A 56018-nucleotide genomic window follows, 5' to 3' on the forward strand; every position below is an offset into this window, starting at 1 on the left:
AACGCGTACTGGTTGGTCTTGCGGCCGTCGAGCACCGCGCCGGGCGCGCCGAGGTAGTGGTCCCCCTCCTTGGGGAGCACCTGGGCGTACCGGTCCGGTTCGAGCCGGTGCCGGCCCGGCCGCAGCCAGAACGTGGTGCCCGGGGGGCTGTTGCGGGTCTTCGCCGCCAGATCACCGACGACCGCGGGGTCGACCGTCACCGCGCCCGCGGGCGCGGTCGCCGGGCCGGCCGGGGGCGCGGCGCACACCCGGGCCACGGGCCGGGCGGCGGACGTGGCGGACCGGCCCGTCGGCTCCGGCGCCGGTCCGCCCGGCTTGCTCACACAGCCCGTCACCAGCAGGGCCGCCGCCGACGCCGCCACCCACACCCCGTACCGCCTCGTGGATCCCACGCTGCCCCCTAGCCGTGGAACCTGAGTACGGTGGTGAACCCCCGCGCGCCGTCGGCGGAGCCCGTGCCGACCAGCGTGGTGGCGGGTTCCTTGCGCCCGAAGCCGGGGGAGTACCAGCCCAGCGGGGGATCGCTCTCGCCGCGGTGCGCCCGCCAGGACAGCTCCCCGGGCAGGTCGAGCACGGCCGAGCGGTCCTCGCCGTCCCGGGTCCAGGTGAGCCGGGCCCGGTCGCCCACCAGCTCCGCGGTGATCGCCGGGCCGAGGTGGAAGGCCAGCCGCACGTTCCGGCGGGGGCCGCCGCGCACCTCGTCCACCACCCGCAGTTCGCCGCTCGCGGCGGTCAGCTCCACCCGGCGCCGGTGCGTGGAGGGCCGGTAGCCGTCGTGCTCGGCGCACCACAGGGCCACACCCCCCTCGGAGGTGTCCGCGGCCAGGACGCGGCTGCGGGCGTGCCGGGTCCACAGGAACGGGCCGCCGGAGACGGACTGGTCGCCACCGTCCAGACCCAGGGTGTTGTGGCCGAGGGTCGACCGGAAGTACCGCCGCCACTCGGGCTGCCCGTGGTAGCAGTACGTCCCCGGGTCGGCCAGCACGTCGACGCCGTCGTGCCGGACCTCCACGGACAGCGCGTCCGCGTGGGCGTGGGCGGCGATGGACAGGAAGCCGTGCGGGCCGCCGTCGCAGCGGCACCAGATCTCCCCCGGGCCGCGCAGGATGGTGAGCCCCGCGTCGGCGAAGTGGCCGGGCCTGCTCGCCGGGCGGGACACGGCCGGTGCGCTCGCCACCTTCGCGTACGGCCGGAGAAGCGCGGCCAGCAGCGGGGTGCGCACATCGCCGCCGGTCACCTCCGGCCACCAGGCGAGCCGGCCGAACACGGCGTCCCCGGTGGCGAGGAGCGAGGCCCAGCGGTCGGTGCCCGCGCCGTCCAGGACCAGACCGTGGCCGTCGTCCGCGTCGCCCTGGCGCGGCGGACGCAGCCGGTTGTCCACGACGGCCGCGAGCGCGTCGGTCATCCGCAGCAGCACCACCCGGACCGTCGCGGGGACCGGCACGTTGGCGGCGTCCGCCTCGGCCACCGCGGCCAGGCCGAGCTCCAGCACCAGCCCGTGGTACTCGGTGGCCAGCTCGCGGTTGAGACCGGAGAGGAAGGTGTTGGCGCGCAGCTGCCGCTCCAGGAGCCGCAGCGCGTCGGCCCGCCAGCGCGCCGAGGCGGGGAACCACCCGAACGCGCAGGCCGCCGCGAACTGCCCGGCCGCCTCGGCGATGACGTGGTTGTTCGCCGAGGAGCCCCGGCTGGGGAAGGCGGCCAGCCAGCGCTGGTGGTGCCAGACCTGCTCGCGCGCCACCGGGTTGGACTCGAAGAGCGCGGCCGCGCCCGCCCAGCCGTCGAGCAGTCGCCGCACCCACACCCACGACAGCAGCCGGATGCCCAGCTCGATGCCGCTGGTCCAGTGCACCGAGCGCAGCGGGGGGTTGGCCTCCCACCAGGACCGCAGATGCGCGGCCACGCGCTCGGCGTACCGCTCGTCCCCGGTGATCGCGTAGGCGGCGGCCAGCACCGTCAGGTACTGGTGCCGCGACAGCTCCCAGATCTGCTTGATGTCCCCGACCGCGTCCTCGTCGCGGTACGGCACGTCGAAGGCGTAGCCGGCGGGGGCCCGGCGCCCGGTCCTGGGGTCGTGGGACCAGTCCGGGTCGGTCAGGTCGTCGCGTTCCACCCCGAAGTACGTGACGCGCCCGGCCATCAGGCGGTCCGCCTCGGCGACGAGCCGTCGCGCGGCGTCCGGCGGCACCGCGGCGAGCGCCCCCGCGGGCAGCACCGCGGTGAACCGGGCACCGGACACGTCCGGGCAGGAGGGCGGCGCCGACCGCCACCGCCGTCTGCGGACCGTGTCGCCCACCCGGCCGCCGACCTCACGCGGCCCCATCCGGGACAGCCGCCGCAGATACCAGCCGGCACTCCCCGAGCGCACCGTCATCGCGCCCCCGTCAGGGTCACCGGCGTACCGGCGGCGAGGCCGGACCGTACGGCGAGGGTGGCCGCCGTGGTGGCGGCCAGCGACTCCAGGGACACCGGCATGGGCCCGCCGGTCCGCACCGCCCGCACGAACGCGGCCAGTTGCGCGGACTGGCCCTTGTCCCGTGCCTTCGGCAGCCGCGAACTGACCCACCGCCTGCGGCGGCCGTCGTACACGGAGGCGCGCACGAAGTCGTCGAGCCGCAGCACCTTGCCGTCCGCCACCAGGTCCAGCGTCTCCTTGGGGAAGTCGGGCGCGCCGGAGGTGACGTAGCTGAGGGTGGCGGTGGACCCGTCCGGGTAGCGCAGCACGACCTGGAGGTCCTCGTTGCCGGACGCGGCGACCGCGTACACCGACACCGGGTCGGCCCCCAGCAGCCAGCTCGCCGTGTCGATGAAGTGCCCGCCCTCGCCCGCGAACCGCGAGCCCTCGGCGCCCTGCTGGAGGTACCAACTGCCCTGCTGCAACCGGCCCGCGTTGACCAGGTAGCGCAGGTTCGCGGGCCCGGTGCGGGCGCCGAACCGCTTCCCGGCCTCCTGGAGCAGCGGCGCGAAGCGGCGGTTGAAGCCCACCTGGAGCCGGTCGTTGCCGGACTCCTCCACCGCCGCCAGCACCCCGGCCAGCTCCTCCTCGGTGAGCGCCAGGGGTTTCTCCACGAACACGCTCTTGCCGGCCAGCAGCGCCTTCCGGGTCAGTTCGGCGTGCGAGCTGTGCCGGGTGACGACGAACACCGCGTCGACGGACTTGTCGCCGAGCACGGCGTCCAGATCCGTGGTCGCCGCGGCGAAGCCGAACTTCCGCCGGGCGTTGGCCGCGGAGAGCGCCGTCGTGGTGACCACGGTCGACAACTCGACGCCCTCGCGCCCCGCCAGGTGCGGCAGCAGCATCGACGTGGCGTAGTTGCCCGCGCCGACGAACGCCAGCCGCACCGGCGTCCCCGCGCCCCGGGACGGGGAGGACGACCCGCCGCCGGACCGCTTCACCGCGGGCACGGGCACGGACACCGCCGGGGCCTCCGCCCGCGCCTCCGCCGGCTGCCCGGGGTACCGGAACAGCACCGCCACGGCCTTCAGATCGCCGTCCTTCAGGCGCTGATACGTCTCGACGGCGTCGTCGAAGGCGGCGACGTGCGAGACCAGGGGCTCCACGTCGACGCGGCCACGGGCGGCGAGATCGAGGAAGCACGCCAGGTTGCGGCGCTCGGTCCAGCGCACATACCCGATCGGGTAGTCCCGGCCCTCCAGCTCGTACTCCGGGTCGTAGCGCCCGGGGCCGTAGCTCCGGGAGAACCGGACGTCCAGCTCCTTCTCGTAGTACGCGTTCCACGGCAGGTCCAGACGGCACTTGCCGATGTCGACGACCCGCCCGCGGTCCCGGCAGAGCCGGGCGGCCAGCTCGACGGGCTGGTTGCTGCCCCCGCCCGCCGCCAGGTACACCTGGTCCACGCCGTGCCCGCCGGTGAGTTCGGCGACGGCGCTCTCCACGGCCGCGGACGCGGGATCGCCGCAGGCCGCGGCGCCCAGGCGCTCGGCCAGCTCGCAGCGCGCCGGGTCGGGGTCGGCCCCCACGACACGGACTCCGGAGGCGGTCAGGAGCTGCGCCACCAGCTGCCCGATCAGGCCGAGGCCGATCACCAGCGCCACCTCGCCGAGCTGCGGCTCACCGCGGCGCACGCCCTGCAACGCGATCGACCCGACGGTGCCGAAGGCCGCGTGCCGCGGCGCGAGACCGTCCGGCACCCGCGCGTAGAGGTTCTTCGGCACCCAGTTCAGCTCGGCGTGCAGCGCGTGCTCGTTGCCCGCGCAGGCCACCACGTCACCGACCGCCACGTCGTCGGTCCCGGCTCCGACCTGCTCGACCACCCCGCACAGCGAGTAGCCCAGCGGTGTGTACGAGTCCAGCTTGCCCATCACCTTGCGGTAGGTGGCGGGCACCCCGTTGGTGGCCACGCTCTGCATGACCTTGGCCACCTGGTCCGGCCGGGAGCGGGCCTTGCCCAGCATCGACATACCGGCCTCGGACACCTTCATGAGCTCGGTCCCGGTGGATATCAGCGAGTAGGCGCTGCGGACCAGCACCCCGCCCGGCTTGCACCCCGGCACCGGCACGTCGAGCACCGCCAGCTCGCCGCTCTTGTAGTTCTGCACAACCTGTTTCACCGAAGTCCCCTTGCTTCTACGCCGACAGGCGCGTGTTCTCGCCGGACCCGGAGGTCGCGCCGCGATACCAGTACTCGAGGGTCAGCACATGCCAGAGATGTTTGGAGAAGTCCCGCTGCCCGGAAGCGTCCTCGGCGACCATCCGCGCCAGCGCGTCACGGCGCAGGAACCCGGAGCGGACCAGCTCGCCGTCGTTGACCACCTCGCGCACCAGCGGTGCCAGGTCCCGGCTCATCCAGGCCCGCAGCGGGGCGCTGAACAGGCCCTTGGGCCGGTAGACGATCTCCCGGGGCAGGACCGAGAGGGCGGCCTCCTTCAGGACGGCCTTGCCCTGCCGTCCGGTGATCTTGCGGTCGCCGGGCACCGCGAACGCCGCCCTGACCACCTCCACGTCCACGTACGGCACCCGCACCTCGGTCGACGCGGCCATGCTGGAGCGGTCCGTGTACGCGAGGTTGAGGCCCGGCAGGAACATCCGGGCGTCAGCCAGGCACATGCGGTTGACGAAGTCGTCGAGGTCGTTGTCCTGGTAGACGTCGGCGTGCTCGGTCAGGACGTCGTCGACCGTCCCGGCCAGATCCGGGTCGACCAGGGCGAGCAGCTCCTCCTGGTCGTACATGGTGTAGCTGCGCCGGAACGCGGTCTCCTCCGGCAGCTCCGCGAAGGAGAGGAACCGCTTGGCGAACCGCACCGAGCGGTAGCCCCGGCGGGCCGTGGCGACCGGCAGCCGGTCCACGGCCGCGGACACCCCGCGCCGCAGGGGACGCGGAACGCGCTGGTAGCGCAGCGCGAGCAGATTGGCCAGGTGCTTGCGGTACCCGGCGAACAGCTCGTCCGCGCCCATCCCCGAGAGCATCACCTTCACCCCGGCCTCCCGGGCGGCCGAGCAGATCAGGAAGGTGTTGATCGCGGCGGGGTCGCCGATCGGCTCGTCCAGGTGGTAGGTCATCTCCGGCAGCAGGTCGAGCACGTTCGGCGCGATCTCGATCTCGTGCAGGTCGACCCCGAACCGCCCGGCCACCTGACGGGCGTAGCGCAGGTCGTCCGGCATCGCCTCGAACCTGGCGTCCTCGGCGCGGAACCCGATCGTGTAGGCGGAGATCCCGGGCCGGTGGCGGGCGGCCAGCGCGGTCAGATAGCTGGAGTCGAGCCCGCCGGAGAGGAAGGTCGCCACGGGCACGTCGGAGAGCAGGTGCCGGCGCGTCGACTCCTCGACGACGGCGGCCAGATCGGGCCGCTCACCGGCGCGTGCCCGCTCCCGGCCCTCGGCGGCGACCTCCCTCAGGCTCCAGAACGTTCCCCGGTCCACCCGGCCGTCGGCACGGCACCGCAGCCAGCTCCCCGGCGGCAGTTTCTCCGCCCCGCGCAGCGCGCAGCGCGAGTCGGGCACCCAGTAGTACAGCAGCGAGGCCACCAGCGCCGCGTGGTCCACCTCCAGTGATCCGCCGGTCACCGCGGCGAGCGCCTTGAGTTCGGAGGCGAACACCAGACCCGTACCGCGCCGGAGCAGGAACAGCGGTTTGACGCCGAGCTGGTCGCGGGCGAGCACCAGCTCACCGGTCCGCTCGTCGAAGACCGCGAACGCGAACATGCCGCGCAGCCGGGGCAGGCAGTCCGTGCCCCAGCGCCGCCAGGCCTCCAGCAGGACCTCGGTGTCGGAGGTGCCGCGGAAGCGCACCCCGGCGGCGGCCAGTTGGGTACGGAGTTCGGGCGCGTTGTACAGCTCGCCGTTGTACGTCAGGGCCAGGCCGTCCGAGACCATCGGCTGGGCGCCGGTCCCGGACAGGTCGATGATGGCCAGTCGGCGGTGCCCCAGCTGCACGTCGCCGTCGCCGAGGGGATGGCCGTAGCGGCCCGCCCCGTCCGGGCCGCGGTGGGCGAGGACGTCGGTGAGCCGGTCGGTGACGGCCTTCCCGTCCGGCCACCGGTATGTGCCTGCGATGCCACACATGTCCTACCGCGCCTCCTGGTCGCTGTCCGGGACCCGCGCCGCCCACATCGGCAGCCGCTCCGTCCCCCGCCGGCCCTCCCCCACTGCCTGAACGGCGTGGGAGGTGCCCCCGCCGTTCCGCCGGGCCGGCCGTTCGTTCTGACCGCGCAGCGCGGTGTGCGGCCCGTCCCACAGCGTGCCGTCGGTCCGGTCGCGCGGATCGGGGTCGATCAGCACCACACCGATGACCACGATCCGCTGGTCCGCGAGCTGCCGGGCCACCGTGTGCAGCCACGCGGCGCTGCCGTGCCCGGCCCGTACGACGAGCACGGTCTGCGTGCCGAGGTACTGGAGGTCGGTCCACGCCGTGCCGGGCGCCACCGAGCCGACGCCGAGCCGGTGTCCGTGGTGCGGCACGGCCACGGCGTCCCCGCCGCCGACCACGCTCGGATCGCCCGGCTCCCGGCGGCCGTTGGCCAGCTCCTGGCCCGGCAGGCCGTCGACGACGACCACGGGCTCGTCGGCCGCCAGCGCCCGGGCGACGTCCAGGGCGATCGCGCCCGTGGTGCGCGCACAGCCCAGTTCCAGCAGCGACACCGGTTCCGCGCAGCCGCGCACGGTACGGGCCAGGGTCGCGGCGAGCCGTCGGTGTGCCGCCCGGCGCCTGCCGCGCCGCCACAGCCACGCCGGCCCCCGGGGGGTGCGGTGCAGCTCCGCGACGACCGAGGCTCCCAGGTTCGCCGCGATCTCGCGGCGCAGCACGGGGCGGTCCGCCACCACCGAGCCGACCGCGGCCACCGCGAGCCCGAGGACGAGCCCCAGGACGAGGCCGACCACGCCGTTGGTGACGGCGGCCTTCGGCAGGGAGTGCCGCACCGCGCGCGGCCCGTCCACGATCTGCGTGCCCGCGACGAGCTGGGGTGCGCCGGTGCGCGCCTCGGCGGCCCGCTGGTCGAAGTCGGCGATCCGCGAGTTCAGTTCGGCCCGGCGGGCGTAGAGCGTCTCGATACTGGCCGACGCCTTCGCCCCGCCCGACTGCGCCCGGTCCCCGATCGCCTTGTTGACCTGGGCGAGTTCGTCCCGCATCCGGTCACGCTGGTCGAGGAGCGCCTTGGCCTCGGCCTTCGCCGCCTCCTGCATCCGCCGGACGTGGTCCGCCACGAACGCGTCGGCCAGCGCCCTGGCCCGGGACACCGCCTCCGTGTCGCTGGACGCGGTCACGTCGATCTGCATCAGGTTGTTGGTGAGGCCGGTGCCCCGGTAGTCCCGCATGAAGTCCTCGGGCTTCTCGGGGGACTTGAGCGCCTGGAGAGCCTTGCCGGCGATCCGGGTGGTCCCCAGGAGCGCGACATCGGTACGCATCAGCGTTCCGGTGTCGTTGGGCTGGTCGGCCTGGTGCGTGACCAGTACCTTCGCCACGGCGGCCGGGGGCGGCGGCCTCAGGACGGCCATCATCGCGCCGGCCAGCAGCCCCAGCAGCGCCAGGGACGTCCAGAGGCGGCGGCGTCTGCGGACCGCCGCCACCAGCGACTGGAGGTCGAAGAGCGGGGTGGCGTCCGGCGCCTGCGAAGTCCTGTTCGTCACACCGAACCCCGCTTCGCGTCGTCGCCCACGGGGATCACCGGGGCGGTGGGCCGCGGGGGAGGAGTGGTGGTCCGCGCCGGACGGGCCCGGACCGGGCGGGCGACGACGACGCCGACCACCTCGTGCTCGGCGTCCGCGCACGCCTCGGCGACACCGGCGAGGTCCTCCGCGGTCCAACCGCCCGCGCCGACCACGACCAGGGCGCCGGACTCGGTGCCGCGGTCCGGCACCAATGGCTGGGACACCGAGACGTCCACCACCCGCAGCAGCGGACCGCTCTCGGCCTCGGCGACGAGCTCCCCGGCCGCCAGGCGGGCGGTCTCGTCGCCTTCGGGGACGACGACCAGCAGCCGCCGCGGCGCCGGGAGCCGGTCCCGCAGACGGGCGCACACCCGCCGGTAGCGGGTCCGTCTGCCGGCCTCGTCGTCGGACATCGGCGGATCCGGCATGTCCCACCGGCCGTCGAGGCCGAGGAGCCGGCGGATCCAGGTCCGCGGGGCACGGCGCCGAGTCGGCGGAGCGGCCCGTTCGCGGGGTACGTCGACGGCGCCCAGCAGCGTCGAGCCGAGGGCCGCGGCGATCTCCCCCTCGGTGCGCAGCCGGCGGTTCACCCGGGCGGCGGCGAGATGGCCGACGACCGCGAGCACGAGGAACAGCAGCGCCCCGGCGACGGTGAGCTGGGTCCTCGTCGGCGGTGCCTCGCCGGTGGGGCGGGCCGCCGGGCCCATCACGACCAGTCCGGCCTTGCTGGTCGCCGGGTCGGCCTGGTCCAGCTTCTTCATGGCCTCCTGGAGCGCGGTGCGCAGCTTCTCCAGTTCGGTGCGGACCTGCACGCTCTCCACGGTCTGCCCCGGGTCGGCCGCGTTGGCCAGCTCGCTGATGCGGCGGTTGGTCTTCTCCACCCTCTGCCGCAGCGCCTCGGGCCCCGCCGCCGCGTCGGGGTCGCTGTCGTCGCCCGCGATCCGCGCCGCGAACGCGACGAACTGCTGGGCCAGTTGGTCGGAGAGCCGCTGCGCGCCCTCCGGCGTGTCGGCCGTACCCGAGATCTTGATGATGTTCCCGTCGGTGACCTTGGCGCTCACCCGGTCCCGCAGCCCGGTGCCGCCGCCCCGCCAGCCGAGCGTGGTGGCCGCGCGGTCGACCACCGCCGAACTGGTCGCGATCTCCGCCTGGGTCAGCAGTTCGCGCTCCTCCCACTGCCCGGGCAGCAGCACCGACGCCGACGCCGTGTACCGCGGGGGGAAGAACACCGCGCTGCCGTAGCCGACGAGCGCGCCCACCACCGCGAGGACGGCGAGCAGCTGCCAGCGCCTGCGGAACATCCGCCCGATCGTGACCAGGCGTATCGTGTCATCGCTCAATGGCGCGGCCTCCTCGCCGTTCGTACGGGCCCGTCCGCCGACGCCGGAGTGCGCTGCCCGCAGGCGACGGCGTAGGCGGCGAGCAGCGAGGCCTGCGAGTTCCGCCACGACAGCTCTCCGCCGATCCGCTCCTGGCCGATCCTGCCCATCCGGGCGCGCCGGTCGGGGTCGTCCAGCAGCAGCGCGATGAGCCCGGCGAACGCGGCCTCGTCGTTGGCGGGCGCGTAGAGAGCGGCGTCACCGGCGGAGACCCGCGCCTCCTTCAGGTCGAAGGAGACGATCGGGCGGCCCATCGCCATGTACTCCAGGACCTTGTTCATGGTCGACACGTCGTTGAGCGGGTTGCGCGGGTCGGGGGAGAGGCACACGTCCGCGGTGGACAGGTAGCGCACCAGATCGGCGTCCGGCACCCGCCCGGTGAACTGCACCTGGTCAAAGAGCCCGAGCCGCCGGGACAGCTCCACCATCGCGTCGAAGGCGTCGCCGGACCCGACGAACACCGCGTGCCAGTCGGTCCTTCCGAGCTCGTCGCGCAGCTTCGCCAGGGCCCGCAGGGCGTAGTCGACGCCGTCCTGGGGGCCCATGACCCCGAGGTAGCACAGCAGATGGGGCTTGCCGCGCTTCAGCTCCGGTTCGGGCGGCACCGGTTGGAACCGGTCGGTCTGGGGTGCGCTGCGCACCACGAACACGTCCGCGGGGCGCCGGCCGCCGCGGCGCACCGCGACGTCCCGGTAGCTCTCGTTGGTGGCGAGCACCACGTCGGCGGCCCGGTAGGTCCACCGCTCCAGCGCGCACACCCCCCGGTAGAGCAGGTCCTCGCCGCGGTCGAACCGGGAGAGGTACAGCTCGGGCACCAGGTCGTGCTGGTCGAAGACGAACCGCGCGCCGCGCCGCTTCAGCCACAGCGCGGGCAGGAACAGCAGGTCGGGCGGGTTGCAGGCGTGGACCACGTCGACCGGGCCGACCTTGCGGGCCAGCCGGGCCGTGTGCCACAGCGCGGTCGCGTACTCCCGCAGATAGCCGGCCGGTCCTCCGGTCGCCGCGCGCAGCGGGTAGCGGTGGATCCGCACGCCGTCGATCTCCGCCTCCGCCTCCGTGTCGCGTTTGCTTCCCCGGGGGCAGATGACGTGCACCTCCCACCCCGCGTCGCGCAGGGTCGTGCACTCCTGCCACACCCGCCGGTCGAACGGCACCGACAGGTTCTCCACCAGGATCAGGGCGCGCCGGCCCGGCCGGTCGCCACCGGCCGGGTCGTCGCGCGAGATGTCACCAGGCAAGGCCCACGTACCCCGGTTCGGCCCGGCGCGCCTCGGCGTCGGGGAGGCGGACGAGGTCGACGATCATCGGGCCGTCGCCGTGGGGCAGCGCCGCGAGCACGGCCGGGTCCCTGGTCCCGACCAGGCACACCTCGGCATGGGCGAGCACCTCCTCGACGGAGTCGGCGAGCAGTTGCGCGAGGTGCGGCAGCCGCGTCTCGATGTACTCGCGGTTGGCTCCCATCAGCCGGGAGAGGCTGACGTTGGCGTCATGGATCTTCAGGTCGTACCCCTTGCCGAAGAGCCGCTCCGCCAGCTCGACGAGCGGGCTCTCGCGCAGGTCGTCGGTGCCGGGTTTGAAGGAGAGCCCGAACAGGCCCACCCGGCGTCTGCCGGTGCGCTCGACCAGGTCCACCGCCCGTTGCAGGTGGTCGGAGTTGGAGGGCAGCACATGGGCGAGGATGGGCACCGAGACGTCGGCCCGCCGCGCCGCGTGGACCAGGCTGCGCAGGTCCTTGGGCAGGCAGGAGCCGCCGAAGGCGAAGCCGGGCCGCAGATAGGCGGGACTGATGTTCAGCTTGCGGTCGGCCAGGAACACGTCCATCACCTGGTGCGAGTCCACGCCCAGCGCCTGGCACACCGCGCCCAGCTCGTTGGCGAAACCGATCTTGAGGCCGTGGAAGGCGTTGTCCGCGTACTTGATGGCCTCGGCCGTCGGGATCGGCACCCGGAACACCTCGCCGGGCAGGCCCTCGTAGAGCGCCGCCACGGTGTCGCCGCCGGCCGGGTCGAGCTCGCCGATGACGGTCTTGGGCGGGTCGAAGAAGTCCCGCACGCTGGTGCCCTCGCGCAGGAACTCCGGGTTGACCGCGACCCCGACGTCCACTTCGGCCGTGCCGCCGACGTATTTCTCCAGGATGGGCACGAGCAGGTTCAGACAGGTGCCCGGCAGCATCGTGCTGCGGAAGACGACGGTGTGCCGGCCCCCCTGCTTGACCCCCTCGGCCAGCACGGCGCCGATCTGCTCGGTGACCCGTTCCAAGTAGGTGGTGCACAGGCTGCCGTTGGACTCCGACGGCGTACCCACGCAGACCAGCGACACCTCGCTGCCCATGACCGCCTCGCGGACGTCGGCGGTGGCCCGCAGCGCTCCGCTGCGCACCACCTCGGCGGTGAGTTCACCGATCCGCTCCTCGACCACCGGGGCCCTGCCGTCGTTGACCAGGTCGACCTTCACCTGGTTGACGTCCACCCCGATGACCTCGTGCCCCAGACTGGCCAGGCACGCGGCCGACACACAGCCCACGTAGCCGAGCCCGAAGACGCTGACTCTCATGCCCCGTCCCTCCCCCCACACGGGCCCCTGCGGCCCGCGGTCGGCGCGCCGGCGTGTCGTACTCCGCCGCGCATCAGTAGGCCCCCTGGCCGTAGAGCACCGCACGCAGGGTCTTCCACAAGATCACCGTGTCCAGGGCGAGCGACCAGTCCTCCACGTATCGGAGGTCGAGCCGGACCGCCTCCTCCCACGGCAGGTCACTGCGTCCGCTGATCTGCCAGAGGCCGGTGAGCCCGGGTTTGACCAGCAGCCGCCGCCGGATGTCCGGGCCGTACGCGGCGGACTCCTCCGGCAGCGGAGGCCGCGGGCCGACGAGCGACATGGATCCGGTCAGCACGTTGAAGAGCTGCGGGAGCTCGTCGAGCGAGTACCGGCGCAGCACCGCGCCCACCCGGGTCACCCGGGGGTCGCGGCGGAGCTTGAACAGCAGGCCGGCGCCCTCGTTGCGGTCGGCCAGCGCCGCCCGCGCCCGGTCGGCCCCGGCCACCATGGTGCGGAACTTGAGGATGGTGAACTCGCGGCCGTCCTTGCCGACCCGGCGCTGGCGGTAGAACACCCCGCCGCGGCTGTCCGCGAGCACCAGGACGCCGACGAGCACCATCAGCGGCGCGAACACCAGCAGCAGGAGCGCCGCGCCCAGCCGGTCGACGACTTCCTTGACCGCCCGCCGGCCGCCGGTGAAGGTCGGCATGCTGACCCGCAGCAGCGGTATCCCGAGCACCGCGTCGACGTGCAGCCGCGGTCCGGCCACCTCCATCAGCACGGGGGCCACGACCATCTCGGCGTCGCTGCCCTCCAGGTTCCAGGCGAGGCGCTGCAACCGGTCCGGTGACCAGTGCGGATCCGGGGTGACCGCGACGACGCGGTAGCCGTCGCGGCGCACATGGCCCGCTACGTCCGCCAGTTCGCCGACGACCGGCACTCCGTCCAACTGGCCGCCGTCGGGGCCGAGACCGTCCGTGGTGCACACCGCGTCCACCCGCCAGCCGAGGTGGGGGAACTTGCGGGTCCGGGCGATCAGGTCGCGTACGGTGTCGGGGCTCCCGGCCGCGAGCACCGGTCGCAGACACCGCCCTTCCTTGCGCTGCTTGTGCAACCCCAGGCGCAGCAGATACCGCGCGGTCATGGTGACGACGCCGATCGCGGGGATCGCGACGAAGATCCAGAGCTTGATGTTGCGCGAGGTGAGGGCGATCCCGCCGAGCGACAGGACGACGGCCGCCGTGAACAGCGCGCGCCCGAGCCTGCGGAACTCCTCGGCGCCCTGGCCGAGCACACCCGGAGCCCACGCCCGGCTCACCGCGAGCGCTCCCAGCACCAGCAGTTCGGTGCCGAAGGTGAGGATGCCCCACTTCTCATGCCAGTTGGCCGCGTCCCGGGCCCCGAAGAAGGCGCCGATCGCCGCCACCACGAAGGCGGTGGCGAGGGTGTCGCTGGTGATCACGGTACGGCGGTACCGCTGCTCCCAGTCGGTCGCCGGCCGGCTGACCGCCTCGTCCGCCAGCGGTCTTCGCGCCGGCGGAAACGGTCTGACTAGTCCCCCCTGCCGCACAGGACCCCCCAGGTCAGCAGTGGTTGGACGTGTTCGCCTAACACTGTTCCTCCCCCCGGGAGGCCCCCGCCTCCCGCACTGTGTCTCCCCACGGGAGGCCCACGCCCCCCGCGCATGACATCCCGGCTATTCAGTGCTGGTTGAACGACAAACCCACCCTGCGGCAGCGGACTCGTAGGCCCTGCCGGCTTCTCGACCCTCACCGGAACCCGTCGAAACCCCAGGTGCTCCCCACACCCGGGGCCCCCTCTCGGGGTGCCAGGAATTGATCACCCCCATGTCCGGCACGGGGGCGCGACTGACCGCCGCTGTCCGTTGCGCCGGACCTATTGATCATTATTGGTTGCCTCGTGCCCGAGGGGCTGAAGCACGGACAATCTAGACCATGGGAGCCGGTATGTAGAGGGGATGTGTGTAATTCGTGCTCAACCTTTCCCCGGGCCGGTCGGCCCTTGATCACTTACCGGTGTGCGGGATCGGGTGCCCGGGGCGCACGTGACGACCGGACCGGCCCGCGGAGGCCGGTTCTGCGGTGTTTTCCGGGGGAGTTGGCCCCACCGGGAGACGCGATGCCGGTATATCTCCCGGAGGGAAAAAGGAGATGCGACCGCACAACTGTGGCCTGTTTCCGCTGGGATGACGGAGGAAAACGGAACGCCATCTTGACGGCGGGCCGCGCGTCGGTTACTCCTCACGTGGGGGTGGTGCGACCGGCGATATCCGAAAGGGGAATACCGGTTCGGAAAAGTCACGGCCGCCGCACTCCGGCGCTGGGCACACCTCGAAGCCAGGACCGTGAACGCGGGGGTTTTTCTCGGCGTGCACAGGGGTGCGCCGCTCGGCGCGCGGTTCAGCCGCGAGGCGGGGAGCCGATGATGTGCTCGGCGAGTTCCCGGGACGCGGCGACGGCCTGGCTGCCCGGGCGGGTGGCACCGGCGGCGAGCAGTCCGTCGACGACGAGGAGCAGCTGGTCGGCGGCGAACTCCGGCCGCTCGTGCCCGAGTGCGGCGAACTCGTCGGCGAACAGGCGGTGCACCGTGCGCCGGTAGCCCCGGGTCACCTCGTGCGCGGGGTGCTCCGGGTCGCAGAGCGCGAGGTCGGCGGCGAGGTAGCGGCAGCCGGGGAAACCGGGTTCGGAGGCGGTCCGGCCGAGCCGGTCGACCACCGCGAGGAGCCGGGCGCGCGGGTCCTCGCCCGCCGCGGCCATGGTCGTACGGTAGCGCTCCTCGTCCTCGGCGGTGCTGCGGCGCAGCATCTCGGCGATCAGCCCGTCCTTGCCCCCGAAGTGCTCGTAGAGCGAGCGCCGGGCGACTCCCGCCGCCTTCAGCAGGGCGTCCACGCCGACGCCGACGCCCTGGCTGTACGTCAACTCCTGGGCGGCGAGCAGCAGTCGCTCGCGGGGGCCGGGCTTGGTGGAGGTGGTCATGACGTGATTGTGGCAGCTCTTGACGCAGTAGAACAACCGGTCTATCTATTGACCCGGGACGCGTAGACCGAACGGTCTACTTCTGTCGAGGAGGACCCATGTCCACACGCACCACCGCCGATGTCATCGCTCGCTTCAACCGCGCCTTCACCCACCGCGAGGCCCACCTCCTGGGCGACTTGATCGCCGACGAGTGCGTCATGGAGAGCGTCCAGCCCGCCCCGCGCGGGGAGCGGGTCGTGGGCCGCGAGGCCTGTACGCGGTGGTGGACCGCGCTCGTCGAGGACCGCGGCTCGCGGTTCCGTCCGCGGGAGGTGATCGTGGCGGGCGAGCGCGCCACCATCCTGTGGGACTACCGGTACGGGGACGGCCCCCACGACTGGGTGAGCGGCGTGAACGTCATGCGCGTGGTGGACGGACGCATCGTCGAGGCGCTCGGCTACAGCAAGACCGCGGGCGAGGTGCCGCTGGCCACGGAGCCCGAGGCCGCGTGAACCTGGCGCGGCGAGCGCCCGCGCCTCTGGCCGCCCCCGCGCCCGTACCTCGACGGCGCCTCACGCGTGACGCGCCCGGCTCAGTCGCGGACCGCCGTGGCCGGGGGCCGGACGGCCTCCTCCAGGGTGGGGACCAGGCGCAGCGCGGGCCCCAGGCCCGAGAGCGCCAGGATCCGCAGGGTGAACGGGTGCGCGCACACCACCGTGAGGCTGCCGTGGCGGGCGCGTACGCGTCGGCGGGCCGAGCTGAGCAGCCGTAGGCCGGAGCAGTCGAAGAAGGTGACCGCGCTCAGGTCGATGACGACCTTCGGCTCGTACGGCGCGGTCACGGCCTCCAGGTGCGGGACGACCTCGGCGGCGGTGGCGATGTCGATCTCACCGCAGAGGGCCAGGACGGTATGCCCGTGCATGCGGTAGACGCGTGACGGTGGAGCGAAGTCCGGTAGGACGGCGATCATGTGCTCACCTCGGTGGAGGCGATCCGCCCGCCCGGAGGCCGACGGAGGAGAGGGTACGGGGGAGGAGGTGCGGTGGGGCGGGGTGCGGTGGAGCGGTGGAGACGTCCGGCCGCGCGTGTCGAGAACCGGGGCCTCCGGTGTGTGCATGCCCGGCCCAAGTGGCCATTGAACATTACGCGTTGGCATATGACCGATCTCTTGGCCGGTCCGCAGTTGCCCGTCCGGCCTGTCCGGCCCGGTCCGGGACTCAGGAACGGCCGTCGGCGCGCTCGTCCGGACCGCGCCGCACGCCCAGCAGATCGTCGATGCCCGCCTTGATGCGCTCCGGCGTCACCCCCCGGCCCGCCGTCAGGTGCTCGAAGAGGCTCGGGACGAAGGGGGCGAGCAGCAGATGGGCCAGCATCGCGATGTCCGCCTCGGGCCGCGCCGCGCGCAGGAGCATCGACACATGGGTGTGCAGGGTCGCGTACACCGCGGTGGTGTAGCGCGCGCTCGGCGAGGCGGCCTCCGCCATCTGCATGATCTCGCGCTGCTCCACGATCCGGTCGGCGAGCGCGTGCAGGAAGGCGCGCAGCCGCTCGTCGGGCGGGGCGCCGGGGCCGAGCGGCGGGGGTCCGGAGAGGAAGGCCTGCTGGAAGCGCTGCTCGCTGTCGTCCATGAGGGCGAAGAGGAGCTGGCTGACGTCGCCGAACCGGCGGTAGACCGTACCGACGCCCATACAGGCGGCGTGGGCCACCGCGTTCATGGTGACGGCCCGCGGCCCCTGCTCCGCGACCAGCCGGGCCGCCGCGTCCAGGATCTTCCGCCGGTTGCGGGCGGCGTCCGCGCGCTCCGGCGGGTCCTGGCCCGTGACGGAGAGTTCGATGCGGGTCATGGTCCCGAGGCTACCGGATAACTATCCGCTTCGATCGCAGGAGCGCGGGCGGGGGCCGGGGCCACCCCTTGCAAAGTGGATTCCTATCCGCTTTACTCGTGCCGAGGGGAACCGGATAGCTATCCACTTCTCCGCCACGCTCTGTTTACGATCTCAGCTTGGGAGGGGCCTCGTCATGAGTGCCAAGGTCGCGGTCATCTACTACTCGTCCACCGGGAACGTCCACCAGCTCGCCAAGGCGATCGCCGAGGGGGCGGAGAAGACCGGCGCCGAGGTCCGGCTGCGCAGGGTCCCCGAGCTTGCTCCGGACGCCGCCATCGACTCCAACCCGGCCTGGCGCGCCCACGTCGAGGACACCAAGGACGTCGAGGTCGCCACGCTCGACGACCTGGAGTGGGCGGACGCGTACGCGCTCGGCTCGCCGACCCGCTTCGGCAACATAGCCGCGCAGCTGAAGCAGTTCATCGACACCACGGGCGGCCTGTGGCAGCGGGGCGTCATGGTGGACAAGCCGGCCACCGGCTTCACCAGCGCCATCAACACGCACGGCGGCAACGAGTCGACGACGCTCGCGCTGTACAACACGTTCCACCACTGGGGCTCGATCATCGTCTCGCCCGGCTACACCGACCCGGTCGTGTACGGCGCCGGCGGCAACCCGTACGGCACGGTCCACGCGGGCTCCGGCGCCGTCTCCGAGGGGACGCTGGAGGCGGCTCGCTACCAGGGCGAGCGTCTGGCGAAGATCGCCGCGCGCCTCCAGGCGGGCACGCGCTGACCCCTCGTGCGCACGTCCCGGGGCCCGGCCGCAGCGGCGGCCGGGCCCCGGCGCGTACCCGGCCGCGACCGGGTACGCGTCCGGCGCGAACGGCCTCCGGCAACGGCCGTGCGGCCCGCGGACGTTAGGTACGGCCCCGCAGGGGCACCCGTACCAACCGACCGTACGCGCAGTCGGAGTTCGGAGGTACAGCCATGGGTCTCGGCGGATGCATTCTGCTGATAGGGATCGGAGCGATTCTCACGTTCGCGGTCGACTGGCACGTCCAGGGCATGAACATCCACGTCGCGGGGCTGGTCCTGATGGCCGTCGGCATCATCGGAACGGCCGCGTACGTGAGCATCTTCAAGCGCCGGCGGCTCCAGGCCCCGCCGCCCGCCGCGGCCGTGGTCGAAGAGGACCGCCGCTACTACTGAGCATCCCCGAAGGCGCGGAGGGCGTGGAATGGAAGAACTGTCGAAGAACGTGACGACGGAGTCGACGGGCCTGGTGCAGGCGGCTGTGCTGGCCCTCGACTGCGCCGAGCCGGAAGCCCTGGCCGAGTTCTACGCCCGGCTGCTGGGCGGCGAACCCCCGGCGGAGGAGGAACGCGGCCGGGAGCGCATCGAGATCACCGGCCGCGGCGGTACGAGGATGGCCTTCCGCCGCGACCACGGCGCGGCCCCCAACAGCTGGCCCCGCCCCGACGACTCCCAGCAGGCCCACCTGGAACTCCTGGTGGAGCGGGCGGAGATGGACGCGGTGGAGCGGCAGGTGATCGCGCTCGGCGGGCGCCCGCTGGACACCAAGGACAACGGCGGCCCGTACGACAGGCGCCTCTACTCCGACCCGGCGGGGCACACCTTCTCCCTGCTGAGCCAGTGACGCGGCACCAGGGGACCCCGCCGGGTGAGCGGGCTCCCTGGGCGGCCGCCGCTGCCTGAGCACCCCGCGGGGCTCGCTCACGTCCGTGTCGCGACCCCGCACCCCTTGTCCGACCGCTGCGTCATGGCCGTGCTGCGGTCGTAGGGATCGATCGCGGGGCCGTCGCCCGTCCCGGTGTCGTTCCTCGGGCCGAACGGCGGGTTGAGGTAGCCGTTCTTGGCGCCGCAGCCGCCATTGGTGACGTCGAGGTTGTAGGAGACCAGGGAGAACGTCCCCCGCTCGGTGATCACCTTCGAGGGGTCGTCCCAGTCCATCACCACTTCGCGCCGCACGATCGTACGCTCGACGTCGCGGCTGCCGGCGGCCGCGCTCACGACGGGGTACACGTACGTGACGTCGGAGGTCACCCGCAGCGCGCCGTGGTCCCCCTGCTGGAAGGTGATCCGGCCCCGCGTCTTCACCACGTCCCCGACGAGACGGGTACGCGTCTTGTCGAACCTGCTGAACAGCAGCAACGGGTCATTGGTCTGGCTGGGCTCGCGGAACGCGGTCGACAAGAAGTCCTGGACGTCCCGCTGCCGCGGGTTGATCAGGGCTATCGCCTTGGCGGGGTGGTCGCCCCGCAGCACCGCCGGATCGAGGCTGGAAGCCACGAGGAAGGCCCGCGTCCGGTCCAGCGCCTGCGCCACCTGCTCCGTACTCATCCACCCGGTCGCCCTGGCCGCGGGAACCGAGATCCCCGCCGCGCCGTCGGCCCAGCGGGCGGCGGGCGACCCCCGGAACGGTTCGTCCAACGTGGGCCGATCCGCTGCCCGAGTGGGCGGTGCCTGGGTGGGGCGACTCGTCTCCGCGGCGAGCGGTGTGTCCGCCGGCTCGTCACCGGCGAAAAAGTCCACCACCCGCCCCGGAAACAGCGCCACGCCCAGCAGGGCGAGCGAGGCGAGGAAGCCGACGAAGTACCACCCCTGCCTGCCCCGACGCCGCCGGTCGGGCGCGTAGCCGCGCCACACCTCCTGCGCCGTGGGCTGCTTGGGCAACCGCCGGGCCACCATGCGGGCCCGCGCGGACGGCTCCTTGGGCGCGTCGGACACCCCCTGCGTCAACTCGCGCTGAAACCGCTCCCACTCCTCGTCGGGCACGGCCGAGCCGTCACCCTGATCCCCCACCACACCCACGCGAACATCCCCACATCCACCGCCGCCGGGCCCTCCCCGGCAAACCCGCCCATGATTGCACGGGGAGCCCTGGCGCGGTGCTTCGGTAGGCGCAGGCACAGCGGTACGGCCGGAAAGCGTTCACAGGGCGCCGGCTCGCCGCCTCACTTCCGCCAGAACAGGTGGTGCACCACTCCGCTCGGGCTCGGCACCACTTCGAGGTGGAAGCGGTCCCGCAGCTCGTCCGGGGACTCCCACAGCCGGAGACCCGAACCCATCCGCAGCCGCGGCGACACCGCCACGTGCATCGTGTCCACGAGGTCCGCATCGAGGAACTGCCGGACCGTCGTGACCCCGCCGCCGAGGCGGACGTCCTTCCCCCGCGCGGCCTCCCGCGCCCGCGCGAGCACCGTCGCCGGGTCCCCGTCCACGAAGTGGAAGGTCGTGTCGGACAACGTGAACGACGGCCGTTCGTGGTGCGTCATCACGAACACCGGCGTGTGGAACGGCGGCTCGTCGCCCCACCAGCCGCGCCAGTCCTCGTCCTCCCACGGACCGCGCTGCGGACCGAACTTGTTCCGGCCCATGATCTCCGCACCGATGTTGTGCGCGAAGTCCCGCGTGAAGTAGTCGTCCAGGCCCCGGCTGCCGCCGGGATCGGTACGCCTCGGCCAGCTCGCCGTCGCCCCCGCCCAGGCGAACAGGTCACCCGCGCGGGGCAGGCCGAACGGGTTCTCCAGGCTCTGGTCCCCGGCCGCGCCCGCGCCGATCCCGTCGCTGGAGACGTTGAAGTTCTGGACCCGCAGTAGCTGAACCACGTGATACCTCCTGCTGTTGGCGATACCCATGTGACTGGTCGGCCCCGCCGAACTCATCGGTCCTGGCACGCCGGCGCCCCGACCGAGGCACCGGCCGCCCCGGCGGAGGTACCCGGACCGCCCCAGCCGGGACACCGGCCCCGCCCCAGCCGGCCCTTTCCCGGTCCTGGCGCCCGGCCGCGCCCCCACCCTCTCGGCCCACGCCCGCGCGCGCCCGCCCGCCCGCCACGCTCCAATGGACGCAGGAGCGACCGCGCCCGGGAGGTGGAGCAGTGACCGCGCCCCCCGACGACTGCCTCGCCCGCAACGACTGGATCTGCGGCGACTACCTCTCCTCCCGCCGCTCGATCCTCTGGGACGCCGTCGTCCAGCACCTCCAGCTGACCGCCGTCTCCGTCGCCGTCGGGCTGGCCATCGCCCTCCCGCTGGCCATCGCCGCACGGCGCTGGCGGTGGGCCGCCGGACCCGTACTCGGGCTCACCACCGTCCTCTACACCATCCCCTCCCTCGCGATGTTCTCGCTGCTCCTGCCGGTGTACGGACTCTCCGCCACCCTCGTCGTCGCCGGACTCGTGCTGTACTCGCTGACCCTTCTCGTACGGAACATCCTCGCGGGCCTGCGGGCCGTGCCCGAGGACACCCGGCAGGCCGCGCGCGGGATGGGGTACGGGCCCGTACGCCTGCTCCTCTCCGTGGAGCTGCCGCTCGCGCTGCCCGCCGCGATGGCGGGGCTGCGGATCGCGACCGTCTCCGCCGTCTCCCTGGTCACCGTCGGCGCCATCGTCGGCTACGGCGGGCTCGGCAACCTCATCTACTCCGGGATGAACACCTACTTCAAGGCGCAGGTCCTGACCGCCTCCGTCCTCTGCGTCGTCATCGCCGTCGCCGCCGACCTCGTCCTCCTCCTCGCCCAGCGGCTGCTCACCCCCTGGACCCGGGCGGTACGCGCATGAGCACGCTCTCCGACGCCTGGTCCTGGCTCACCAGCTCCGCCCACTGGCACGGCGAGAACGGCATCTGGCACCGACTCGGCGAACACCTCTGGCTCACCGCGCTCTGCCTCGTCCTCAGCTGCCTCGTCGCGCTGCCCGTCGCCCTCGTCCTGGGCCACCTCGGCAAGGGCGGCGCCCTGGCCGTCAACCTCTCCAACATCGGCCGGGCCGTGCCCACCTTCGCCGTGCTCGTCCTGCTGCTCCTGACCCCGCTCGGCCGGCACGGCGAAGCGCCCACCATCGTCGCCCTCGTCCTCTTCGCCGTGCCGCCGCTGCTGACCAACGCGTACGTCGGGATGCGCGAGGTCGACCGCGATGTCGTCCGGGCCGCGCGCGGCATGGGGATGACCGGCGGCCAGATGCTCCGGCGGGTCGAACTGCCCCTGGCGCTGCCGCTCGTCCTCACCGGCGTCCGGATCGCCGCCGTGCAGCTCGTCGCCACCGCCACCCTCGCCGCGCTGGCGGGCGGCGGCGGACTGGGACGGATCATCACCGCCGGGTTCAACCTCGCCTCCACCCCGCAGGTCGTCGCCGGGGCCGTCCTCGTCGCCGTCTTCGCGCTGCTGGTGGAGGCGGTCTTCGAGGTCGTCCAGCGGCTGGGGCCGGTGTGGGCGAGGGGCGGGTCCGCATGAGGGCCCGTCGGTCTCGGGCCAAAGCCCGGCTCGCCCTGGCCGCCGGACTGCTCGCCGCGACCTCCCTCACCGCCTGCACCACCGGCCCCGCCCTGGAGAACCGGGGCGCCGTCACCGCACCCCCCGGCGACAGCAGACACCTCACCATCGGGACCGCCGGGTTCACCGAGAGCGATCTGCTCGCCCAGATGTACGCCCTGCTGCTCGACCGCGCCGGCTACCGCACCAAGATCCTCTCCGTCACCAACCGCGAGCTGTACGAGCCCGCCCTGGAGGCCGGGCAGATCGACGTCGTGCCGGAGTACGCGGCGACCTTCGCCGACTGGCTCAACGCCAGGGCGCACGGTCCGGACGCACCCCCGGTCGGCTCGCCCGACCTGGCCACCACCATGAAAGCCCTGCGCGACCTCGCCGCTCCGCGCGGTCTCACCGTCCTCGACCCCGGACGGGCCGTCGACCAGAACGCCTTCGCCGTGACCGCCGCGTACGCCCGCCGCCACCGGCTGAAGACGCTCAGCGACCTGGGCGCGGCGAAGCTTCCCGTACGGCTCGCGGCGGGCGACGAGTGCGTCCAACGGCCGTACTGCGAACCGGGGTTGAAGAAGACGTACGGCATCGACATCACCGCCGTCGACCCCAAGGGCGTAGGCACCACCCAGTCCAAGCAGGCCGTGCAGAACGGGCAGGACCAGATGGTCCTCACCACGACGACGGACGCCACCCTGGACGCCTTCGGGCTCGTCCTGCTCGCCGACGACCGGCACCTCCAGAACGCCGACTACATCGTGCCCGTCGTCAACCGCTCGCGGGCCGGGAGCGAGGGGGTGACGCGCGCGCTGGGCGCGCTCAACACCGTGCTGACCACGGCCGACCTGGCGCGTCTCAACGAGCGGGTGGACAGCTGGCGGCGGCTGGCGACGGACGTGGCCAGGGACTACTTGGTGTCGAAGGGCCTTCTGCGGCCCTGAATGCGGTCCCGCAGCCGGTCCTTGCCGCGCCGGTGCAACCGCCGCTGGACGTGCCCGGCCGCGCGCTCCGCCGGCAGCGGGTCCTCCGGATCGTCGGCGCTCTCCTGGACGCACACATGGACGTGCACGTCGTGCCAGCCGTCCGCGTGCAACTGGGCGCTGCGGCGGGTGCTCTCCGTCGGGAAACCCGACTTCAGGGCGACCCGGCAGGCGGCGTGGTTGGCCATCGGGTGGGCGATCTCGATCCGGTGCAGGCCCACCGTGTCCAGCGCCCACGAGGCCAGCGCGGAGACCGCCGCGGGCGCCGCGCCCTGGCCGCGGACCGAGGGCAGGATCCAGTACCGGCACTCGGAGCGGCCCACCGCTAGGTCCAGGCAGCACAGCGCGACCCAGCCGACCAGGGCACCGTCCGAGGCACGCGCCACCGCCCAGTGCGCGTCCGTCTCGGCCCGCCAGCCCTGCCGCCAGCGCGCGATCCACCCCCGGGTCTCGATCTCGCAGTCCGCCCGGCGCCGCGTCCAGTGCTGGATCGCCGGATCCTGGTACGCCTGGTAAACGAACGACGCGTCGTCGAGTTCCCAGGGCCGCAGGAACAGACCGGCGGATACCGCCAGGGCCGGTTGGTCGGACCGTCCGAGGCGGCCTGCCGGGACAACGGCAGGGACCAGCTGGGGCATGGGCCCATCATGGCAGTGGATCGGCGCCGGAGGGGGCCGCTCCCGCGGGACGGTCCGCCCCGGTTTTTCACGTCCACACGTTCACGTCCGTCCCGAAGCGGCGGGGGAGCGTACGGGACTGGACGGGAGCGTACGGAAAGTGAGGGGTCCGTGCCGGTGCCGGACCCCACAATGGGGCCACGTGGAAGTACGGGCAGCGACGGGCGAGAGGGACACGAAGGCATGGATCACGACGAGCTCATCAGCCGGTTCGCGACACTGACCACCGCGCACGTGGCGGACGCGTGCCTGCGCGCACGCGTGCCGGTGCGGTGCGCGCCGCCCGTCCTGCGTCCCGTGGTGGACGGTGGACGCGTGGCCGGACGGGTGGCGCCGGCGCGGCACGTCGGCAGTGTCGACATCTTCCTGGAGGCGTACGAGCGGGCCGCGCCCGGTGACGTCCTGGTGGTCGACAACGGCGGGCGCCTCGACGAGGCGTGCGTGGGGGACCTGGCCGTCCTGGAGGCCGAGAACGCCGGGCTGTCCGGCGTGGTGATCTGGGGTCTGCACCGCGACACGGCCGACATCCTGGCGATCGGGCTGCCGGTGTTCAGCATGGGCGCGACCCCGACCGGTCCGCAGCGGCTGGACGGCCGCCCCAAGGACGCGCTGGAGGCGGCCACCGTGGGGGAGTGGACCGTCGGCCGCGAGGACGTGGTGTTCGGGGACGACGACGGCGTGCTGTTCGTGCCCGCCGACCGGGCGGCCGAACTGCTCACCGTGGCGGAGACGATCCGCGACACCGAGCGCCTTCAGGCGGAGCGCATCCGCGCGGGTGACTCCCTGCGTGAGCAGGTGCGGTTCACCCGCTATCTCGCCGACCGCGAGGGCAACCCGGCGCTCACGTTCCGCGAACACCTGCGCGCCGTCGGCGGGGCGATCGAGGAATAGGACGGGCTGCCGGCGGAGGGCGCGCCTCACCGGGCGCGCCGTACATCTCCGTCCACGGTGACCCTCGCGACAGCAGCCGGACACATGACCGGTTTCAACTCGGCCCGTCCGGCAACCCGTTCGACATGTCCAGACGCTATGGCGGGAACCCAGCAGCGACGATCATCCTCATCATCGCGGACATCACCGCGGTGATCCTGATCCTGTGGATCGTCTTCCACCTCTTGGACGCCAACACCGCGAATGACCTGGTGTCCTGGGTCCACCACGCGGCGAACTGGCTCTCGGGCTGGTCGCGTGACATGTTCAACGTCGAGTCGGACGACTGGCGCACGATCCTCAACTACGGGCTGCCCGCAGTGGTGTATCTGCTGGTCGGCCACGCGGTCGCGGGTCGGGTCAACCGGTCGTAACCCCCTGCGGCGGTCACCGGCCGCCCGTCCGCCCTCACCTCACCGGCCGTCGTCCGCGACGACGCGACCAGCGCACGGCGAAGAAGGCCACGTCGGCCACCAGGACGACGACGCCGATCGCCAGCAGATAGCCCAGGCCGTGCGCGACCGCGCCGATCAGTCCGAGGACGACGGCCACGAGGATGAGGAACAGGAACAGCGCCATGAGCGGCCATCTCCTTCGTCGGGGAGCCCGCCCTTGGACCCCTTGGTACGGGACGGTGGGGCCGGCGCGGCTACCGGCGGGCCAGTCGGCGCTCGCCGGACGCGCCCGGGTGGTACTCCAGGTCGTAGTACTGGAAGATCGCCTCCTCCTCTTCGGCGGGCAGCACGTCGTCCGTCCCGATGGACGGGGCCTGCCGGACCTGGGACCGGGGATACGGGACCTGGACGTAGTGCGGGCCGAGGACGGCCTCCCCGACGGGGACGAAGACCAGGCGGCGACGGGTGGGCAGGCCGGTCAGAACGGTGGCCACGGCCGGTTCGTCGGTGCCGGTGTCCACGTACACCGCTTCGAGCACCCCGATCCTGTGCCCCTTGGGATCCACCACGGCCTCGTTGCGCCACTCGCGGACATCGGCAGCGGTGATCATGGCGGGTTTCCTTCGGTCGGGGCCGTTCGGGGCCGTTCGAGGCCCCCGGAGGGCCTCCGCCCTTCCAGCCTGCCCCCGATCGCGCGCGACCGCCATGCCCACCGCACGCACCGGCCGGCGGGACGTGCCACGGCTCGCGCCGGTCCATCGGCCCGGAGGGCTGCCGGAGCGGCACGCGGGCCAGGTCGAGCGGCCCCTACGCATCCGCCACGGAGTCGAACTCCACCTCCTCCCGTGCCACCCCCTGCGCATCCGCGTCCACCGACCTGCGCAGCGCTTCATGCAGCTTCGCGGGGGTCAGGACGCCCGCGAAGCGGGCACCGTCCAGGACGGCGACCCAGCCCGCGTCGTACTGGAGCATCTCGCTGAACGCCTGCTTCAGCGGGGCGCCCAGCGGCACCCAGGCCTCCATGCGGCGGGCCAGGTCCGCCACCGTGGCCGGGGTGCCGGCCAGCGCGAGCTCCTCCGTGGACGCCCAGCCGTGGAGCTCACCGGAGGCGTTGAGGACGACCGCCCAGCGCGCCCCGGTCCCGCGCAGCCGTGCGGCGGCCACGGCGGCGGGCTCGTCGAGGCGGGCGAGCGGGGGCTGCTCCAGGTCGGCCTCCTCGACGGTGGTGACCGACAGCCGTTTCAGGCCCCGGTCGGCGCCCACGAACTGCGCCACGTACGGGGTGGCCGGCGCGCCCAGGACCGCCGCCGGGGTGTCGAACTGTTCGATGCGGCCCTCTCCGTACACCGCCATCCGGTCGCCCATCCGCACCGCCTCCTCGATGTCGTGCGTGACCAGCAGGACGGTCTTGCGCACGGTCGCCTGGAGGCTCAGGAACTCGTTCTGGAGGCGCTCGCGCACCACCGGGTCGACCGCCCCGAACGGCTCGTCCATGAGCAGCACGGGCGGGTCCGCCGCCAGCGCCCGGGCCACGCCGACGCGCTGGCGCTGGCCGCCCGAGAGCTGGGCCGGGTAGCGGGAGCCGAACGTCCCGGGGTCGAGGCCCACCAGGTCGAGGAGCTCGGCCGCCCGCGCCCGCGCCTTCGCCCGCTTCCAGCCGACCAGCGCCGGTACGGTCGCCGTGTTGTCCAGGACCGTGCGGTGCGGGAACAGGCCCACCTGCTGGATGACGTAGCCGATGCGGCGGCGCAGCTTCACGGGGTCGAGCGAGGCGATGTCCTCGCCGTCCACCAGGACGCGGCCGGACGTCGGCTCGATCAGGCGGTTCACCATCATCATGGTGGTGGTCTTGCCGCAGCCCGAGGGGCCGACCAGGGTGACCAGTTCCCCCTCGGCCACCTCGAAGGACAGGCCGTCGACGGCGGTCGTGCCGTCCGGATACACCTTGCTGACCCGCTCGAACCTGATCATGGACCCACGCTAGGAGCCCCACCGCCCCTACGCACACGGACGGCCGCCGGGGGAGTGCGCGGGGCGGACGGCCGGATGCCGCCGGGCGGGCGGTGCGCCGGCCGGCCGGTGTGATCCACTGGGCCGGCCCGGATCCACGCCGAGACCAGGAGCCCATCCCCTTGACCACCGTCGCCGCGCCCGCCTACCGCCAGCCCGGAACCGTCCTCCTCGACCACCGCTTCGCCGTACCGCTCGACCACGCCCGCCCCGACGGCGAGCAGATCGAGATCTACGCGCGCGAGGTCGTCGCCGCCGGCCGCGCCGCCGAGCGGGAGCGGCTGCCCTGGCTGGTCTATCTGGAGGGCGGCCCCGGCTTCGGCGCCCGGCGGTTCATCGGGCGGCAGGCCTGGCTCGGGCGCGCGCTGCGCGACTTCCGGGTGCTCCTGCTCGACCAGCGGGGCACGGGCCTGTCCACTCCCGCCAACCGCCAGACCCTCCCGCTGCGCGGCGGCCCCCGTGAACAGGCGGACCACCTCACCCACTTCCGCGCCGACTCCATCGTCAGGGACTGCGAGTTGATCCGCCGCCGGCTCACGGGCGGCGCGCCCTGGACCGTCCTCGGCCAGAGCTTCGGCGGGTTCTGCGCCACCCACTACCTCTCCAGCGCGCCCGAGGGCCTGGCCGCCGTCCTGATCACCGGCGGACTGCCCTCCCTGGACGCCCACGCCGACGACGTGTACCGGGCGGCCCACCCGCGCATCGAGCGCAAGAACGCCGCGTACTACGCCCGCTATCCGCAGGACGTCGAGCGGGTGCGCCGGATCGCCGAGCACCTGATCGGCGAACCCGCCGTCCTGCCCGGCGGATACGTGCTGACCCCGGCGGCCTTCCAGTCCCTCGGCATCCTCCTCGGCGGCGGCGACGGCGCCCACCAGCTGCACTACCTCCTCGAAGACGCCTTCGTGCGCACCGCCTCCGGGCCCGCGCTCTCCGACGCCTTCCAGGAAGGCGTGCGGGCGGCCCTCTCCTTCGCCGCCCACCCCCTGTACGCCGTCCTCCACGAGGCGATCTACGCCCAGGACCCCCGCCCCACCGCCTGGTCGGCCGAGCGGGTCCGCGCCGAGTTCCCCTGCTTCTCCGCCGAGAAGGCGCTCGCCTCGGACGGCCCCGTCCTGTTCACCGGTGAATCCGTGCACCCCTGGCACTTCGAGACCGACCCCGCGCTGCGCCCCCTGCGCGAGACGGCCGAGCTGCTGGCCGCCCGCACGGACTGGACGCCGCTGTACGACACGGCCGCGCTCGCCGCCAACGAGGTGCCGGTGGCCGCCGCCGTCTACCACGACGACATGTACGTCGACACCGCGCACTCGCTCGCCACCGCGCGCGCGGTGCGGGGGCTGCGCACCTGGGTCACCGACGAGTACGAACACGACGGTGTACGGGCGGGCGGCGAGCGCGTCCTGGACCGGCTGCTCGCCCTCGTGCGCGGTGAGGCGTAGCCGTCACGCGACGCTGGGACGTGGCGCGGCGACGCCACCTCGGGCTCGTAAGCTGCGGCTATGACAACGGAGTTGCAGCAGTTGGAAGAGATGCCGGACGACTGGCAGCGCGCACTTGCGGTCGTCGCCCACCCGGACGACCTGGAGTACGGGTGCGCCGCGGCGATCGCCGGATGGACGGACGCGGGCCGTGAGATCACCTACGTGCTCGCCACCCGTGGCGAGGCGGGCATCGACGGCATCGACCCCGCCACGTGCGGGCCGCTGCGCGAGCGGGAGCAGCGCGCGAGCGCGGCCGTCGTCGGCGTCTCGGCGGTGGAGTTCCTCGGCCACCGGGACGGGGTGATCGAGTACGGGCTCGGCCTGCGCCGGGACATCGCGGCCGCCATCCGGCGTCACCGCCCCGAGCTGGTCATCACGCTCAACCACCGGGACACCTGGGGCGGGGTCGTCTGGAACACGCCCGACCACCGGGCCGTCGGCCGGGCCACGCTCGACGCGGCCGGGGACGCCGGCAACCGCTGGATCTTCCCCGAGCTCACCGAGCAGGGCCTGGAGCCGTGGAACGGCGTGCGGTGGGTGGCGGTGGCCGGATCCGACTCCCCGACCCACGCGGTCGACGCCACCGCCGGGCTGGAGCGGTCGGTGGACTCCTTGATGGAGCACCGCAGTTACATCGAGGGCCTCACCGCCGAGGAACCCGAGACCTACTGCCGTACCTTCCTGACCGCCAACGCCGAGCGTGCCGCCGCCCGCTTCGGCGGCCGCCCGGCGGTGCCCTTCGAGCTGTTCCCCCGGTAGGGGAAGGGAGCGGGGCCGGGCGGGACCTTCCCGCCCGTGCCCGCCTCCCCCTATCCTGACGATGCGTCAGTTTCCGGTTCTGCTACGGGATGGGGGCCCCGGTGTGATCGACACCCTCGACCGGGAGATCCGGGACGGCGAGGAGCGGATACGTCTGGAGGTCACCGGGCAGGGGCTCGGCATCCTCACCCTCTGCCGCCCCGAGAAGCTCAACGGCTGGAGCTGGGAGTCCAGCCGCCAGCTCGGCATCCTCGCCGACCGCGTCCGCTTCGACGACGCCGTCCGAGCCGTACTGCTGCGCGCCGAGGGACGGGCCTTCTGCGCCGGGATCGACGTCACCGCCCCGGGCGGCGCCATCACCGGCCGCTCCCCGGCCGAGCGCACCCACCGCTACCACGAGGGCATCCGCTGGGTCCATGAGCGCTTCGCCGCGTTCGCGCGGCTGCCGCAGCCGGTGGTCGCGGCCGTCCAGGGCCACTGCCTGGGCTTCGGATTCGAACTCGCGCTGATGGCCGACGTCAGGGTCGCCGCGCGGGACGCGGTGTTCGCGCTGCCCGAGACGGGGATCGGGGTCGCCGTGGACGCGGGCGGCGACCTGCGGATCGCCCGGGACGCGGGCGCGGGCTGGGCGAAGCTCCTGGCCCTCACCGGCCGCCGGATCGACGCGCCCACCGCCGAACGGCTCGGACTCGTCCAGCTCGTCGCCCCCGCCGACGAGCTGGAGAGGCAGGCGCGGGCGCTCGCCGAAGAGATCGCGGCCAACGCCCCGCTCGCCGTGCGGGCGGTCAAGCGGAACATCGACGCGTTCGCCGACGCCGGGCTGGCCGAAGCCCTCGACCGTACGGCCCTGGCCGCCGCCCTCACCCTCACCTCCGAGGACGCGCGCGAGGGCTACACGGCGAAGGCGGCGCGCCGCCCGCCGACGTTCGAGGGCAGGTGACGGCGAGGCGGCTCACGTCCCGAACGGCCCGCGCCCCAACTGCTCCCGTACGGGCGTCACCGGCGCCGCGACCACCGTGCGGCGCTGCCAGTTCGCCCCGTCCACCACCAGCGTGTGGCCGCTGATGAAACGGGCGTACGGGGAGGCCAGGAAGGTCGCCGCCCAGCCGAGCTCCCGGGGCTCGCCGACCCGTAACGCGGGCTGGCGGGCGCCGAGTTCACCGCGCCCGGCCGCCGTGTCCAGCCCCGCCCGGACGGCCCCGGGCATGTCCGGGTGCGGGAAGAGCCCCGGTACGAGTCCGTTGACCTGGATGCCGTAGGGCCCCCACTCCACCGCGAGCGTCTCCACGAGGGTGCGCACCCCGGCCTTCGCCGCCGCCGAGTGGGCGAACCCCGGACCGCCCGTCCAGGCGTACGACGCCCCCACGTTGATCACCGACCCGGGTGTCCCGGCCGCGAGGTGGCGCCGGCCGAACTCGCGGGTCGTGAACCACGTACCGGTCAGCGTGGTGTCCACGACCGCGCGCCAGGCGTTGGGTGACAGGTCCTCGGCGGGGCAGGGGAAGTTGGCGGCCGCGCTGTTGACGAGCACACCGGGCAGCGCGGCTTCGTGCTCGGCCCGGTCGAAGGCGGCGGCGACCGCCTCCGGCTCCCGTACGTCGCAGACGGCCGCGGTCACGCGTCCGCCGAGCGCCGCCAACTCCGCCCGCGCCGCCGCCAGCCGCTCCTCCCCGCGCCCCAGGATCACCAGGTCCGCCCCCAGCCGGGCGAACTCGGCGGCCATGGCCTTCCCGAGCCCGGAGCCGCCGCCCGTCACCAGGACGACGGTCCCGTCGTACGTCCCCGGCGGGAGGGCGCTGCTGCCCGGCGGGGGAGGGGCGGGCAGGCCGGGGAGCGGGGTGGCCGGGGGCGCGGTGTCGTCCGTCATGGGCGCATCCCTACCGGCAACCCCCGCAATACTCCAGGCGCGGCGCAGGGGTGCCGGACGGCCTCGACCGGCCGCACCGGTCGCGTACGGCCGGATTGACAATCCCCTTTGCCGCTTCTGCAATGGGCGGATGGACGAGGACCGCGCACTCGACGACGTGCTGACCGAGGTCGGCCCCCGGCTCCGGCGGATCCGCAAGGAGCGCGGGGCCACGCTCGGGGACCTGTCGGCGGCGACCGGGATCTCCGTCTCCACGCTCTCCCGCCTGGAGTCCGGGCGCCGGCGGCCCAGCCTGGAGCTGCTGCTGCCGATCGCCCGCGCCCATCAGGTGCCGCTCGACGACCTGGTGGGTGCCCCGCCCGTCGGGGACCCCCGGGTGCGGGCCAAACCGATCGTGCGCGGCGCGAAGACCATGGTGCCGCTCACCCGCCAGCCCGGCGGGCTCCAGGCGTACAAGGTGGTGGACCGGGGCGCGGCCTGTCCGCCGGAGCCCCGTATCCATGAGGGGTACGAGTGGCTGTACGTGCTGGCGGGCCGGCTGCGACTGGTGCTCGCCGGGAACGACGTGGTGCTGGGAGCGGGGGAGGCGGCCGAGTTCGACACCCGGCTGCCGCACTGGTTCGGGCCGGCCGGGGACGCGCCCGTGGAGTATCTGAGCCTGTTCGGGCCCCAGGGGGAGCGGATGCACGTCCGGGCGCGGCCCCGGAGCGGGGGCTCGTAACGGGTCGGAGCGCCCGTCGCCTGTTCCTTTCCTCCACGGCACCTGTTCCTTCCCGGCACCTGTTCCCTCAGCGGCAAGCGACCGCTTAGTATGCGATGCGCAAGGGTACGCAGCACCTACGGCGCGTGGAGGCCCCGAATGCAGGCATGGCGAGTGCACGAGAACGGCGAGCCCGGTGAGGTGATGCGGCTCGAAGAGGTCGAGCCCCCCACCCCGGGCCCGGGGCAGGTGCTGCTCAAGGTGCGCGCCGCGAACATCAACTTCCCGGACGCGCTGCTGTGCCGGGGGCAGTACCAGATCAAGCCGCCGCTGCCGTTCACCCCGGGGGTGGAGATCTGCGGCGAGACCGAGGACGGGCGGCGCGTCATCGCCAACCCCGTGCTGCCCTTCGGCGGCCTCGCGGACCATGTCGTCGCCGACGCGGCCGCCCTGCTGCCCGCGCCCGACGCGCTCGACGACGCCGAGGCCGCCGCCCTGCACATCGGCTACCAGACCGGCATGTTCGGCCTGCACCGCCGTGCGAACCTCCGGGCGGGCGAGACGCTGCTGGTGCACGCGGCGGCCGGGGGCGTCGGCAGCGCTGCCGTCCAGCTCGGCAAGGCGGCCGGGGCCAGGGTCATCGGCGTGGTCGGCGGGGCCGACAAGGCCGCCATCGCCCGGGAGCTGGGCTGCGACCTGGTCATCGACCGGCGCGGCGAGGACATCGTGGCGGCCGTGAAGGAGGCCACCGGCGGGCGCGGCGCGGACGTGATCTACGACCCGGTCGGCGGCGACGCGTACGCCAAGTCCGCCAAGTGCGTCGCCTTCGAGGGCCGCATCCTCGTCGTCGGCTTCGCCAGCGGCAGCATCCCCGCGCCCGCCCTCAACCACGCGCTGGTGAAGAACTACTCGATCGTCGGACTGCACTGGGGGCTGTACGCGCAGAAGGACCCCGCGTCCATCCTGCGCTGCCACGAGCAGCTGACCGAGCTCGCCGCCAAGGGCGCGGTCAAGCCGCTGATCAGCGAGCGCGTGCCGATGCGGGAGGCCGCCGCGGCCGTCCAGCGGGTCGCGGACGGCACCACCACCGGCCGCGTCGTGGTGCTCCCGGACGGAGCGGGCCGATGAGCGAGCGCGAGCCCGACGCGGCGGAACTGCGCGCCCTCACCCGGGAGTTGCTGGCCGCCCACCCGCCCGCGACCACCGAGCCGCTCGACTTCCTCAGGGCCCGCTTCGACGCCGGGCTCGCCTGGGTGCACTACCCGGTGGGCCTGGGCGGCCTCGGGGCGCCGCGCTCGCTCCAGCCGGTCGTCGACGCGGAGCTGACGGCGGCGGGCGCGCCCGACAACGACCCGCGCCGGATCGGGATCGGTCTCGGGATGGCCGCGCCGACCGTGCTCAAGTACGGCACCGAGGAGCAGAAGCGGCGGTTCCTGCGGCCGCTGTGGGTCGGCGAGGAGGTGTGGTGCCAGCTGTTCAGTGAGCCGGGCGCCGGCTCGGACCTCGCGGCGCTGGGCACCCGGGCCGTGCGCGAGGGCGAGGACTGGATCGTCAACGGGCAGAAGGTGTGGACCTCCAGCGCCCATCTCGCGCGCTGGGCCATCCTGATCGCCCGCACCGACCCCGGCCTGCCCAAGCACCAGGGCATCAGCTACTTCATCTGCGACATGACCGACCCCGGGGTCGAGGTGCGCCCGCTGCGCCAGATCACCGGCGAGGCAGAGTTCAACGAGGTCTTCCTCACCGACGTCCGCATCCCCGACGCCCACCGCCTGGGCGCGGTCGGCGAGGGCTGGAAGGTCGCCCAGACCACGCTCATGAACGAGCGCGTCTCCATCGGCGGGATGCGGCTGCCCCGCGAGGGCGGCATGATCGGGCCGGTCGCGCGGACCTGGCGCGAGCGCCCCGACCTGCGCACCCACGACCTGCACCAGCGGCTGCTCACCCTCTGGGTGGAGGCCGAGGTCGCGCGCCTCACCGGCGAGCGGCTGCGCCAGCAGCTGATGGCCGGCCAGCCAGGACCCGAGGGCTCGGGCATGAAGCTCGCCTTCGCCCGCCTCAACCAGGAGATCAGCGGCCTGGAGGTGGAACTCCTGGGGCAGGAGGGCCTGCTGTACTCCGACTGGACCATGCGCAGGCCCGAACTGGTCGACTTCACCGGCCGGGACGCCGGCTACCGGTACCTGCGCTCGAAGGGCAACTCCATCGAGGGCGGCACCAGCGAGGTACTCCTCAACATCGTCGCCGAGCGCGTCCTCGGGCTGCCCGCCGAGCCGCGCAACGACAAGGACATCGCCTGGAAGGACCTGGCCCGATGACCGAGACCGCCCCCGACCTGCTGTACTCGGAGGCCGAGGAAGACCTCCGGGCCGCCGTGCGCTCCCTGCTGGCCGACCGCACCGACACCCCGTCCGCGCTCGCCCGCGCCGAGTCCGACACCCCCTACGACCCGCGCCTCTGGCAGGCGCTCGGCGCCGAGATGGGGCTCGCGGGGCTGCTGGTGCCGGAGAAGCTGGGCGGCCAGGGCGCCGGGCACCGCGAGGCCGCGGTGGTCCTGGAGGAGATCGGCCGGAGCGTCGCCCCGGTCCCGTACCTCACCAGCGCCGTCGTCGCCACCGAGACCCTGCTCGGCCTCGGTGCCGCAACCCCCGAAGTGGCCTCTCTGCTGGCCGAGTTGGCGTCCGGGCGCAGGACGGCGGCGCTGGCCGTGCCCTTCTCGTACGGGCCCGGCTCGCTGCGGCCGCGCGACGGGCTCGTCGGGACCGTACGGACCGTGGCGGACGCCGCCACCGCCGACGTCCTGCTCGTGCCGACCGCGCGGGGCCTCTACGCGGTCGAGGCGGGCGAGGCGGCCCTGACGGCGCTCACTCCGCTCGACCTCACCCGCCCGCTCGCCGACGTCTGCCTCGACGGGGCGCGCGGCACGCTCCTCGCCGACGCGGACACCGGCCTGGCCGCCGCGCGCCGGGGCCTGCTGGCCGGGGCCGGGCTGCTCGCCTCCGAGCAACTGGGCGTCGCCGAGTGGTGCCTGACGGAGACCGTCGCGTACACCCGGGACCGCAAGCAGTTCAACCGGCCCGTCGGGTCCTTCCAGGCGCTCAAGCACCGGATGGCGCAGCTGTGGCTGGAGGTGGTCTCGGCGCGGGCCGCGGCGCGCAACGCGGCCGACGCGCTGGCGACCGGGAGCCCGGACGCGCCGCTCGCGGTGGCGGTCGCGCAGGCGTACTGCTCACGGGTCGCGGTGCGCGCGGCCGAGGAGTGCGTGCAGTTGCACGGCGGCATCGGGATGACGTGGGAGCACCCGGCGCACCTCTACCTCAAGCGGGCCAAGTCGGCGCAGAGCGCGCTGGGTTCGGCCGGGGAGCACCGCGCGTCGGTCGCGGAGATCGTGGGGCTGCCCGGACCCGCGTAGTCCGCGACGAGTGTCCCGTTTTTGACCACCCCTTTGCGTACTGTTTAAATGGCGAGCTGTTGCGAGCCATTCGCAATAACAGTCGATCTTCAATAAGGGGTGTGGGGCATGGCGGCCCGTTCGATCCGCGGGGCGATACGAGGAGCGGGCGCCGCGGCGCTGGCCGGAGCACTGGCCCTCACCGCGGCCGCCTGCTCCAACCCCGGCGAGGGCGGGCAGGGCGGCGCCAAGGACTCGGCGGTCGTCGGCATCGCCTACGAGCCCGAGACGCTCAGCCCGCTCCTCGGCTACGGCAAGGACGGCAACTCCAAGATCTTCGACGGGCTGCTCACCCTCGACGCGGACATGGCGCTCAGGCCCGCGCTCGCCGTCGCGCTGCCCGAGGTGAGCGCCGACCGGCTGACCTACACGTACAGGCTCCGCAAGGGCGTGACGTTCAGCGACGGGAAGCCGTTCACCGCCAAGGACGTCGTCTTCACCTACACGACGATCCTCGACCCCAAGACCAACAACCCCTCCAAGGGCGAACTCGACGCCATCAAGGACGTGCGCGCCGAGGGCGACGCCACGGTGGTCTTCACCCTCAAGTACCCCTACGCGCCCTTCGCCCAGCGCACCGTGCTGCCGATCGTGCCCGAGCACATCGCGGGCAGGCAGGACGTCAACACCGGCGCCTTCGCCACCGCCCCCGTGGGCACCGGGCCGTACAAGCTCCTCAAGTGGTCCAGGAGCGAGAAGATCGCCTTCGAGGCCAATCCGTCGTACTGGGGCGGCGCGCCCAAGGTGAAGAAGTTCACCATGGCCGTCATCAAGGACGACGACGTGCGCGCCACCCGGCTGCGCTCCGGCGACCTCGACGGTGCCATCCTGCCGCCCGCCCTCGCCCAGGGCTTCGCCAAGGACAAGCACAAGAAGACCTGGACGGCGAAGACCTACGACTACCGCAACGTGACCCTGCCCACCGGCAACAAGGTCACCGGCGACACCGCCGTGCGCCGCGCGCTCGACCTCGCCGTCGACCGGCAGGCGATGGTCGACAAGATCCTCGACGGCGCGGGCAAGCCCGCCTACGGACCGGTCCCCACCGGCAGCCCCTGGTTCGCCCGCGGCACCGAACGGCCCCACGACCCGGCCGCCGCACGGAAGATCCTCGACGAGGCGGGCTGGAAGCCCGGCCCCGACGGCATCCGCGAGAAGGACGGCGTCCGCGCCGCCTTCCCGCTCTGGTACCTCTCCGGCGACAAGCTCCGCCAGGACCACGCCCTCGCCTACGCCTCCGACGCCAAGAAGGCGGGCATCGCGGTCACCACCCGGTCCGGCACCTGGGAGGTCATCGAGCCGAAGATGAAGGACGAGGCGGTCCTCGCGGGCGGCGGCTCGCCCGCCGACCCCGACTTCGACCAGTACACGCTGCTCAAGTCCTCCCTGGCGGGCGACGGCTTCAACAACATGGCGTGGTACACCGACCCGGCCGTCGACAAGGCGCTCGACGAGGCCCGCCGAAGCGGTGACACCGCCGTGCGCAAGGCCGCCTACGACACCATCCAGCGCGAACTGGTGAAGGACCCCGGCTACACCTTCCTCACCCACATCGACCACCTCTACGTCGTGTCCGACCGCTGGGACGGGCTGTCCACCCAGACCGAGCCGCACGACCACGGCCTCGCCTCCGGGCCCTGGTGGAACGTCGAGACCTGGGCGCCCAAGAAGTGAGCCGCCGCCTCCCCTGGGGGCCGATGGCACGGATGGCGGGGCGGCGGACCCTGTTCGCCGCCCCCGTCCTGCTCGTGGTCACCTTCGGCGTCTTCGCCGTGGCCGCCGCCTCCCCCTTCGACCCGGTCAAGGCCTACGCCGGCACCGCCGGCCTCACCGCTTCGCAGGACGACCTCGACCAGCTGCGCGCCAACCTCGGCGTCGACCAGCCCCTCCTCACCCGCTGGTGGAACTGGCTGACCGCGGCCCTCACCGGCGACCTCGGCGACTCCGCCGTCCTGCGCCAGCCGGTCGCCGACGTCATCGGCGAACGGCTCGGCTGGTCGGTGCTGCTCGCCGCCACCGCCTTCCTCGTCGCGGTCCTCCTCGGCACCGGGCTCGGCGTGCTCGCGGCGCGCCGCCCGGGGGGCCTGCTCGACCGGGCCGTCAGCTCCCTCGCGTACACCCTGGAAGCCGCGCCCGCCTTCTGGCTCGGACTCCTCGCCATCTGGTTCTTCGCGCTGAAGCTGGACGTGCTGCCGGCCGGCGGACTGACCGACACGGCCAGCGACACCGTCACCACCGGCCAGGTCGCGAGCCACCTCGTGCTGCCCGCCGCCGTCCTCGGCATCTCCCAACTGCCCTGGTTCTACCTGTACGTACGCCAGGGCGTCGCCGACGCGCTGGAAGAGGACCCGGTACGCGGGGCACGCGCGCGCGGCCTGAGCGAACGGACCGTCCTGCTCGGCCACGCCCTGCGCTCGGGCATGCTGCCGATGCTCACCCTCGTCGGCTCCCGCGTGCCCGAACTCATCACCGGCGCCCTGCTGGTGGAGACCGTCTTCAGCTGGCCCGGGATCGCCGCCGCCACCGTGCAGGCCGCGACCTCCGTGGACTTCCCGCTGCTCGCCGCCCTGACCGTGCTCGCCACCGCCGCCGTCCTGCTCGGCAACCTCCTGTCGGACCTGCTCTACGGCCTCGCCGACCCGAGGGTGGGCTTCGATGGCTGACACCACCGAACTCCGGTGGCGCGCGCACGGCCGCGTACGCCGCTCCACCCGGGCCCTCAAGGTGCGCACCTCGGCCGTGATCCTCGCGGCGGCCGTCCTCGCCGTCCTCCTCGTACCGCCGCTGGCCCACCTCGACCAGCAGGCCGTCGACCTCTCGCACAAGCTCCTGCCGCCCTCCCCCGGGCACCCGTTCGGCACCGACGACGTCGGCCGCGACCTCCTGCTGCGCTGTGTGTACGGGCTGCGGATCTCGCTCCTGGTCGGCGTCGTGGCCGCGCTGGTCGCCACCTTCGTCGGCACGGTCGTCGGCGCCGCGTCCGCCGCCCTCGGCGGCTGGACCGACCGGCTGGTCATGCGCGTCGTGGACGTGTTCTCCTCGGTGCCGCACCTGCTGCTCGGCATCTTCGTGGTCGCCATGTTCCGGCCCGGGGTCTGGCCGGTGATCGCCTCGGTCGCCCTGACGCACTGGCTGTCCACGGCCCGGATCGTGCGCGCCGAAGTGCTCTCCCTGCGCTCGCGCCCCTACATCGACGCGGCGATCTCCGGCGGCTCCTCCCGGCTGCGGGTCACCCTGCGCCATCTGCTGCCGGGCGTGCTGCCCAAGGCCGGGCTCGCCGCGGTGCTGATGGTGCCGCACGCCATGTGGCACGAGTCCGCGCTCTCCTTCCTCGGCCTCGGCCTGCCCAGCCACCAGGCCAGCCTCGGCAACCTCGTCCAGTCGGCCCGCGGCTCCCTGCTCACCGGCCACTGGTGGCCGACCCTCTTCCCCGGCCTGCTGCTGATCATCCCGACCCTCGCGGTCGCGGGGCTGGCCGGCGCCTGGCGCGAACGCCTCGACCCGCGCCGCCGATCGGAGCTGATGCTGTGACCACGGTCCTCGCGGTACGCGGCCTGTCCGTACGCTTCCGGATGCGCGGCGGGCACCACGTCGCCGCCGTCACCGACGTCTCCTTCGACCTTGCGGCGGGGGAGTGCCTGGCCCTGGTCGGCGAGAGCGGCTGCGGCAAGTCCGTCCTCGCCGCCGCCCTGCTCGGCCTGCTGCCCGGCAACGCCGAGACGGCCGGCAGCGCCGTGCTGCACGGCGGCGGCGACCCCCTCGACCTGCTCGCGGCCGACGAACGCACCCTCGCGCGTACGGTACGGGGGCGCCGCGTCGGTCTCGTACCGCAGAGCCCGGCCGCCCACCTCACCCCGGTGCGGACCGTACGGGCCCAGCTCGCCGAGACGTTGCGCGAACTCACCCGCACCCCGCGGCGCGAGCTGCGCGCGGCGACGGAGGCCGCCGCCGCGCGGGCCGCCTTCCCGCCCGGCCACCTCGACCGCTACCCGCACGAGCTGTCCGGCGGCCTCGCCCAGCGGGCCGCGACCGCGCTCGCCCTCGTCGGGGACGCGCCGCTGCTGCTGGCGGACGAGCCGACGACCGGCCTCGACCGCGACCTGGTGGACCGCACGGCCGACGAACTGCGCCGCACCGCCGACGAGGGCCGGGCGCTGCTGATGATCACCCATGATCTGGCGGCGGCCGAGCGGATCGCCGACCGGGTGGCCGTGATGTACGCGGGGCGCGTCGTGGAACTCGCCGATGCCACCTCGTATTTCGGCGGGAGCGGACCCCGTCACCCGTATGCTCGGGGCCTGCTCGACGCGCTTGCGGAGCGGGCGTTCACGCCCATTCCCGGGATGCCGCCCGAGCTGGGCGACCTCCCGGAGGGCTGCGCGTTCGCTCCCCGCTGCGAACGGGCCACCGACCGGTGCGGCACCCTGCCGCCGTTCGACGGCCAGGTCGCCTGTCACCACCTGGAGGAGCCCGGCCGTGCTTGACCTGAAGAACATCACCGCCGGGTACGAGCGCGGCCGCCCGGTCGTCCGCGAGGCGAGCCTGACCGTCGCCCCCGGCGAGGCGGTCGGTCTGCTCGGCCCCAGCGGCTGCGGCAAGTCCACCCTGGCCCGGGTCGCGGCGCTGCTGCACCGGCCGGACAACGGCACCGTCACCCTGGACGGCGCCCTGGTCACCGAGTGGCGCCACCGCGCCCCCCGCGCGCGGCGCACCGCGGTCGGGGTCGTCTTCCAGTCGCCCCGGCTCGCCGCCGACCCCCGGCTGCGGCTGCGCGACCTGGTCGCCGAGCCGCTGCGCGCGACGGGCCGCAGGATCGAGGTCCGCGAGCGCGTCGACGAACTGGCCGACCTGGTCGGCCTCGGCGGCGACCTGCTCAACCGCCGCCCCCACGAGGTCAGCGACGGCCAGCTCCAGCGCGCCTGCCTGGCCCGCGCCCTGGTCCTGCGCCCCCGGCTGCTGGTCTGCGACGAGATGACGGCGATGCTGGACGCCTCCACGACGGCGGCCCTGGTGGCGGTGGTCGAACGCTACCGGCGCGAGACGTCCGCCTCGCTCCTGGCCGTGGGCCACGACCGCACCCTGCTGGCGCGGTGGTGCGACCGGGGGGCCGAGTGGGGCGAGCTGTCGCAGTAACGTGCCTGCTGGGGACGGGTCCTGAGGCGGCTCGCCGCCGCGTCCCGGCCCGTCCCCGCGGGCGACGACTCCTCCCGTGCGCGTCCCGTCGCTTTCTGCGGACGTCCCGCAAGGGGGCCGGTTGTCCGTGCGGGGCGGCCGGTGCCCCGGCTGCGGCTCGGCGGGCGTACGCGTCGCCGGGCCCCCTCCCGGAGAAGACCGCCCGGGTGACCGCCGGGGTGACCCGCCGGTGAAGTACCGGCCAACTCCGCGAAGCAGGCTGCCGGTCGGGCCGGGCCCGCACGCATACTCGGTCGCGTCCGCCCGTCCCCGCGCCCCCCGGGAGCACGCCATGGCCCGACCGACCCGCCGCAGTGCCGTCGCCGCCCTCGCCGCGGCCGCCGCCACCGCCGCCCTCGCACCCGTCGCCACCGCGGCCGAGCGCCCCGGCGCCCGCCCCGGCGGGCCCCGGCCGCTGCGCCGGGCCCACGCGCACAACGACTACGAGCACCCGCACCCCCTCCTCGACGCCCTCGCCCACGGCTTCACCAGCGTCGAGGCCGATGTCTTCCTGGTCGACGGACAGCTCCTGGTGGCCCACGACCCGGCCGGCCTCGACCCGAGGCGAACCCTGGAAAGGCTGTACCTGGACCCGCTGATGGCCCGGGTCCGCGCCCACCACGGATCGGTGTACCGGGGCCACCACCGGCCCGTACAGCTCCTGGTGGACATCAAGACCGACGGCGCCGCCGCCTACCGGGAACTCGACCGGCGGCTGCGCCCGTACCGCCGCATGCTGAGCACCTACGCGTACGGCCGTGTCACGCCCGGCGCCGTCACCCCCGTCGTCTCCGGCGACCGCGGCGCCCGCGCGCCCATGGAGGCGCAGCAGGTGCGCCACGCCTTCTACGACGGCCGCCCGGAAGACCTCGGCACGGCAGCCACCGCCGCCTTCATCCCGCTCGTCAGCGGCAACTGGACGCAGAGCTTCACCTGGCTGGGCGCCGGCCCGTTCCCGGCCGCCGAACGCCGCAGGCTGCGGGCGTTCGTCGCGCGGGCCCACGCGCACCGGCAGCGGGTGCGGTTCTGGGCGACTCCGGACCTGCCGGGGCCCGAGCGGGACGCGCTGTGGCGCGAACTGCTCGCCGCCGACGTCGACCACATCAACACCGACGACCTCGCGGGCCTGGAGGCCTTCCTGCGCGCCCACGGCGAGTAGACCCGGGCCGGACCCGCCTCCATGACGGGACGTCACCCGCCAACAGCACCCGTACGGCGGACACGCCATACGCCCGACCGGCCCGCCTCCTCCGCCACACTGGCCGCCGAATGCCGCAATTCCGGCGCGGCGGAGGAGGTTGGCCATGGCCATTTCGATCTCGGTGGTGCTGTTGCTCGTGGTGCTGGCGGTGATCTTCCTGCGCAGCGGCGGGCTCAAGGCCTCGCACGCGATGGTCTGCGTGCTGCTCGGCTTCTTCCTCGCCGGTACGAGCATGGCTCCCACGATCCAGGACGGGCTCAACGCCACGGCGAGCGTGGTCGGTAGCCTCAGACCATGACATCGGTCCGCCGGAGGATCACCGCCGAGGCGCGGCGCGCCCGCCTCGGCCCCCGCCATCTGCTCACGCCCGCCACGCGCGCGAGCACTCCCGAGGAGGTGGCCCGGGCCCTGGTGGCGCTGCACGCCACCGATCCCGCCACGGTCTTCCTGGCGGTCGCCGCGCGCACGGGCACGGCCTCGGTGGCGGAGCTGGAACGGGCCCTGTACGAGGACCACTCACTCGTGCGCATGCTCTGTATGCGCCGCACGATGTTCGTGCTGCCCACGGAGCTCGCCCCGGTCGCCGACGCGGCGGCGGTCAGGGCCGTCGCCGTCCGGCTGCGCGCGGATCTGGCGAAGGTGATCGGCGAACAACTCGGCTTCGACGCGCGGTGGTTCGCCGCCACCGAGAAGGCGGTCCTCGCGGCCCTCGCCGAGCGCGGGGAGGCCACGGCGGCGCAACTGGCCGAGGACGTACCGGACCTGAAGGCGCAGATCGTCATGGCGGCCGGCAAACCGTACGAGGCGAAGCCCCGCATCACCAGCCGCTTCCTGGGCGTCCTGGCCGCCGAGGGCCGCATCCGGCGCGGGCGGCCCCTCGGCAGCTGGGCGTCCAGCCAGTTCCGCTGGACGGTCGCGGAGCCGCACCCCGAGCTCGCGGCCGACACCGCCAGGACCGAGCTCGCCGCCCGCTACCTGGACGCCTTCGGCCCCGCCACCACCGAGGACGTGAAGTGGTGGACGGGCTGGACGCTGACCGAGACCCGCAGGGCCCTGGCCGGGACCGAGGCCGTGGGCGTCGACCTCGACGAGGGCCCCGGTCACGCCCTGCCCCACCAACTGGACGCGCCGCCCGCGCCCGAACCCTGGGCCGCGCTGCTCCCGGCGCTCGACCCGACCCCGATGGGCTGGCGCCACCGCGACTGGTACCTGGACACCGGCCACAAGGCCGAACTCTTCGACAAGACCGGCAACATCGGCCCCTCCGTGTGGTGGAACGGCCGGATCGTCGGCGGCTGGGCGCAGCGCCCGGACGGCGAGATCGTCACCCGGGTCTTCGAGGACGTGGGCGCCGCCGCCCAGCGGGCCGTGGACGCCGAGGCGGCACGGATCACGGAGTTCTTCGGGGACGTACGGATCCGTCCGAGCTTCCGGACCCCGCTGGAGCGCGGGCTCTGCGCGTAGGACGCGCCCGCGGGCGCGCAGGCTCAGAGGAGACGCGAGCGGATGAGGAAGCGCACGCCTTCCGGCGCCTCCAGCGAGAAGCCGCTGCCGCGCCCCTCGACGACGTCGACGATCAGCCGGGTGTGCCGCCACGCCTCGTGCTGAGCGGCGGAGATCCAGAACGGGACCGGCTCCTCGACGCCGTCGACGGCCAGGTTCTCCAGCAGGACGTCCGAGCCTCCCGTACGGAACTCGCCGTCCGGGTAGCACATGGGCGCGCTGCCGTCGCAGCAGCCGCCCGACTGGTGGAACATCAGGGGCCCGTGAGCGGCCCGCAGCCGCCGCAGCAGCCCCTCGGCGGCGGGGGTCAGCTCCACGCGCGCGGGGAGGGCGCCGGGCCCGTCCTCCGTGTTCCTGGCGGACATGGGGATCACGGCCCTTCGGTCTGCGTGGCGTGCGGATGCCGCAACCCCACCACGGGCGGGGTTGCGGACACGTTGCGGACCGCTGGGGCGCGTCGCGAAAGCGCGCGCGTGCCGGGCGTCGCGGGGCAGGCGGGACTCGCGCAACACGCCCTAGGACTGCCGCGCCGAGTCCGGCGCCTCGCGGGGGTGCGGGACCGCGAGCGGGGACGGGACCGGCGAGGAGAAGGCCTGGTCGTCGTGGTGGAGGGAGACCGTCCGGGTCGGCGCCGGGATGGAGATGCCCTCCGCGCGGTAGCGCTGGTGCAGGCGCTTGATGAACTCGTGCTTGATCCGGTACTGGTCGCTGAACTCGCCCACCCCCAGGATCACCGTGAAGTTGATCCGGGAGTCCGCGAAGGTGTGGAAGCGGACGGCCGCCTCGTGGTGGGGGAGCGCGCCGTTGATGTCGGCCATCACGCTGTCGACCACGTCCAGGGTCACCCGCTCGACGTGCTCCAGGTCGCTGTCGTAGCCGACGCCCACCTGCACGAGGATCGACAGCTCCTGCTCCGGGCGGCTGAAGTTGGTCATGTTCGTCCGCGCCAGCCGGGCGTTGGGGATGATGACCAGGTTGTTCGACAGGTTGCGCACCACGGTGTTGCGCCAGTTGATGTCGACGACGTACCCCTCCTCGCCGCTGCTGAGCCGCATGTAGTCACCCGGCTGCACGGTCTTGGAGGCGAGGATGTGCACGCCCGCGAAGAGGTTGGCGAGGGTGTCCTGGAGCGCCAGCGCGACCGCGAGGCCGCCGACGCCGAGTGCGGTGAGCAGCGGGGCGATGGAGATGCCCAGCATGTCCAGGGCGACCAGCGAGCCCATCGCCACCACCACGACCCTGGTGATGTTGACGAAGATGGTGGCCGACCCGGCCACCCCGGTCCGCGACTGCGCCACCGACCGCACCAGATCCGCGACCACCCGGGCCGTGGTGAGCGTGGCGATCAGGATGAGCAGGGCGGTCAGCGAGTGGTTGGCGATCGCCGCCATACGCGTGGTGAGCGGCAGGGCCGAGGCCGCCGCCGCGGCCCCCGCGATGACGGCGGCCCAGGGTGCGACGGTACGCAGCGCGTCGACGACGATGTCGTCCCCGCGCCACTTCGTCCTCAGCGCGTGCTTGCCCAGCCAGCGCAGCAGCGCCCGCAGCAGCACCGCGGCGACGAGCCCCGCGGCCATCGCGATACCGGCGGCCACCCAGTCGTGCAGGACGAGGCCCCGGGTCAACGGACCCCCTCCGAGGTGCGACGGGCGGGGAGGAGGACCGGGAGGAGGACCGTGGGAAGGGCCGTCACCGGCGGCTGTATGTGAAGTGTCGCCATCTTGTCACCTGTCAGTTCGTCGTGCGTGAAGCGCCGTTCGGGGTCCTCGCGGAGGCACCGAACGGGCTGCCATCCTGCCGCATGGACGCGACGGCGGCGCGGGTGGGCCGGGGTCACGCGGACCACCCGCGGCTCATCCACGCCCGGTCTCCCCGCAGCCGCACCGCCGCTCCGGAACCAAGGACTCCGCGGGTACGGCGAGCCCGGCCCGTTCGGCGAGGACACCGCCCTGGAAACGGCTCTCGGCGCCCAGCTCCTCCAGCAGCTCCGCGATGTGGCGGCGGCAGGTGCGCAGCGACATGCCCATGCGCCGGGCGATGACCTCGTCCTTGGCGCCCTCGGCGAGCAGTCCCACCAGCGCCCGCCGCAGACTGTGCCCGACCTCCTTGTACGCGGCCTCGCTGGTGCCCAGGAACGGGGTGGCTCCTGACCAGTGCTGCTCGAACACCCGGCACAGGTAGGCGACGACATCGGGGTCCCGGACGAGCACCGCGCCCTCGCCGGACCCGCCGTCCGCCCGGCGGGGCAGAAAGGCCACCGCCCGGTCGAACACCACGGCCCGGTCCGGCAGTTCGGCGGCCGTGCGGTACTCCGCGCCCGCCTCGGCGAGCGTCTCCACATACCCCTGGGTGGACAGGCTGGCGCGGGCCGAGTGCTGGTAGAGCGTCCGCATCCGGACGCCGCGGCGGAGCATCGCCAGATCGCGGTCGATGGCGTCCCCGAGGCGGTGGGGCGCGCGCCCGCCGCCCGGCTGGATGCTGAAGACCTCCTCGCGGCAGTCCGCCGCGGCCTCGGTGAGCATCGCGGAGGCCGCGGACAGGTCGGGCAGGACGTCGATGCCCTCCCGGTGGCCGCGCCGGCGGCGGACGGCGCGGTAGGTGGGCATCAGGGAGCGCAGATCGTCGCGTACGGCCTGCGCGTGCGCCGCGTCCCGGGCGAGCCGGGCCTCCAGCGGGCCCACCACCTCGGCCGCGGCGGCGTCGGGGCTGACCGGTATGAGCTCCTCGGGTCTGCCCGGAGCCGGGCGGAGCAGCCGGAGCGTCATCAAGGTGTCGCAGGCCGCCTCTACCTCCGCCTGGGAGAGGCCGAGTCCGGGGGAGGCGTCGGGCGGCCAGCCCTTGAGGCTGCCCCGCGCCAGCACGTACTCGAAGACGGCGACGGCCCTCGCGTCCACCTGCGGCAAACCGTTGAAGCTTGTCCCGATATCCATGTGTTTCCCCCGCGATGCGGCCGTGCTACTTCCGTGCCATGCAGGCTATTGCCAGGTCGAAGAGCTGGACCCACAGGGCTCGTCGGGATGGACTTTGACCGTCGGGCCGGGCAAACCCCGCCAGGCCGACATTCCGGACCCGATACCTTCCCGGCCGCCCGCCCCGGCGGCCGTACGACGAAACCGTCGCCGGTCGACGACCTCCCGACCCTGGAGCCGTGCCATGCCCCGAGCACTCCGCTGTCTTCTCGTCCTCACCGCCCTGCTGGTCGGTGGCGCGTACGTCACCGCGGCGGCCGGCGGACCAGGGACGGCGGCCGGAGTGCGGGGCGGTGGGACGGCGGCGACCACGACCGTCGCCGCGAGCATCCTCGACACCAGCTGGGGCGACGACTACGTCCGGCCCCAGCACTAGGGCGTATTGCGAAGGTCCCGCCTGCCCCGCGCCGCCCGCGCGCCCGGGCCCCTGCGAGCCCGCCCGACACCACCCGTGAACTGCGAGGTCGAAGAGCGTGTCACCCCTGCCCGCGGCACCGCCGCCCGCCCCGTCCCCGGCCCTCCCCGGCCCCCGCCGGGTACGCGCCGAACGCCCCGCGGACCTCGCGCTCCTGCCCGACGTGGTCCGCGCGGCCGTCGCCCGGTCCGCGCCGGACGGCGAGACGGACTGGACCGTGGAACCGGGCGACTTCTGGTGCCATGTGGTCCCCGCCGGGACGGCCCGCCGCGCCCAGGGCTGGAAGCTCCACGTCTCGGCCACCCCGCTCTCCGCGCCCGTGACCCTGGCCCGGTCCGCCGACGTGCTCCTCGCCCACCGCGCCGCCTTCAAGTTCGCCGGCACCCCCGCCCGCGTCGCGGCCCTGGTCTCCGGGCGCTACGAGCGCGGCGGGGGCGGCAAGTTCCTCACCGTGTACCCCGCCGACGACGACCACTTCCGGCTGCTCGCCGAGGAGTTGCACCTGGCCACGGCCGGTCTGCCCGGCCCCGCCGTCCTCTCCGACCGCCGCTACCGCCCCGGCAGCCAGGTGTACTACCGGTACGGCGTGTTCTCCGCCGTGCCCGCCCTGACCGCCGACGGCTGCTTCGCGGCCCGGCTCACCGACCCCGAGGGGCGCCCGGTCGCGGACGAGCGGAACGCCTGGTTCAGCCCGCCGGCCTGGGCGGGCGACCCCTTCCCCGACCGCCCGGCGGCCCCGGCGCGCAGCACGGCCACCGCCAAACCGGTCCTGCTGCACGACCGCTACCTCGTACGCGGCGCCATCCAGCACTCCAACAAGGGCGGGGTGTTCCGCGCCAAGGACACCACCACCGGCGTCCAGGTCGTCGTCAAACAGGCGCGGCCCCACGTGGGAGCGGGCCTGGAGGGTCTCGACGTCCGCGACCTGCTGCGCCGGGAGGCGGCCCTGCTCGACCGCGCCGGGCGAACCCACCCGGACCGCGTCCCCCGTCTCGTCGAGGTCTTCGAGCAGCAGGGCAGCACCTTCCTGGCCGCCGAGTCGGTCCCGGGGGCGACCCTGCGGCGCACGGTCGCGGACCGGCTGACACGGGACGGGACCGGCTGCCCCGACGACCGTACGGCCGACTCGCTGGTGGGGCAGCTCGTCGGCCTGGTCGCCACCGCCCATGGACTCGGCGTCACCCTCCACGACTTCAACCCCAACAACGTGATGGTCACGCCGGAGGGCCGCCTCGTGCTGATCGACCTGGAGATGGCGGCGCCGGAGGGCGAACGCTGGGTCCTGGGCGCCACCCCCGGCTACACCGCACCCGAACTGCGCGCCCTGGACCAGGTGGCGCCCGCGGCGGCACCCGGCGTCGACCTGTACGCCCTGGGGGCGACCATCCTGCACGCCCTGAGCGGCGCCGACCCGCTCTTCGCGCCGGACCTGCCGGGCGCGGGGCCGGCCCGGCCGGAGGAGGAGCGGCTGGCCGCCCTGGTGCAACTGCTGGCCCGCGACAACCCGTTCGTACGCCGGTTCTCGCCGCTGGTACGGGGGCTGATGCGGGACGCGCCCGCCGACCGCTGGACCCTGGAGCGGGCACGGCGCTTCCTCGGCGAAGCCAGCCCGCCGACGGCCGTACCCGCCGCTGCGGTGGAGCGGGCCGAAGCCGCGCCCACCCGCGCCCGGCTGCTGCACGACGGCCTCGCCCACCTCCTCGCCACCCTGCGGCCCGGCCACCCCGAACGGCTCTGGCCCGCGGAGGCGTTCGGCGGGACCTGCGACCCGGTGGCCGTGCAGCACGGCTCGGCGGGCGGCGTGAGCGTCCTGGCCCGGGCCCTGCGCCACTGGGACGAGGACGACGGCTCCCCGGCCGTCACCCGGGAGGCGCTGCGCGCGGGGCTGGCGGCCGCCGCGTCCTGGACGGCGGACCGGCAGGACGCCCTGCCCAGCGACCTTCCCGGCCTCCACTTCGGCCGCTCGGGCACCGCCTGGGCGCTCCTGGACGCCGCCCGGGCCCTGGACGACCCCCGGCTCGCCGCACGCGCCACCACGCTCGCCCTGGCCCTGCCCGTCGAGTGGCCCAACCCCGACGTCTGCCACGGCGCGGCCGGATCGGGCCTGGCCCAGCTGCACTTCTGGCGCACCACCGGGGACCCGCGCTTCCTCGACCGCGCCGTACGGGCCGCCGACGGGCTGCTCGCGGCGGCCCGGCGCACCCCCGAGGGAACCTTCTGGCCGGTGCCGGAGGACTTCGCGTCCGCCCTCGCGGGGGCCTGGCACTACGGCTTCGCGCACGGCGTGGCCGGCGTCGGCACCTTCCTGCTGCTGACGGCCGGGGCCACGGGGGAGGAGCGCTTCCTCGACGCGGCGGTCGAGGCGGGCGCCACCCTGACCGCCGCGGCCCGCTCAGGACCCGCGGGCGCGCTGTGGCCGGTCGACCGCGCCCGCCACCTCTGCGACGCCCCGGAGCTCGCCCGGCACTGGTGCAACGGCTCGTCCGGAGCGGGCACCTTCCTGGTCCGGCTCTGGGCCGCCACCGGCGCCCACGACGACACCCTGCGCGACCTGGTGGAGGGCGCGGCCCTCGCCGTACGGGCGGGCCGGGCCACCGACTCCACCTCGACCTGCCACGGGCTGGCGGGCAACGCCGAATTCCTTCTCGACGCGGCCGAGTTGACGGGCGAGGCGCACCACCGGGCCGCGGCGGAGCTGCTGGTGGAACATCTGGCCGCGCAGGCGGTCCTCCACGACGGCCGTCTGCTGGTGCCGGACGAGAACCGCGGGACGGTGCTCGCCGAGTACGCCACCGGCCTGGGCGGAAGCCTCTCGCTGCTGCTGCGCCTGCGGTTCGGCGGCCCCCGCGCCTGGCTGCCCGAGGGCGAACGCGCCCACCCCTGAGACTCCGGCGGCCACCCGGCCGCCGGCCGCCGGACCCGCCGGGCCCGGCACGCACCACCGAACGAAGGAGCCCATCATGATGGAGCACGACATCGACGCCCTCCAGGTCCTGCCCGAGGACGTCCGCACCGAGAGCCTCGGCGGCGAGGAGCACGCCGCCGCGCTGATCACCTCCTGCCGCATCCACATGAGCGGCTGCTGACCCACCGGTGGAGGGGACGGGCCCCCCGTCCCGCCCCCTCCACCGCGCACCGCCCGCGCGAGGTGGGCCGTGCGCGGTGGGCCGTGCGACGCCGGTCACCGGCGGCCCGGCCCCGGTGCGGGCCCCCGGCGCAGACCCCCGGCGCGGGAGGGTGAAAGTTCGGTGCGGCGCGGGTACGCGCCCGGCGGACGGTGCACATGTAAGCGCCATGTGGACGTTGCCCCGAGCCCGCCTAACCCTGCTGGCGCTCCTCCCCGCCGTGCCCCTCGCGCTGGGCCTCGGTGTCCTGCCCGCCCACGCCGCCGCCCCCGCCGGCGCCCCGCGCGCGTGCTCGACGACCGCCGGGCCCTACCAGCGGGAGGTCGAGGAGCTGATGGGGCTGGAGGCGGACGGCACGCAGTCGCCGGCCGACTGCCTGGCGATCCAGCGGTACCAGCGGAGCCAGCTCATCGTCCCGGCCGACGGCTTCGCAGGACCGGTCACGTACACCGCCCTGTACTGGGAGTGGGCCCAGAACTACCCCGAGAGGCTGACCGGCTGCCCCACGCGTCAGGGCCGGGTCGCCTGCGTCGACCTGAGCCACCAGATCCTGTGGGTCACCCTGGACGGCAAGGTGGTCTTCACCCCCGTCGCCGTCCGGTCCGGCCGGGCGGCGCTGCCCACGCGCACCGGCTGGTTCCACGTCGAGCGGCGCAAGCAGGACGACTGGTCGACGCTCTACAACTCGCCGATGACCTACAGCCAGTACTTCAGCGGCGGCCAGGCCATCCACGGCGTCCGCGACAACCTCTACGAGGGCCCCGGCTCCCACGGCTGCGTCAACCTCCGCCACGAGGACGCCCAGCGGCTCTGGGGCGTGCTGCGCCTGGGGGACGCGGTCTACGTGTGGGGGAGGAAACCGCAGGCGTGACCATGCGCGTACGGTGACGAAAGGTGGCGTTTCCGTCACCGCCGCGCCTGTCGGCGGCACCCCCTGAACCCCCGAACAGGGGTCGGGTTAGCATATGAGCGCCGCCTAGCTCGAAAGATAAACTCGTGACTGTCAATGACGACTCGTTCACCAATTGGAAGAACCGCGAGGAGATCGCGGAGTCGATGATCCCGATCATCGGGAAGCTGCACCGGGAGCGGGACGTCACCGTCCTCCTCCACAGCCGCTCCCTGGTGAACAAGTCGGTGGTCAGCATCCTCAAGACCCACCGATTCGCCCGGCAGATCGCCGGTGAGGAACTCTCGGTCACCGACACCCTTCCGTTCCTGCGGGCTCTCACCACCCTCGATCTCGGCCCCTCGCAGATCGACCTCGGCATGCTCGCCGCGATGTACCAGGCCGACGACCGCGGTCTGACCGTGGCGGAGTTCACCGCCCAGGCCGTCATCGGCGCCACCGGTGCCAACAAGATCGAGCGTCGCGAGGGCCGCGACGTCGTCCTCTACGGGTTCGGCCGCATCGGCCGGCTCGTCGCGCGCCTGCTCATCGAGAAGGCCGGCTCCGGCAACGGTCTGCGGCTGCGCGCCATCGTCGTCCGCGGTGGCGGCGAGCAGGATCTCGTCAAGCGCGCCTCGCTGCTGCGGCGCGACTCCATCCACGGCCAGTTCCAGGGCACCATCACCGTGGACGAGGCGACCAGCACCATCGTCGCCAACGGCAACGCGATCAAGGTGATCTACGCCAACGACCCCTCCGAGGTCGACTACACGGCGTACGGCATCAAGGACGCCATCCTCATCGACAACACCGGCAAGTGGCGCGACCGCGAAGGCCTTTCGCAGCACCTGCGCCCCGGTATCGACAAGGTCGTCCTGACCGCCCCCGGCAAGGGCGACGTGCCGAACATCGTGCACGGCGTCAACCACGACACCATCAAGCCGGACGAGCGGATCCTGTCCTGCGCGTCCTGCACCACCAACGCGATCGTCCCGCCGCTGAAGGCCATGGCGGACGAGTACGGTGTGCTCCGCGGCCACGTGGAGACCGTCCACTCGTTCACCAACGACCAGAACCTGCTGGACAACTACCACAAGGCCGACCGCCGCGGGCGCTCCGCGCCGCTGAACATGGTCATCACCGAGACCGGCGCCGCCTCGGCCGTCGCGAAGGCGCTGCCCGACCTCAAGGCGCCGATCACCGGCAGCTCGATCCGCGTTCCCGTCCCGGACGTCTCGATCGCGATCCTCAGCCTGCGGCTCGGCCGGGAGACCACCCGCGAGGAGGTCCTGGACCACCTCCGCGACGTGTCGCTGCACTCGCCGCTCAAGCGCCAGATCGACTTCACCACCGCCCCCGACGCCGTCTCCATGGACTTCGTCGGCTCGCGCCACGCCTCGATCGTCGACGCGGGCGCCACCAAGGTGGACGGCGACAACGCGATCCTCTACCTCTGGTACGACAACGAGTTCGGCTACTCGTGCCAGGTCATCCGCGTCGTCCAGCACGTCTCCGGCGTCGAGTACCCGACGTACCCGGTGCCGACGAGCTGAGCACCCGCGCACCAGGAGAAGAGGCGCCTGACCCGGGCTTTCGCCCGGCAGGCGCCTCTTTGTCACCTCTCAGGCCGTCACACGAGGTCGAACCGGTCCAGGTTCATGACCTTGACCCACGCCGCGGCGAAGTCCTGGGCGAACTTCTCCTTGGCGTCGTCGCTCGCGTACACCTCCGCGAGGGCGCGCAGCTCCGAGTTCGACCCGAAGACGAGGTCGGCGCGGGTGCCGGTCCACTTGACCTCGCCGGTGGCGGCGTCGCGGCCCTCGAAGGCGTGCGCGTCGTCGGAGGTCGCCTTCCACGTCGTGCCCATGTCGAGCAGGTTGACGAAGAAGTCGTTGGTGAGGACTCCCGGCGTCCGGGTGAAGACGCCCGCCGACGACTGCCGGTGGTTCGCGCCCAGCACCCGCAGACCGCCCACCAGGACGGTCAGCTCGGGAGCGCTGAGCGTGAGCAGGTTGGCCCGGTCGAGCAGCAGGTACTCGGCGGGCAGCCGGTTGCCCTTGCCCAGGTAGTTGCGGAAACCGTCCGCGGTCGGCTCCAGAGCGGCGAACGACTCCACGTCGGTCTGCTCCTGCGAGGCGTCCACGCGGCCCGGAGTGAAGGGGACCTCGACGGCGAAGCCCGCGTCCCGGGCCGCCTTCTCCACCGCGGCGGACCCGGCGAGCACGATGAGGTCGGCCAGCGAGACCTGCTTCCCGTCGGCGTTGAACTCCCGCTGGATCCCCTCCAGCGTGCTCAGCACCACCGACAGCTGGTCCGGGTCGTTGACCTCCCAGCCGCGCTGCGGCTCCAGACGGACGCGGGCGCCGTTGGCGCCGCCGCGCTTGTCGCTGCCCCGGAAGGACGAGGCCGACGCCCAGGCGGTGGAGACCAGCTGGGAGACGGTGAGGTCCGAGGCGAGGACGCGCTCCTTGAGGGAGGCGATGTCCGCCGCGCCGATCAGCTCGTGCGTCACCTCCGGCAGCGGGTCCTGCCACAGCAGCGTCTCGGAGGGGACCTCCGGGCCGAGGTAGCGCGAGACCGGACCCATGTCGCGGTGGGTCAGCTTGAACCAGGCGCGGGCGAACGCGTCCGCGAACTCGGCCGGGTTGTCCTTGAAGCGCCGCGCGATCGGCTCGTAGACCGGGTCGAGGCGGAGCGCCAGGTCGGTCGTCAGCATCGTCGGCGCGTGGCTCTTCGACGGGTCGTGGGCGTCCGGCACGGTCCCCGCCCCTGCGCCGCCCTTCGGCCGCCACTGATGGGCGCCGGCCGGGCTCTTGAACAGCTCCCACTCATAGCCGAAGAGGATCTCGAAGAAGCTGTTGTCCCAGGTGGTCGGGGTGTTCGTCCAGATGCCCTCCAGGCCGCTGGTGATCGTGTCCCCGCCCTTGCCGGTGCCGTGGGAGTTGCGCCAGCCCAGGCCCTGCTCCTCCAGCCCGGCGGCCTCGGGGTCGGGGCCGACCGCCTCGGAGGGGCCCGCGCCGTGGGTCTTGCCGAAGGTGTGGCCGCCCGCGATCAGCGCGACGGTCTCCTCGTCGTTCATCGCCATCCGGCGGAACGTCTCGCGGATGTCGCGCGCCGAGGCGATCGGGTCCGGCGTGCCGTTGGGGCCCTCCGGGTTGACGTAGATGAGACCCATCTGCACCGCGCCGAGAGGGCTCTCCAGCTCCCGGTCGCCGGTGTAGCGCTCGTCGCCGAGCCAGATGGTCTCCGGGCCCCAGTACACGTCCTCGTCGGGCTCCCAGACGTCCGCCCGGCCGCCGCCGAAGCCGAAGGTCTTGAGGCCCATGGACTCCAGGGCGACGTTGCCGGTGAGGACCAGCAGGTCGGCCCAGGACAGGCTCTTGCCGTACTTCTTCTTGACCGGCCACAGCAGCCGGCGCGCCTTGTCGAGGCTGACGTTGTCCGGCCAGCTGTTGAGCGGGGCGAAGCGCTGCTGCCCGGCCCCGGCGCCCCCGCGGCCGTCGCTGATGCGGTACGTGCCCGCGCTGTGCCAGGCCATCCGGACCATGAGCGGCCCGTAGTGGCCGAAGTCGGCGGGCCACCAGTCCTGCGAGGTGGTCAGCACCTCGGCGATGTCCCGCTTCACGGCCGGCAGGTCGAGGCTCTTGAACGCCTCGGCGTAGTCGAACTCCTCGCCCAGCGGGTTGGCCACGGCGGGGTTCTTGGCGAGGATCTTCAGATTGAGCCGCTCCGGCCACCACTGGTGGTTGCCCCCGCCCTGCGTCGGATGCGGGGCGCGACCGTGCGCGACCGGGCAGCCGCCGCTTCCGTCCTCCGTTTTCGGGTCCGTGACGATCGCGTCGTGGTTCTCAGACATCGGAATCCTTCCGGGCTGGTGGATCACACTGCTCAGGGGACTACGGGTGGTCGAACAGTTCGATGCGGCGGACGGATCCCGTCGCGATCAGTGGACGGTGGAAGGTCGCTCGGGAACGGGCCCGGGAAGGCGGGAGGACCGGCTCGGTCTGCTGCCGTACCGCCATACCGGAGGTGTCCGTTCCCTTGGCCGTCGTTGGTATCGATCCTACGATGGACGCTGTCCAGGTCAAGAAGCTCACCGGTTTCGTTCTCGGTCGGAAGCTGTACGCCGACCGCCGATCGCGGGTACACCACTACTGGCCCCTACTCGACTCTCCACCGAGCCGGAACGGATGGATCCTTATGAGTGACTTGCTGGAGCGGCTCCGCGGGCGTGGCTGGCGGGTGACCTCGCAGCGGCGCGTGGTGGCGGAGGTCCTCGACGGCGACCACGTGCACCTCACCGCCGACGAGGTGCACGCGCGCGCGGCGCGACGGCTGCCGGAGATCTCCCGGGCGACCGTCTACAACACGCTGGGCGAGATGGTCTCCCTCGGCGAGGTCCTGGAGGTCTCCACCGACGGCCGCGCCAAGCGGTACGACCCCAACGCGCACCGCCCCCACCAGCACCTGGTCTGCTCCGGCTGCGGCACCATCCGCGACGTCAGCACCAGCGGCGACCTGCTGTCCCACCTGCCCGCCGAGAACCGGTTCGGCTTCACGGTCGCCACGGCCGAGGTCACCTACCGGGGGCTGTGCCCCTCGTGCGCGTAGCGCGGGGCGTCGGACGGACACGCCCGCGCCCGGCGCCCGGTAAGACGGCGGCCGGGGAGGAAAGGGGGAGGGCGGCGAACGGTGTGGTGAAACCCCGGGCGGGTACTACTTCCCTCCGCGGGCCGACGGAGGATACTGGTCACGCCCCGATCACCTACAGAACGACTCCATGGCCAAGAACCCCGTTTCCCCGCCCACCGTCCCCGACACCGCGTGGCTGGGGCGCGCGCGCCACCTCGGGCCCGAGCCCGAGCAGGACGTCCGGCGCAACCTGATCGCCCTCAGGGCGGCCGGGGTGCTCGACGACTTCCTGGACCTCGACCCCGTCGAGGCGGCGCGCTCCACCGTCCTGCACCCGCGCGACGAGTCCGCCGACCCCGGCCCCACGGCCCGGCGCGTCTTCGAGGCCCGCTGGCGGGTCGCCGACGACGTCACCGTGCGGGCCCAGCTGACCACGTACGACCCCGAGAACCGCCGCAAGGAGGGCGAGGGAGTCACCTGGGTCCTCGCCGCCGAGGCGGAGCGGCCGTGGCGGACCGACTGGCCCTCGCCGGCCACCATGTTCTGGCCCGACAGCGACCGGATCGCCTGGGACCACGACACCGTCCCGGACCTGCGGATGCGCACCACCAACCACCTGCCCAAGGACGACGACGAGCTGCGCCACCTGCTGCGGGACTGCGCCCGCCAGAGCTGGTTCGTCCACGTCGTGGTGCACGAGGCGATGACGCCGGACGCGGCGGGGCAGCGGCCGGTCACGGCGTATCTGCCGCCG

54 protein-coding genes (2 of these 54 running past the window's edge) are annotated in these 56018 nt (G+C 73.5%); 31 read left to right on the forward strand and 23 right to left on the reverse strand.

The window, feature by feature from the left end:
• From AC069K_RS24495 to AC069K_RS24540, 10 genes are all read right to left on the reverse strand, one after another.
• Positions 1-392 carry the start of a right-handed parallel beta-helix repeat-containing protein gene (locus tag AC069K_RS24495; RefSeq protein ID WP_478619799.1) on the reverse strand. It extends 1138 nt beyond the left edge of the window, so only the first 392 of its 1530 coding nucleotides appear in the window; it begins with the start codon at positions 390-392; its stop codon lies off the left edge, out of view.
• A gap of 8 nt (positions 393-400) precedes the next feature.
• Complete coding sequence (locus AC069K_RS24500) at positions 401-2371, reverse strand: heparinase II/III family protein (RefSeq protein ID WP_478619802.1); 1971 nt, start codon at positions 2369-2371, stop codon at positions 401-403.
• Entirely contained in the window at positions 2368-4569 is a 2202-nt protein-coding gene (locus AC069K_RS24505; protein ID WP_478619805.1) for a bi-domain-containing oxidoreductase, read from the reverse strand. The genes AC069K_RS24500 and AC069K_RS24505 overlap by 4 nt, the downstream gene beginning before the upstream one ends.
• Positions 4570-4585: 16 nt before the next feature.
• Positions 4586-6520 carry an asparagine synthase (glutamine-hydrolyzing) gene (gene asnB, locus AC069K_RS24510; protein WP_365101798.1) on the reverse strand — a complete coding sequence of 645 codons (1935 nt, stop codon included), beginning with the start codon at positions 6518-6520 and terminating at the stop codon, positions 4586-4588.
• A 3-nt stretch (positions 6521-6523) separates the two neighbouring features.
• On the reverse strand, positions 6524-8083 hold the full coding sequence (locus AC069K_RS24515) for a Wzz/FepE/Etk N-terminal domain-containing protein (protein WP_478619808.1): 1560 nt from the start codon (positions 8081-8083) through the stop codon (positions 6524-6526).
• A complete protein-coding gene (locus AC069K_RS24520; RefSeq protein ID WP_478619811.1) occupies positions 8080-9444 on the reverse strand; it encodes a YveK family protein in 1365 nt (454 codons plus the stop codon). Before AC069K_RS24520 ends, AC069K_RS24515 begins: the two co-directional genes overlap by 4 nt.
• Positions 9441-10721, reverse strand: a complete 1281-nt coding sequence (locus tag AC069K_RS24525) for a glycosyltransferase family 4 protein (RefSeq protein ID WP_478619814.1) — start codon at positions 10719-10721, stop codon at positions 9441-9443. The genes AC069K_RS24520 and AC069K_RS24525 overlap by 4 nt, the downstream gene beginning before the upstream one ends.
• A complete protein-coding gene (locus AC069K_RS24530; RefSeq protein ID WP_478619817.1) occupies positions 10711-12036 on the reverse strand; it encodes a nucleotide sugar dehydrogenase in 1326 nt (441 codons plus the stop codon). Before AC069K_RS24530 ends, AC069K_RS24525 begins: the two co-directional genes overlap by 11 nt.
• 73 nt (positions 12037-12109) lie before the next feature.
• Positions 12110-13588, reverse strand: coding sequence for a sugar transferase (locus tag AC069K_RS24535; protein WP_365101783.1), 1479 nt, complete (start codon positions 13586-13588; stop codon positions 12110-12112).
• An 850-nt stretch (positions 13589-14438) separates the two neighbouring features.
• Positions 14439-15014, reverse strand: a complete 576-nt coding sequence (locus tag AC069K_RS24540) for a TetR/AcrR family transcriptional regulator (RefSeq protein WP_365101780.1) — start codon at positions 15012-15014, stop codon at positions 14439-14441.
• A gap of 98 nt (positions 15015-15112) precedes the next feature.
• Between AC069K_RS24540 and AC069K_RS24545 the strand changes: the two genes are divergently transcribed.
• Positions 15113-15508 carry a nuclear transport factor 2 family protein gene (locus AC069K_RS24545; protein WP_365101777.1) on the forward strand — a complete coding sequence of 132 codons (396 nt, stop codon included), beginning with the start codon at positions 15113-15115 and terminating at the stop codon, positions 15506-15508.
• 80 nt (positions 15509-15588) lie between these two features.
• Here the strand turns inward: AC069K_RS24545 and AC069K_RS24550 are convergent, their stop codons facing one another.
• Both AC069K_RS24550 and AC069K_RS24555 read right to left on the reverse strand, forming a co-directional pair.
• Positions 15589-15966: an STAS domain-containing protein gene (locus AC069K_RS24550; RefSeq protein WP_478619823.1), complete on the reverse strand. Its 378-nt coding sequence runs from the start codon at positions 15964-15966 to the stop codon at positions 15589-15591.
• Positions 15967-16213: 247 nt separating this feature from the next.
• The gene (locus AC069K_RS24555) at positions 16214-16840 is read right to left on the reverse strand and encodes a TetR/AcrR family transcriptional regulator (protein WP_358831273.1); all 627 of its coding nucleotides are present in this window, start codon (positions 16838-16840) and stop codon (positions 16214-16216) included.
• 175 nt (positions 16841-17015) lie between these two features.
• Here AC069K_RS24555 and wrbA point away from each other — a divergent pair, with 175 nt between their 5' ends.
• The 3 genes from wrbA (at position 17016) to AC069K_RS24570 (ending at position 18482) form a co-directional block, all read left to right on the forward strand.
• Positions 17016-17618, forward strand: a complete 603-nt coding sequence (gene wrbA / locus AC069K_RS24560; RefSeq protein ID WP_358831272.1) for an NAD(P)H:quinone oxidoreductase — start codon at positions 17016-17018, stop codon at positions 17616-17618.
• 194 nt (positions 17619-17812) lie between these two features.
• Positions 17813-18034 carry a hypothetical protein gene (locus tag AC069K_RS24565; protein WP_358831271.1) on the forward strand — a complete coding sequence of 74 codons (222 nt, stop codon included), beginning with the start codon at positions 17813-17815 and terminating at the stop codon, positions 18032-18034.
• Between the two features lie 28 nt (positions 18035-18062).
• Complete coding sequence (locus AC069K_RS24570) at positions 18063-18482, forward strand: VOC family protein (RefSeq protein ID WP_365101769.1); 420 nt, start codon at positions 18063-18065, stop codon at positions 18480-18482.
• 77 nt (positions 18483-18559) lie between these two features.
• On the opposite strand, the gene AC069K_RS24575 is transcribed toward AC069K_RS24570, so the two are convergent.
• Both AC069K_RS24575 and AC069K_RS24580 read right to left on the reverse strand, forming a co-directional pair.
• A complete protein-coding gene (locus AC069K_RS24575) occupies positions 18560-19657 on the reverse strand; it encodes a hypothetical protein (RefSeq protein WP_478619828.1) in 1098 nt (365 codons plus the stop codon).
• Between the two features lie 143 nt (positions 19658-19800).
• Positions 19801-20454, reverse strand: a complete 654-nt coding sequence (locus AC069K_RS24580) for a dihydrofolate reductase family protein (RefSeq protein WP_478619831.1) — start codon at positions 20452-20454, stop codon at positions 19801-19803.
• 272 nt (positions 20455-20726) lie between these two features.
• Between AC069K_RS24580 and AC069K_RS24585 the strand changes: the two genes are divergently transcribed.
• Genes AC069K_RS24585 through AC069K_RS24595 form a run of 3 tightly spaced genes read left to right on the forward strand, consistent with a single transcriptional unit; the run spans position 20727 to position 23046 of the window.
• Entirely contained in the window at positions 20727-21407 is a 681-nt protein-coding gene (locus AC069K_RS24585; RefSeq protein WP_478619834.1) for an ABC transporter permease, read from the forward strand.
• Entirely contained in the window at positions 21404-22078 is a 675-nt protein-coding gene (locus AC069K_RS24590; RefSeq protein WP_365101758.1) for an ABC transporter permease, read from the forward strand. Before AC069K_RS24585 ends, AC069K_RS24590 begins: the two co-directional genes overlap by 4 nt.
• Positions 22075-23046: an ABC transporter substrate-binding protein gene (locus AC069K_RS24595; RefSeq protein WP_478619838.1), complete on the forward strand. Its 972-nt coding sequence runs from the start codon at positions 22075-22077 to the stop codon at positions 23044-23046. Before AC069K_RS24590 ends, AC069K_RS24595 begins: the two co-directional genes overlap by 4 nt.
• Here the strand turns inward: AC069K_RS24595 and AC069K_RS24600 are convergent.
• Positions 23013-23723, reverse strand: a complete 711-nt coding sequence (locus AC069K_RS24600; RefSeq protein WP_358831264.1) for a GNAT family N-acetyltransferase — start codon at positions 23721-23723, stop codon at positions 23013-23015. The two genes, AC069K_RS24595 and AC069K_RS24600, sit on opposite strands and share 34 nt — an antisense overlap.
• Positions 23724-23945: 222 nt before the next feature.
• Between AC069K_RS24600 and AC069K_RS24605 the strand changes: the two genes are divergently transcribed.
• Both AC069K_RS24605 and AC069K_RS24610 read left to right on the forward strand, forming a co-directional pair.
• A complete protein-coding gene (locus AC069K_RS24605) occupies positions 23946-24653 on the forward strand; it encodes an RraA family protein (protein WP_358831263.1) in 708 nt (235 codons plus the stop codon).
• Positions 24654-24778: 125 nt separating this feature from the next.
• On the forward strand, positions 24779-25066 hold the full coding sequence (locus tag AC069K_RS24610) for a hypothetical protein (protein WP_358831262.1): 288 nt from the start codon (positions 24779-24781) through the stop codon (positions 25064-25066).
• A 34-nt stretch (positions 25067-25100) separates the two neighbouring features.
• On the opposite strand, the gene AC069K_RS24615 is transcribed toward AC069K_RS24610, so the two are convergent.
• The 3 genes from AC069K_RS24615 to AC069K_RS24625 all read right to left on the reverse strand — a co-directional run bounded on the left by AC069K_RS24615 (position 25101) and on the right by AC069K_RS24625 (position 27058).
• Positions 25101-25271, reverse strand: coding sequence for a hypothetical protein (locus AC069K_RS24615; RefSeq protein WP_365101751.1), 171 nt, complete (start codon positions 25269-25271; stop codon positions 25101-25103).
• A gap of 70 nt (positions 25272-25341) precedes the next feature.
• Complete coding sequence (locus tag AC069K_RS24620) at positions 25342-25698, reverse strand: PRC-barrel domain-containing protein (RefSeq protein ID WP_365101748.1); 357 nt, start codon at positions 25696-25698, stop codon at positions 25342-25344.
• A 196-nt stretch (positions 25699-25894) separates the two neighbouring features.
• Positions 25895-27058 (reverse strand): ABC transporter ATP-binding protein, encoded by a 1164-nt coding sequence (locus AC069K_RS24625; RefSeq protein WP_365101745.1) that lies wholly within the window; start codon positions 27056-27058, stop codon positions 25895-25897.
• A 161-nt stretch (positions 27059-27219) separates the two neighbouring features.
• Between AC069K_RS24625 and AC069K_RS24630 the strand changes: the two genes are divergently transcribed.
• The 3 genes from AC069K_RS24630 to AC069K_RS24640 all read left to right on the forward strand — a co-directional run bounded on the left by AC069K_RS24630 (position 27220) and on the right by AC069K_RS24640 (position 30280).
• Positions 27220-28539, forward strand: a complete 1320-nt coding sequence (locus AC069K_RS24630; RefSeq protein WP_478619847.1) for an alpha/beta fold hydrolase — start codon at positions 27220-27222, stop codon at positions 28537-28539.
• Between the two features lie 60 nt (positions 28540-28599).
• Positions 28600-29340: a PIG-L deacetylase family protein gene (locus AC069K_RS24635; protein WP_478619850.1), complete on the forward strand. Its 741-nt coding sequence runs from the start codon at positions 28600-28602 to the stop codon at positions 29338-29340.
• Between the two features lie 103 nt (positions 29341-29443).
• A complete protein-coding gene (locus AC069K_RS24640) occupies positions 29444-30280 on the forward strand; it encodes an enoyl-CoA hydratase/isomerase family protein (RefSeq protein WP_478619853.1) in 837 nt (278 codons plus the stop codon).
• A 12-nt stretch (positions 30281-30292) separates the two neighbouring features.
• Here AC069K_RS24640 and AC069K_RS24645 read toward each other — a convergent pair whose 3' ends face one another.
• Positions 30293-31207 carry an SDR family oxidoreductase gene (locus tag AC069K_RS24645; protein ID WP_478619856.1) on the reverse strand — a complete coding sequence of 305 codons (915 nt, stop codon included), beginning with the start codon at positions 31205-31207 and terminating at the stop codon, positions 30293-30295.
• Between the two features lie 130 nt (positions 31208-31337).
• On the opposite strand from AC069K_RS24645, the gene AC069K_RS24650 reads away from it, so the two are divergent.
• The 12 genes from AC069K_RS24650 (at position 31338) to AC069K_RS24705 (ending at position 43195) form a co-directional block, all read left to right on the forward strand.
• Complete coding sequence (locus tag AC069K_RS24650) at positions 31338-31928, forward strand: helix-turn-helix domain-containing protein (protein WP_478619859.1); 591 nt, start codon at positions 31338-31340, stop codon at positions 31926-31928.
• Positions 31929-32066: 138 nt separating this feature from the next.
• Positions 32067-33035, forward strand: coding sequence for an NADPH:quinone oxidoreductase family protein (locus AC069K_RS24655; protein ID WP_365101726.1), 969 nt, complete (start codon positions 32067-32069; stop codon positions 33033-33035).
• Entirely contained in the window at positions 33032-34225 is a 1194-nt protein-coding gene (locus AC069K_RS24660; protein ID WP_478619862.1) for an acyl-CoA dehydrogenase family protein, read from the forward strand. Before AC069K_RS24655 ends, AC069K_RS24660 begins: the two co-directional genes overlap by 4 nt.
• The gene (locus AC069K_RS24665) at positions 34222-35319 is read left to right on the forward strand and encodes an acyl-CoA dehydrogenase family protein (protein WP_478619865.1); all 1098 of its coding nucleotides are present in this window, start codon (positions 34222-34224) and stop codon (positions 35317-35319) included. The genes AC069K_RS24660 and AC069K_RS24665 overlap by 4 nt, the downstream gene beginning before the upstream one ends.
• 108 nt (positions 35320-35427) lie before the next feature.
• A complete protein-coding gene (locus tag AC069K_RS24670; protein WP_365101717.1) occupies positions 35428-37032 on the forward strand; it encodes an ABC transporter substrate-binding protein in 1605 nt (534 codons plus the stop codon).
• Positions 37033-37055: 23 nt separating this feature from the next.
• Positions 37056-38021, forward strand: a complete 966-nt coding sequence (locus tag AC069K_RS24675) for an ABC transporter permease (RefSeq protein ID WP_365101936.1) — start codon at positions 37056-37058, stop codon at positions 38019-38021.
• Positions 38014-38889: an ABC transporter permease gene (locus AC069K_RS24680; RefSeq protein ID WP_478619870.1), complete on the forward strand. Its 876-nt coding sequence runs from the start codon at positions 38014-38016 to the stop codon at positions 38887-38889. The genes AC069K_RS24675 and AC069K_RS24680 overlap by 8 nt, the downstream gene beginning before the upstream one ends.
• Before the next feature lie 41 nt (positions 38890-38930).
• Positions 38931-39842, forward strand: coding sequence for an ABC transporter ATP-binding protein (locus tag AC069K_RS24685; protein WP_478620058.1), 912 nt, complete (start codon positions 38931-38933; stop codon positions 39840-39842).
• Positions 39835-40491 carry an ABC transporter ATP-binding protein gene (locus AC069K_RS24690; protein WP_365101711.1) on the forward strand — a complete coding sequence of 219 codons (657 nt, stop codon included), beginning with the start codon at positions 39835-39837 and terminating at the stop codon, positions 40489-40491. The genes AC069K_RS24685 and AC069K_RS24690 overlap by 8 nt, the downstream gene beginning before the upstream one ends.
• 331 nt (positions 40492-40822) lie before the next feature.
• Entirely contained in the window at positions 40823-41689 is an 867-nt protein-coding gene (locus tag AC069K_RS24695) for a phosphatidylinositol-specific phospholipase C/glycerophosphodiester phosphodiesterase family protein (RefSeq protein WP_478619874.1), read from the forward strand.
• Positions 41690-41834: 145 nt separating this feature from the next.
• Positions 41835-42029, forward strand: a complete 195-nt coding sequence (locus AC069K_RS24700; RefSeq protein WP_101391222.1) for a hypothetical protein — start codon at positions 41835-41837, stop codon at positions 42027-42029.
• A complete protein-coding gene (locus AC069K_RS24705) occupies positions 42026-43195 on the forward strand; it encodes a winged helix DNA-binding domain-containing protein (RefSeq protein ID WP_478619877.1) in 1170 nt (389 codons plus the stop codon). Before AC069K_RS24700 ends, AC069K_RS24705 begins: the two co-directional genes overlap by 4 nt.
• A 23-nt stretch (positions 43196-43218) precedes the next feature.
• Here AC069K_RS24705 and AC069K_RS24710 read toward each other — a convergent pair whose 3' ends face one another.
• The 3 genes from AC069K_RS24710 to AC069K_RS24720 form a co-directional block, all read right to left on the reverse strand.
• Complete coding sequence (locus AC069K_RS24710) at positions 43219-43599, reverse strand: DUF779 domain-containing protein (RefSeq protein WP_365101700.1); 381 nt, start codon at positions 43597-43599, stop codon at positions 43219-43221.
• A gap of 150 nt (positions 43600-43749) precedes the next feature.
• Positions 43750-44859 carry a mechanosensitive ion channel family protein gene (locus AC069K_RS24715; protein WP_478619882.1) on the reverse strand — a complete coding sequence of 370 codons (1110 nt, stop codon included), beginning with the start codon at positions 44857-44859 and terminating at the stop codon, positions 43750-43752.
• A 228-nt stretch (positions 44860-45087) separates the two neighbouring features.
• On the reverse strand, positions 45088-46164 hold the full coding sequence (locus AC069K_RS24720; protein ID WP_478619884.1) for a hypothetical protein: 1077 nt from the start codon (positions 46162-46164) through the stop codon (positions 45088-45090).
• Positions 46165-46387: 223 nt separating this feature from the next.
• Here AC069K_RS24720 and AC069K_RS24725 point away from each other — a divergent pair, with 223 nt between their 5' ends.
• The 5 genes from AC069K_RS24725 to AC069K_RS24745 all read left to right on the forward strand — a co-directional run bounded on the left by AC069K_RS24725 (position 46388) and on the right by AC069K_RS24745 (position 52185).
• Positions 46388-46579 carry a hypothetical protein gene (locus AC069K_RS24725; RefSeq protein ID WP_365101692.1) on the forward strand — a complete coding sequence of 64 codons (192 nt, stop codon included), beginning with the start codon at positions 46388-46390 and terminating at the stop codon, positions 46577-46579.
• A gap of 97 nt (positions 46580-46676) precedes the next feature.
• A complete protein-coding gene (gene lanL, locus AC069K_RS24730) occupies positions 46677-49502 on the forward strand; it encodes a class IV lanthionine synthetase LanL (RefSeq protein ID WP_478619886.1) in 2826 nt (941 codons plus the stop codon).
• A gap of 76 nt (positions 49503-49578) precedes the next feature.
• Positions 49579-49704: an ALQxL family class IV lanthipeptide gene (locus AC069K_RS24735; RefSeq protein WP_358831239.1), complete on the forward strand. Its 126-nt coding sequence runs from the start codon at positions 49579-49581 to the stop codon at positions 49702-49704.
• A gap of 208 nt (positions 49705-49912) precedes the next feature.
• Positions 49913-50614, forward strand: coding sequence for a L,D-transpeptidase (locus AC069K_RS24740; protein ID WP_478619890.1), 702 nt, complete (start codon positions 49913-49915; stop codon positions 50612-50614).
• Positions 50615-50739: 125 nt separating this feature from the next.
• A complete protein-coding gene (locus AC069K_RS24745; RefSeq protein ID WP_365101683.1) occupies positions 50740-52185 on the forward strand; it encodes a glyceraldehyde-3-phosphate dehydrogenase in 1446 nt (481 codons plus the stop codon).
• 77 nt (positions 52186-52262) lie between these two features.
• On the opposite strand, the gene katG is transcribed toward AC069K_RS24745, so the two are convergent.
• Positions 52263-54488, reverse strand: a complete 2226-nt coding sequence (gene katG, locus AC069K_RS24750) for a catalase/peroxidase HPI (RefSeq protein ID WP_478619894.1) — start codon at positions 54486-54488, stop codon at positions 52263-52265.
• 344 nt (positions 54489-54832) lie between these two features.
• Here katG and AC069K_RS24755 point away from each other — a divergent pair, with 344 nt between their 5' ends.
• Positions 54833-55243, forward strand: coding sequence for a Fur family transcriptional regulator (locus AC069K_RS24755; protein WP_365101678.1), 411 nt, complete (start codon positions 54833-54835; stop codon positions 55241-55243).
• 169 nt (positions 55244-55412) lie between these two features.
• Positions 55413-56018: the 5' portion of a hypothetical protein gene (locus tag AC069K_RS24760; protein ID WP_478619898.1), read on the forward strand. Its footprint extends 543 nt past the window's final position; 606 of the gene's 1149 nt are visible here — the first part of the coding sequence; the start codon lies at positions 55413-55415; its stop codon lies beyond the right edge, outside the window.

The organism is Streptomyces sp. NPDC043908 (assembly GCF_056435525.1).

What these genes read in the sequence shown, in the direction of transcription:
- AC069K_RS24500 (WP_478619802.1), bottom strand. Translation starts at nt 2,371, where the DNA reads ATGACGGTGCGCTCGGGGAGTGCCGGCTGGTATCTGCGGCGGCTGTCC.
- asnB (WP_365101798.1), bottom strand. Translation starts at nt 6,520, where the DNA reads ATGTGTGGCATCGCAGGCACATACCGGTGGCCGGACGGGAAGGCCGTC.
- AC069K_RS24530 (WP_478619817.1), bottom strand. Translation starts at nt 12,036, where the DNA reads ATGAGAGTCAGCGTCTTCGGGCTCGGCTACGTGGGCTGTGTGTCGGCC.
- AC069K_RS24540 (WP_365101780.1), bottom strand. Translation starts at nt 15,014, where the DNA reads ATGACCACCTCCACCAAGCCCGGCCCCCGCGAGCGACTGCTGCTCGCC.
- AC069K_RS24545 (WP_365101777.1), top strand. Translation starts at nt 15,113, where the DNA reads ATGTCCACACGCACCACCGCCGATGTCATCGCTCGCTTCAACCGCGCC.
- AC069K_RS24550 (WP_478619823.1), bottom strand. Translation starts at nt 15,966, where the DNA reads ATGATCGCCGTCCTACCGGACTTCGCTCCACCGTCACGCGTCTACCGC.
- AC069K_RS24555 (WP_358831273.1), bottom strand. Translation starts at nt 16,840, where the DNA reads ATGACCCGCATCGAACTCTCCGTCACGGGCCAGGACCCGCCGGAGCGC.
- wrbA (WP_358831272.1), top strand. Translation starts at nt 17,016, where the DNA reads ATGAGTGCCAAGGTCGCGGTCATCTACTACTCGTCCACCGGGAACGTC.
- AC069K_RS24565 (WP_358831271.1), top strand. Translation starts at nt 17,813, where the DNA reads ATGGGTCTCGGCGGATGCATTCTGCTGATAGGGATCGGAGCGATTCTC.
- AC069K_RS24570 (WP_365101769.1), top strand. Translation starts at nt 18,063, where the DNA reads ATGGAAGAACTGTCGAAGAACGTGACGACGGAGTCGACGGGCCTGGTG.
- AC069K_RS24590 (WP_365101758.1), top strand. Translation starts at nt 21,404, where the DNA reads ATGAGCACGCTCTCCGACGCCTGGTCCTGGCTCACCAGCTCCGCCCAC.
- AC069K_RS24595 (WP_478619838.1), top strand. Translation starts at nt 22,075, where the DNA reads ATGAGGGCCCGTCGGTCTCGGGCCAAAGCCCGGCTCGCCCTGGCCGCC.
- AC069K_RS24600 (WP_358831264.1), bottom strand. Translation starts at nt 23,723, where the DNA reads ATGCCCCAGCTGGTCCCTGCCGTTGTCCCGGCAGGCCGCCTCGGACGG.
- AC069K_RS24605 (WP_358831263.1), top strand. Translation starts at nt 23,946, where the DNA reads ATGGATCACGACGAGCTCATCAGCCGGTTCGCGACACTGACCACCGCG.
- AC069K_RS24610 (WP_358831262.1), top strand. Translation starts at nt 24,779, where the DNA reads ATGTCCAGACGCTATGGCGGGAACCCAGCAGCGACGATCATCCTCATC.
- AC069K_RS24615 (WP_365101751.1), bottom strand. Translation starts at nt 25,271, where the DNA reads ATGGCGCTGTTCCTGTTCCTCATCCTCGTGGCCGTCGTCCTCGGACTG.
- AC069K_RS24620 (WP_365101748.1), bottom strand. Translation starts at nt 25,698, where the DNA reads ATGATCACCGCTGCCGATGTCCGCGAGTGGCGCAACGAGGCCGTGGTG.
- AC069K_RS24625 (WP_365101745.1), bottom strand. Translation starts at nt 27,058, where the DNA reads ATGATCAGGTTCGAGCGGGTCAGCAAGGTGTATCCGGACGGCACGACC.
- AC069K_RS24635 (WP_478619850.1), top strand. Translation starts at nt 28,600, where the DNA reads ATGACAACGGAGTTGCAGCAGTTGGAAGAGATGCCGGACGACTGGCAG.
- AC069K_RS24645 (WP_478619856.1), bottom strand. Translation starts at nt 31,207, where the DNA reads ATGACGGACGACACCGCGCCCCCGGCCACCCCGCTCCCCGGCCTGCCC.
- AC069K_RS24650 (WP_478619859.1), top strand. Translation starts at nt 31,338, where the DNA reads ATGGACGAGGACCGCGCACTCGACGACGTGCTGACCGAGGTCGGCCCC.
- AC069K_RS24655 (WP_365101726.1), top strand. Translation starts at nt 32,067, where the DNA reads ATGCAGGCATGGCGAGTGCACGAGAACGGCGAGCCCGGTGAGGTGATG.
- AC069K_RS24660 (WP_478619862.1), top strand. Translation starts at nt 33,032, where the DNA reads ATGAGCGAGCGCGAGCCCGACGCGGCGGAACTGCGCGCCCTCACCCGG.
- AC069K_RS24665 (WP_478619865.1), top strand. Translation starts at nt 34,222, where the DNA reads ATGACCGAGACCGCCCCCGACCTGCTGTACTCGGAGGCCGAGGAAGAC.
- AC069K_RS24670 (WP_365101717.1), top strand. Translation starts at nt 35,428, where the DNA reads ATGGCGGCCCGTTCGATCCGCGGGGCGATACGAGGAGCGGGCGCCGCG.
- AC069K_RS24675 (WP_365101936.1), top strand. Translation starts at nt 37,056, where the DNA reads ATGGCACGGATGGCGGGGCGGCGGACCCTGTTCGCCGCCCCCGTCCTG.
- AC069K_RS24680 (WP_478619870.1), top strand. Translation starts at nt 38,014, where the DNA reads ATGGCTGACACCACCGAACTCCGGTGGCGCGCGCACGGCCGCGTACGC.
- AC069K_RS24685 (WP_478620058.1), top strand. Translation starts at nt 38,931, where the DNA reads ATGCGCGGCGGGCACCACGTCGCCGCCGTCACCGACGTCTCCTTCGAC.
- AC069K_RS24695 (WP_478619874.1), top strand. Translation starts at nt 40,823, where the DNA reads ATGGCCCGACCGACCCGCCGCAGTGCCGTCGCCGCCCTCGCCGCGGCC.
- AC069K_RS24700 (WP_101391222.1), top strand. Translation starts at nt 41,835, where the DNA reads ATGGCCATTTCGATCTCGGTGGTGCTGTTGCTCGTGGTGCTGGCGGTG.
- AC069K_RS24705 (WP_478619877.1), top strand. Translation starts at nt 42,026, where the DNA reads ATGACATCGGTCCGCCGGAGGATCACCGCCGAGGCGCGGCGCGCCCGC.
- AC069K_RS24710 (WP_365101700.1), bottom strand. Translation starts at nt 43,599, where the DNA reads ATGTCCGCCAGGAACACGGAGGACGGGCCCGGCGCCCTCCCCGCGCGC.
- AC069K_RS24720 (WP_478619884.1), bottom strand. Translation starts at nt 46,164, where the DNA reads ATGGATATCGGGACAAGCTTCAACGGTTTGCCGCAGGTGGACGCGAGG.
- AC069K_RS24725 (WP_365101692.1), top strand. Translation starts at nt 46,388, where the DNA reads ATGCCCCGAGCACTCCGCTGTCTTCTCGTCCTCACCGCCCTGCTGGTC.
- AC069K_RS24735 (WP_358831239.1), top strand. Translation starts at nt 49,579, where the DNA reads ATGATGGAGCACGACATCGACGCCCTCCAGGTCCTGCCCGAGGACGTC.
- AC069K_RS24740 (WP_478619890.1), top strand. Translation starts at nt 49,913, where the DNA reads ATGTGGACGTTGCCCCGAGCCCGCCTAACCCTGCTGGCGCTCCTCCCC.
- katG (WP_478619894.1), bottom strand. Translation starts at nt 54,488, where the DNA reads ATGTCTGAGAACCACGACGCGATCGTCACGGACCCGAAAACGGAGGAC.
- AC069K_RS24755 (WP_365101678.1), top strand. Translation starts at nt 54,833, where the DNA reads ATGAGTGACTTGCTGGAGCGGCTCCGCGGGCGTGGCTGGCGGGTGACC.